Source organism: Lacinutrix sp. MEBiC02595 (genome assembly GCF_053601555.1).
This window is the reverse complement of record NZ_JBSHNU010000158.1, coordinates 57672-115342: the sequence shown is the minus strand read 5'-3', so window position 1 is coordinate 115342 and position 57671 is coordinate 57672. Positions and strand designations below refer to the sequence as shown.

Below are 57671 nucleotides of genomic sequence, written 5' to 3'. Positions count from 1 at the left end.
ACCGATAATTAGATGTTTAATAATATATGCAGGGAGAATTACTAGGTTGAAATAGTATTGGCATATTTCATAAAAAGAATACTATTTTTTTGTAAAGTGTTCTTTAATAGGAGCTTAATACTGTTTTTATACTCTCTAATACACTACTTTCTCCTCGGATAATTAAACAATAACGGCCGTTTTTCAATGCCGCTAAATAACTATTTATGTCTCCTGTCTTCATTCCCAATCCTCTAAAAATACCTAAAAGTCCTGCGGGTAATGAAGCGAGTTCTGTTTTATCTACTTTATTAAGAAATGTAGGTGTTAAATGACCTGCAATACATAACGAACCAATCTCTGGATTATGGAAATAACCAAATTGAAATGACGCACCAAATAGAACACGTAATTGCTGTTTTAAATGTTCTAAGATTTTTTTAAGTTCTTTTTTAGTACTTGTTTTATTTGTAGAAAGTGTAACTAAGAGGGATAACTGAAGCGATATATTCTTTTTTTGAGCAATAGTATTTAATACGGACTTTATTTGTAATAAACTCTGGAAGGTTTTTATAACAAATAGTTTATGTGTCGCTTTATGTTCTATGGAAGACATGCTACAAATATGAATTTAGATTCATCGTATTGCTAAATTAATGGTAACATTCCTTTTCTTCAATGACTAGGGTCAGTTCCTCAAGTTTTATCCAAAAAGAGCAATTTCCTCTAAGTTGGTTTTGTCTTCGATAATGATTTCTCTATGCGGACCTATAATTATTAATCGTTCCTCCTTAAAACCCGTTAGCATTCTAATAGTAGTTTCATTAGCGGTACCAATAAGACTAGCTAGATCTTCTCTTGAAATATGGATTCCTTTATTCTTAGAGGTACTAAGTATTTCTTTTTTAGATAAGTCTAAAAGTACTTTCGCTAATCTTTGTCTAACTGTCGAAAAAGCCATGTTCACCAGTTGTTCTTGAAGATCAATTAAATCGTTAGAAATCATGGTGATAAATTTATTAGAAATCAACTTGTCACCAAATAGCAACGTTTTAAAATCGGTTTTAGGGATTTCAAAAACTTCTGTTTGCTCTAAAACGGTTGCCGTATCTCTATAGGTACCTTTATTCGTTAGTAAAGATAATTGACCAACAAATTGTCCAGGTCCAAATAAACCGGTTACCAAAGATTTTCCAGACTCGGTAGTTTTATGTGTTTTTATAGCTCCTTTTTGGATGAAATAAAGTGTGTTTGCAGCATTTCCTTCCATGAAAAGAACCTCCTTTTTATTAAATTTTACCACATTTCGATCTGCGGAAAGACTTTCCATACCTTCATGTGTCGATATTTCATCAAAAAACTGATTAATACCTTTTATGTCTCTAGAAAATTCTTTTTTAAGAAAATTGTATTTTTTAAGTCTACAAGCAACAGCATCTAACAATTCGTTTTCTTCAAAAGGCTTAGTAAGATAATCGTCGGCTCCAAGGTTCATTCCTTTTCTAACATCTATTCTTTCCGTTTTTGCGGTTAGAAAAATAAAAGGAATGCTGGCTGTTGTTTTATCTTTATTTAGCTCCTCCAATACATCATACCCGTTAAGTTCTGGCATCATAATATCACAAATAATAATATCGGGTTTTGTAAGCTTCGCCATGGCAACTCCTTTTTTACCATTTTCTGCAGTACAAACGTCATAGTTTGCTAATTCTAAGATCTCTGCTGTATTCTCTCTCACATCTTGATTGTCTTCAATTAAAAGTATTTTTATCATGGTTTTAGAATTAAAGTGGGATGTTAGATTTTGGTAACTTCACTAAAAAAGTAGTACCTATATTTAAGGCACTCTTAAAGCTAATAGTGCCATTCATGAGTTCTACATATTGTTTTACAATATTAAGACCTAGACCGGTTCCTTCAATATTATGCGCGTTTTCTGCTCTAAAAAAACGCTCGAATAGTTTGTCTTGCTCTAGCTCTGGAATCCCAATACCTTGATCTTGAATTTCAAGATAGGCATATTGGTCGTCTTCATCAATTTTAATATGTATATCGGTGTTTTTTGGCGAATATTTAATCGCATTAGATAATAAATTCATGAAAATATGTCGCACTAGTTTTGGATCCAGATGTAGTGAAATAGGTTTTCCTGGAGATGAAAAAAGCATATTTTTACCTATACTTTTAGTCATAGACATTTCTTCAATAAGTGTTTTAGAAAAAGCAACAAAATCAAATAATTCCTTGTTTGCTGTAACCTTTCCTTCTTCTAACTTACTTAGTGATAAGAAATCATTCAAAATCACCACCAAGTGTTTTACATTGTTCTTAATTTGAGTTACATATCGCTCTCGTTTTTGTTCTTTACCAGTTCCATTTTGTTTACCAATTAAGATTGCAGAAGTCTGTATAGCACTTAAAGGTGTTCTAAACTCATGAGAAGCCATAGAGATAAAACGCGATTTTAATTCGTTCAATTCCTGCTCTTTTTTTAAAGCATTCTTTGCATCTCTTTCGATAGTTTTTTGTTCCGTAATATTACTATATACAAATAAGGCATTAGAAATAGTATTATTCTCATCCAGCAACGGAACGGTGTTTACCGAGAAGTATTTATTTCTATATGCGATTTCAAAACGAAGGTGCTCTCCAGAAATCGTTTTTAAAATATCCTGCTTTAGTTTGGTTTTTTGTTCTTCAGAAAAAATAGCGACGTTATCCACATTGGTGTGATTAAAAATCATTTTGTCTAAACCTAATTGCATAAACGCTTCTCCTTCTACAAGTAGCATTTCAAAATTCAGATTAAAAACAATAATAACTCCATTCGGAAAATTTTTAGCAATTGCCGAGGATAAATATTTACTGGCAGCGGCATTTTTTTCAGCGTCCTTAGTTTCCTGCATTTGATCTTCGAGACTTAAATTCGAGGCAACCAATTTTTGAACAGTAGAAGTTAATTCACTGGTTCGACTAACAACTTTTGCCTCTAACTCTTCCGAATAGTTTTTTAGTTGTTCTTGGTTAATTTGTAATATTTTTTCTGTTTTTTTCTGCTCGGTAATATCCATTACAAAAGCGATTACCACTTGTTTTCCTTTTATGGTCGTAGGGCTTAAACTTATTTCTAAAGGAAACTGCGAATCATCCTTTTTTAGTCCCCATAATTCTAAATCTAAACCCATGCGTCTTGCTTTGGGTTTTGCAATATATCCTTCTCTATGGCTTTGATGATTTTTTTTGAATTTCTTCGGAATAAGACTTTCTACTTTTTGATGAATGAGTTCTCCTTCATTATAACCAAATAGTTGTTCACTCGCTGGATTGGCTTTAATAATGAAGCCATCTGCATCTACTACCAAAATACCTTCCACAGAAGATTGAAAGATGCTTTTAAATAGGTCGGTATCTTGTAATTTTTTATTCAATAGTATTCCTGTTTAGCGCTACTAATTTACGTTATTTAAAAATGACATGCCAACCTTACGCTAATATGATTTTTAATTATTTATTTAAGCTGATCTATGTCATTTTAATTTAGGATTAAGGTCTGTAAATTTGGTCTTTATCCACAGGAGTTAAAACAATAGAAATGGAAACAATACAAGAAAAAGAACTGGTTACTTCAATGCCTAGAATAGGAGATGAGGCGCCTAAATTTAAGGCAGTTACAACGCAAGGAGATATTAATTTTCCAGAAGATTATGCAGGTAAATGGGTGATTTTATTTAGCCATCCAGCAGATTTTACGCCGGTTTGTACTTCTGAGTTTATAACGTTTGCACATTTAGAAAGTAAGTTTAATAAAGCCAATTGTGAATTAGTTGGTTTATCTATTGATGGATTATACAGCCATATCGCTTGGTTGCGAACCATTAAAGATAAAATTGAATTTAACGGAATGAAAAATGTAGAAGTCAAATTCCCGTTGATTGAAGATATTACCATGGAAGTAGCTAAAAAGTACGGAATGATTCAACCTGGTGAAAGTAAAACACAGGCAGTAAGAGCAGTATTCTTTATTGACCCTAAAGGAATAGTTAGAGCACTTATTTATTATCCGTTAAGCCTAGGAAGAAACTTTGATGAAATCTATAGAGCATTAATAGCAATGCAAACATCGGATGCATTTAACGTTGCGACTCCAGCAGATTGGAACCCTGGTGATGATGTTATTGTTTCGCCTGCAGGAACTTGTGGTGTTGCCGAAGAAAGAATGACTTCTACGGAAGAATTGGAATGTAAAGATTGGTTTTTCTGCACTAAAAAATTAGATAAAGAGGTAGTGCTAAAAGCTATTTTGAAAAAATAATGAAGACATTTCAAATGTTCCTTCACTTAAAATAATACAAATATTCACGGACAATTCATTTTAATATAAAGCATATGAAAAATACAAAAAACTTAGGCATTTGGATGGATCATTCCATTGCAAACTTGATTGATTTAAACTCCAAGAAACACTGTAATTCTATAGAGTCAGAATTTACTTTCGGCACCAAAGAAGAAGCATTAAATAAAAGCGAAAGTGGTATGCATAATAAAAAGCAGCAAATGCAGGAAGCCTACTATAAAGAAATTGGAGATGTTATTTTAAACTATACTAATGTACTTCTATTTGGACCCACAAATGCAAAAACAGAATTGCATAATTACCTCCATAAAGATTTGCATTTTAAGAATATAAAAATGGATGTGGAATCTGCAGATAAGATGACAGATAATCAACAACATGCTTTTGTTAAAAACCATTTTAAACAATAAAGCATCTTCCGTATTTACATCCTATTGGTGCTATACATGTATCCAACAGGATGTATACTGTTAACTTTTTTGCAATAAGCAAAGTTGTTTCTTTTTTAAGTTCTCTATTTTTATGAATTTCTACTAATCCTATTTTCTCTCTTTCCACATCTGCCTGCGCACTTATCGAAACGTATTCTTCTGCTGCCATAGATAAAACGCCAGCTACTAATCCTGCGCACTTACCAAAACAACAGCTGCTCTTAACCAATTACTTCGGTGTATGTAAAGGGTATCTAAATAGTACTCAAATATTCTAAATTGCGTTCATTGCATGTTGTAGATTTTATGAACACGAATATTTGATAGCACCTATCAAGATACAAATATTTGCTATTAAACTATTGGTATATAGCGTTTTAATCCTGTGGTTTTTTAAACTAAAAGGAACGTTTAGTGATAGTTTCAACAACTGATAAATATCATTTTTTGTGGATAAAAGTTATCCTATTTTTAACTTCAGATAATAAATATGTATTGAGCCAAACAAATTCTATAACAACAAGAACCAAACTCTTTTTAGATGAAGTGGGAGATATGACTTATTTCGCCATTCGTTTTTTTAGAGAAGTATTTACATCTCCATTTGAATGGAAAGAATTATTAAGGCAATGTTACCAAATGGGTAATCGCTCTTTTGTATTAGTTGGTGTTACTGGTTTTATTTTAGGATTGGTTTTTACACTACAATCCAGGCCTACACTTTCCGAGTTTGGAGCAGCTTCTTGGATGCCATCCATGGTAAGTCTGTCTGTAATAAGGGAGATCGGTCCAGTGATTTTCGCATTAATATGTGCAGGAAGAATTGGTTCTGGAATCGGTGCAGAACTTGGTTCTATGAAAGTGACAGAGCAAATAGATGCTATGGAAGTATCTGGAACCAATCCTTTTAAATATTTAGTAGTTACACGCATATTAGCGACTACATTAATGCTTCCGTTGCTAATTCTTATGGGAGATGCTATTGCTTTATTAGGGTCTGCACTCGTCGAGAATTTAAAAGGGGAAGTTTCCTATTTGTTATATTTTAACAAGGTATTTGATGCGTTGCAGTTTAGCGATGTACTTCCGGCTACTATAAAGTCTTTTTTCTTTGGTTTTGTTATTGGTTTGGTAGGTTGTTATAAAGGCTATAATTGCTCAAAAGGGACTGTAGGAGTTGGAAAAGCATCCAATGATGCGGTAGTATATACCTCTATGCTGCTATTTGTTATCGATTTTATAGCAGTATTTATTACCGATATTTTTTTTGAAATATGATAGAAATTAAAGAGAACATAAAACCTGTTTTAGAAATTAAAGACCTTCATAAAAGCTTTGGAGATAATCACGTACTTAATGGTTTTAACTTAAAATTATACAAAGGTGAAAATCTTGTAGTCATGGGCAAATCGGGATCTGGAAAATCGGTGATGATAAAATGCTTGGTTGGCTTATTAGAAGCAGATAGTGGTAGTATTACTATAAAAGATCTGGATATTCTAAAATTAGGACGAAAAGAATTAGATGTGCTTAGAACAGAAATCGGATTTTTATTTCAAGGAAGTGCATTATATGATTCTATGACTGTTCGAGAAAATTTAGAATTTCCTTTACGAAGAAATCGAGATAAAGTGGACGCTTCTAAAACTACGGAAGAATTAGTTGTAGAAGCATTAGAAAATGTAGGATTGGCTAAGGCTATAGATTTAATGCCAGCCGAACTTTCGGGAGGAATGCAACGACGTGTCGCTTTAGCGAGAGCTTTAATATTAAAACCAAAAATTATTTTATATGACGAGCCTACCACCGGGCTAGACCCAATTACAGCAAAAGAAATTATTCAATTAATGCGAACTATTCAAAAAACATATAAAACATCTTCTTTAATTATCACGCATGATGTGGATTGCGCACGCGTAATTAGCAACCGAATGATTTTACTGGTCGATGGCGTTAATTATGCAGAAGGGACTTTTGAAGAACTCTCCAATTCCAAAGATATAAAAGTTCAAGCCTTTTTTAAAAATTAGATATTATGCAAAAATCAATTTCCCATAAAACCCGACTAGGCTTCTTTGTAATTCTTGGTACAGGTATTCTATTAGCAGCACTTTATTTTATTGGTAATAGGCAGTACCTTTTTAGTAATAATATGCAACTATATGCCGTGTTTAAAAATGTAAACGGACTTCAATTAGGTAATAATGTTCGCTATTCTGGAATAAATGTAGGTACCGTTAGTGGTATTGAAATGATAAACAATAAAGAGATAATTGTAGAAATGATGGTGGATGATAAAACAGGAGTTTTCATCAAAAAAGATGCAATTGCAAGTATAGGATCCGATGGATTGGTAGGTAGCATGGTTGTCAATATTACTCCTGGTAAAGAGAATTTACAAACGGTTATTTCTACAGATACCATTACTTCGTCTAGCAATATTGGTACAGATGAAATGTTATCTACACTAAATGTTACCAATGAAAATGCAGCATTGCTAACTGCAGATTTATTAAAAATTACCAATAAGATCTTGAATGGAGAAGGTGCTTTAGGTGCTCTAATTTCCGATTCCCTGCTTACTCAAGATATTCGGACTGCATTAATCAATCTAAAACAAACGACCAACGGCGCCAATACACTGATAGGTTCTCTAAACAATAAAGTTTCAAAAATCGATATGGAAGAAAGTGCCGTTGGTGTTTTATTGACGGACACTATTGTTGGAAATCAAGCCAAGAATGTGTTTTTGCAATTGGAGAATTCAAGTATTAAAATTTCGGAAGCTACAAAAATGCTAACGGATATGATTTCTGAAATAAATACTACGGAAAGCACCTTCAATTATCTTACAAAAAATGAAGCTTTACCAAAAACGATAGATTCTACCATGTTGGAAATTAAAGAAGCTTCAGAAAAGTTAAATGAAAATATGGAAGCCCTGAAACATAATTTCTTCTTTAGAGGTTATTTCAGAAAACAAGAGAAGATCGAAAAAAGAAACAATAAAGTACAAGAAGGAAATTAAATATGTAGATCCGTATTTGAAAGTTTTTATATATTCTATAGAAAAAGCTAATCGATTCTTAAAAAGAGGTTGGTCATGTATGCATCTTAATTCTCTAGTACTTTTATACACTTATAGGAACAATACCCGCCGCACCGCCACCAGATAGCACTAATCTAATCTTGTATTTGTTTTTGTACTTATTGTTTTAATAAATTATAAATGCTGTACGTGTTGTCTTCCTCTTTTACAGCAATAAGATGATCGCCAATAAATTTAGAGGTTATAGTTGGTATGCTGTGTTGTGATTTTAATTTATCAAATAACAAATTATGCGGACCACTAATATGTAATACAAATTTATTTTGAGTGTCCATAATTAACTCATTATAACTATAGTTAACTATGTTTTTGCCCAAAGTGTTTTTGTCACCTGTATCTATTTTATAATATTTTATTGCTCTAGCGAAACCATTTTCAAAAGAGGTTGCCGCTATATATTCTGTAGGAATAACGGTTTCTCCTTTGGTGTTTATATAACCATAAAAGACAATATCTTCACGCTTTTCTTCAATAAGACATAATCCATTACTAAATATTGGAGGCGCTGTAGCGGTAGCAACAATATCTTTTCTATAGTCAATAACAAGGGTTCCGTTGGTATCTATAAATCCCCAAGAATTTCCATTGCTAATAGCCATCAAGCCTTCATTAAAGTGGCCTAATGCATCTATGTTTTTAAGGGATTGGGCATTTGCCGAATACGCTGTACTTAAAAGAAATAATACTACTAATTTTAAATGTTTCATCGTTTTATTTTTTGTTTCTATTTAGGTGAAGTTATGGCTCTGCTTTGTTTTTTCAAATGACGAATGTCAGTTGCATTAAATTTCCTATTTAAATATATTGTTGTTTTTAAATAGCACTTATAATTTAAAATGGACTGTTTATTTTTGTTATTTACGCTATCCTAAGTTTTAATAAATTAAAGGATTTGCATCGTATTTTCTTAATACAGAAAGCAATTGTTCTAAAGGGATTTGTATGGAGTAACTACCTGTATAAGAGGGACACATTACGCAATCATCAAAATAATATTCTACATAGGTTTCATTAACAACAAAGTTGTCTTTGTATTTAAAAAAATCATCATTAGATAATTCCCAGCAGTCGTAGTATGTTTCACCTAAGTTTATTTGTTTGGTGATTTCTTCGTTTAAAATAGTTGTAAACTCATCTTCAGAACCAACATTAAAGAAATCTTCATAATTCATAAATACACCTCTGGTTAAATCAAAGTTTATACAGTCAAAAGAATAGGTTGGGTGCAATGTGCCAGAATAAAAGTTCTCTTTATAAAATAAGATGCTTACCAACTCGTCATTTACATTGTAAATCTTGTAATCTATATAGCGTTTTTCTCTAAATTTTTTGGATTCTATAGAGTCACATAATGCTTTGTCTTTAAGAATCTCAGCTTCTGTGCCTACAATATCCACATAGTAATCGTTTATGTATTCATTAAAATTAATAGTAGTAGGATTAAAGTCTTCATTAAGTAAAGGATACGTGAAGTCTAAAGTGTAATTTTTTTCTTCTTTAAAATATTTTTTTTGAATAATGAGTTCCTGTAATTCGCTTCGTTCATCTTTTTTTTTGATTAGTGTTTTTTGCTTCAACTCGATAGATAGTGCTTTACTAATAGGAAGGTCTTTATCTAAAACAAGAATAGAATCGGTTAATTTTTCCGAAGGAATAATAACTTCTTCATCCATTATTGTTGGAGATTTTAACTTAGGGTCATTTTTACAAGAAATAATACTAAGTAATAATAGAATATAAAGATATTTCATAGTGTTTCGTTTATGGCAAAAGTAAAGCGCTTTGTTTATGGAAAGAATGACTTTTGTCATTTTATGTCTACTAATTTGGGATTAGCTTTGAAGTATATATTAAATAAATACGAGATGAAAAAAGTATTAATTCCTACAGATTTTTCGGAAACATCCATGAATGCTATTAAATATGCCATGCAATTATTAAAATATGATATTAGTGAATTTACAATAATGAATGCTTTTGCAGATGAGGTGTACAAGAATACAAATCAAATGTGTAGAGAAGATTTTGAGGAATTTAAAGATGCATTTCAGAAAAAAGTAGACCGCACATTACAGCAAGAAATTGCGGAGATGCTTGCTATTTCTCCAAATCCTAAACACACCTACACCTATATTTCTCGATTTGGAAGTTTGGTAGATGAGACCAATGAAATTGTAGAAAAAGAGAATATAGATATGGTTATAATGGGAACCAAAGGAAAAACAAATGACAGAAATATCACTTTTGGAAGCAACACGATACAAGTAATAAAATATGTAAGATGTCCTGTTTTGGTAGTGCCTGTAGGTTATCATGAATATGCTCCTAGTAATATATTATTCCCGACAGATTATATGCTTCCTTTTAAACGACGGGAACTTAAATTAGTAAGCACATTGGCAATGAGTTTTGCAGCCTCTATTCATTTCTTATATATATCCGATTTTAAAGAATCATCGCATAGACAAGTAGATAATAAATCATTTTTGGATTACTGTTTTATAGATAATCAGATCACTTTTGTGCAAACTCCTGGAAAGGATGTAACAGAACGTATTAATAAAACTATAGACGACCAAAAAATAGATATGCTTGTTATGGTAAATCAGCGCCATTCTTATTTAGAAAATATTTTTCACAACGCAACAATTGAGGAGATAGGCCTACAAATTAAAATACCATTTCTAGTGCTTCAAAATTTGAATCGCTAATACATAAACGTATTACCGTGTGTCTCCTGATAAATGTCATAGTTATTGGCAGTTTGTTGTAGTACTTTTATACTACAAATAAACTTGTCATGAAAAAAAAGATATTATTACCAACAGACTTTTCAGAAAACGCATTCAACGCTATAAATTATGCCATTGCACTCTATAAAAAGGAGCCTTGCGAATTCTATATTGTTCATTCCTATTACCTTTCAGGATATAATAAAAACAATCGCTTGAGTGCTGAACCTACAGACGAAAAATTAAAGGAGGTAAAAGAGAGAGCAGACAAAAATATGGAAGGGTTAAAGGTGCAAACCCGTTTTAATGATTTTAGTAATAACCATACGCTTCATTTTTTAAATGTATTTGGATCTTTTAATGATGTACTTAAAGATATTGTTGAAAAGGAAGATATTAAGTTAGTTATTATGGGAACGCATGGAGAAACAGATGATAGAAATGCTGTTCTTGGTAGCAACGCCGTAAATGCAATGGAGAAAATAAGAAATTGTCCAGTGCTTACTATTCCTGGAGATTTTATTTTTAAAGATCTAAATGAGATTGTGTTTCCTACCGGTTTTAAAATTCCTTACAAAGAAAATGAATTAGCAACTTTAATAGAAATCTCGAAATTAGCAGATGCACCAATCCGTGTTTTGCATATCCAAAAAAATAAAAAATGGACTAAGGAGCAAGTGGAAAATAAAGAGTTGCTCCACCAAATTTTAGATACCACCAGTTTTACACATCACGATCTCTTCCATTTAGATTTAAAAGAGGGCGTTCGCTGTTTTGCACAAAGTAGAGGAAGTGATATGATTGCTTTTATAAATAAGAAACATAGTTTTTTTGGTAGTATTTTTTCTAATCCAATGGTAAAAGACTTGGGCAATAATGCCAATGTTCCAATACTAGCTTTACACGATTTAAGAAACTAGAGGCTAAGCATCCATAAAAAGGAAGTATAAAAAGAAAATTAAAAACACTGTATTCATTCTAATTGGCACCTATGACTTATGTCCTTTCAAGCTTTATTCGTAGGTGTTAATTTTATTATAAATATTGAAATTATGAAAACAAGTGTTCGCTATTATCAAAACAAACAATAGTTTCGTTTATTCATAAAAAAAAGAGCTAATATTTAGCTCTTTTTTTTGTTATAGCTTTTTTTAAGCTCTTAAATCTAGTCGTTTTTTCCCTGTTATTTCTTCAATATTTATTAAGAAAACAGCAGGAATATCATCTTTATAAATTTTACTAGAAAAGTCGCTAATAAAATTTGCTTTACTTTGTTCTTTCTCTAAAAGGATATCTTTAATACCTAAGGAGAACTTGTGTAAATACGCTTTTGCATCACTACCAAAACGCTGTTCAAAAGTACCATGTACTAATACCGATCTCCAATCGGTTACATCTTTAATATCCGAAATAAGTAAAGATACTCTAGGGTTTTTGCGCATTGCATTCATTTTATGTCCATCTCCAGAATAGCATATTATAGCATTCGATTCTTTATCAAAAAAATAAGTGATTGGTACAACAAAAGGGCTGTTGTTAAATATATAACCTAACTGGCCGGTATAATTGTTTTCTAAAATATAATCCATTTCTTTTTCTTCTAAGTTTTTAAACATGGCTATTTTTATTTAATTAGTAGATGTGTTATTTTGAATGCTTTTATAGAAAATTACCTGCAGCATCTAGTTTTACTTTTATGCGTTTGTTTCCATTTGTTAATGTGATTTTATACTTTTTTTTGGCAATATCACCTTCATGATATTTTACTAAATATAAATCAGATGTAATATCCCATTTTGGAAATCTTTTTAAAACAGCTTTCACCACAGGTATTGGTAAATCGATATCCTTGAATTTTTCGGCAGTTCTTAAAATGTTGCCATCACTATCATAGGTTGCAAGAATTTTTCCTTCAGGTATTATAAAATACACCTCATAAAACTCATACTCATCCGCATAAACATCTAATGTTTTAATATCAAAATTTGCAGCTTTTAGTTCTAATTGTTCTACAGGAACAGCCAAATCTTCAGCATCTGTACCACTAATGTATTTGTAGTTTGTATTTACTAATACCACTTCATCCAATTCCGTAAGTGTAGGGTCTTGAGCATACAATGAAAAGGTTAGCCCGAAAACCAATACGCACATAATTATTTTTTTCATAATCATACAATTTAAAGTTTATATTATATGGTATTAAAAGTAGGTATACATTACAATGGGAACTATGATAAATGTCAGTTAATGAGTAGTTTCTGTTTTATGTTTCCTTGTTTTTAATACCAACTTGTATCTCTGGTATTTTTATTAGTTCTATAGTTGTAGATGCTAAAATAACTTTTCCATTTGTTGCTTCTATTTCTTTTCGAATCGCATCGTTTAATACATGTTTTGTGATTCGTCTTTTTTTATAATCGATAATATATCTTAAATTAAATTTCACCCAATTATCGGTTAATGTTATAGCTAATGTTGGGTCTACCATAGCATCTTCAATATAATATTTAGCTACAATTTCTGTCCATTGCTCTTTAGATGCTCGGGTATATTCTGAAAGTAAATCTGTAGCAACTTTAATAATGATAGTTTTTGCTAGTTCTATATCTGAGCCATATCGTATAGGTAAATTAAATTCATCCCAAATAAATGGGAAATCTTTAGAGTAGTTATGAACAGGTCCTTTAAATACAAATGCGTTGCTAAGCTTTACAATTCTACCGGTGTAATTATCACTCTCCACCCATTGTCCAATTTCCATCATTGTGGTATAAACGCTGTCGACATCCATAACGTCTCCTTTTATACCGTTAATTTCTATTCGATCTCCAGGCTCATACACTTTTACCAAAAATATATATAAGGAGCCAGCAATACTTAAAATTAACTCTTGTAAAGTGAAAGCTAGTCCAGCGGAAAGTAATCCTAACGTAACTGTAAAGTCTTTAATACTTCCGGTGAAATATAAAATAGTAATAAAAGCAAGTATAAAATAGCCTAGTAATTCTACACCTTTTTGCGACTTATATCGTACCGAAGCATTGTCTATATTTCGTTTTAAAAATTTTCTAATAAACCGAATGCATAACAATACAAATGCAACAATTACAACGTATTTAAGAATACTTTGTAGAAGCGGGTAGTCTTGAAGCCATTGTTGTATTGTGTCCATTTTCTTTCTCTAAATTATTTATATATCTTCATATAATCTTAATTTATTATGTAATGTTGTTATTTCATTTTGCAAGCCTTCTACGTGTTGTAATAAGTTATAAACGGCATCTAAACCTTCTAAATTTATGTTTAAGTCAAAATGTAAACGCATCATTTTTTCAACCTCAATAATTTGTGTTGTTTTTATATAATTTACATTATTGGAAACCACAATTTCAATCAATTCATAATCTTGTAACTCCTTTAGAAAAGTTGCAGGCACATTATAATGTGTACAAAAGGTGGTGATAGAAATTAAATCTGTTACTTCCATAATTATCTTAGTTTTTGAAGTTCTGTAAATAATTCTTTCTCTTTATCTGTAAGTTTTGTTGGCGTTTTTAGTTGATAGGTTATATATAAATCACCATGTCCTTCTTTTTTATACTTCGGAAATCCTTTTCCTTTCAATTTTACTTTCGTTCCATTTTGGGTTTCTGGTTTAATGGTAAGTTTTACTTTTCCGTTAAAAGTATCTACCATCAAATCACCTCCAAGCATTGCGGTATATAAATCTAAATCTACCGTTGCGTACAGGTTCTCTTTATCTCTTTTAAATTTAGAATGGTTTTGAATGGAAAATTGAATTAATAAATCGCCATTCGGCCCATTATTGACACCTTTTCCACCATGCCCTTTAATCTTAATCGTTTGTCCGTTTTCTACACCTGCAGGAATAGTAATTCGTATGTTTTTATTATTTACTGTAAGTGTGCGTTTATGGTCTTCGTAAACATCTTTAAGCTCTAACTGAAGCTCTGCGTTAAAATCTTGTCCTCTAAATCTGGAGTTTCTTTCGCCTCTGCCTGAAGATTGACCTCCAAACATGTTACCAAAAATATCTTCAAAATCTCTTTCGCTATAACCACCAGATGGACCAGATTGTCCTTGATACGCTCGTTGTTGTCTGCTTTGCTGCTGTTTTGCTTGTTCGTAAGCTTCCGAGTTTTGCCAATGCTCTCCATATTGATCGTACTTTTTACGATTTTCCGGATTACTCAATACTTCATTAGCTTCATTAATTTCTTTAAACTTTTTTTCCGCTTCTTTATCATTCGGGTTTAAATCTGGATGATGTTTACGCGCTAGTTTTCTGTAGGCTTTTTTTATGTCTTTTTCGGAAGCTGTTTTAGAAATCCCTAAAGCTTTATAATAATCTATAAATGCCATTTATTTCGATTTATGCGTTTCTATATGGTGTTTTAATTCTTGTTTTAAGGTTTCCAAATAATCTTGCAATTCTGCAACATCCACATGAGGATGTTCTTTGGAAGGAATTGTAACGGGTTCTTCTAATAAAAAGGTATACAATTCTGGGTAATTAGTTTCTATATTGGTAGTTATCTGGGTGATCTGCGTGAGCAACTCTTGTTTTGTTTTCATACCTAACTTTTATATTAACTATAAATTTACTGATAAAAATACTTCAATACTATGATTATAATCAGTTTTAATAAGTTAATTATTGACTAATTATTTTACCGTCTTCCATCGTGATAATTCGATCTGTTCGATTAGCGAATTCTTCGTCGTGCGTAACAATTAATAAAGATAGATTTTGATCTACACTTAGCTTTTTAAATATGTTAAAGACATTATCGGCATTATGACTATCTAGGTTTCCTGTTGGCTCATCTCCCATAATTATTAAAGGGTTATTTATAAGGGCTCTTGCTATTGCCACACGTTGCTTTTCTCCACCAGAAACTTGTGACGCGCGTTTATGTGCCAGATGTTCTATGTTTAATATTTTAAGCTTTTCATATGCATCTTTTTCAATTTCTTTTACACTTTTTTCACCTAATTTTTTAGCAGGAAGCATCACGTTTTCTAATACGGTAAATTCGGAAAGTAAATAATGAAACTGAAACACAAAGCCAATATGTTTATTTCTAATTACCGTCAATTTTTGTCTATTATCTCCTGTTATTAAATCGTTATTCAAATACAATTCGCCTTCATATTCTGTATCCATTGTAGATAAGATGTATAATAAGGTAGATTTTCCACAACCAGATTTTCCCATTATGGAAACGAACTCTCCTTTGTTAATCTTAAAATTAATATCCTTAAGCACATGAAAAAGCACAGGTTTTTTAAAGTATTTATTGATGTTTTTTGCTTCTAAAACGGTTTCCATTATTGTCCTCTTATTATTTTTACTGGATCTATTTTTTTAGCTTTCAGAGATGGCAAATAGCCAGCAAAAAAAGTCGATATGATTGCAAAAGCGAAACCTATTACATAATACCAAACATTAAAGTCAATAGGATAGGTATCTACTTTAGCTAATGCATCTGTTTTAAAAGGAATAGTGCTAATTATGTTAGTGAAAATTAACCCTATTAATAATCCTAAGGTTCCGCCAATTACACCAATTATCATGGCTTGACTCATAAAAATGTATTGTACATCTTTACCCGAAAAACCAATGGCTTTTAAAATGGCAATGTCATTCATTTTTTCATAAATAAGCATACTTAAAATATTATAAACACCAAAACCAGCAACTATTAATAAGGCTATAGAAACCGCGTAGGTAATAAGGTTTCTAACATCTGTACCTGTTTCAAATTGTGCATTTGCAGTTTTAATATCTATTGCTGTTACATTAAATTGTTGTTCTGTTTTTTTAGATAATGGTAATGCTTTTTCGATATCATAAAGCTTCACATTAATATCTGTGATATAATTTTCGGCTTCCCCTAAAATGCGTTGTACCGTTTTTAAGTTTACAAAACTTTGAATCGCATCAATATCGGAAACACCACTTTGATAAAGACCCACGATTTTTAAAGGGAATAGATCTCCTTTTATAGTACTTATTTGTACTCTGTCTCCAACAGATAAGGCCATTTTTTTTGCAACACCCGAACCTAATAAAATCCCGTTTTCTGTATTTTTAAGTTTCTCGGGGGAGCCCGCAATAATATAATCTCTAAAATTAAATAATCTAGCTTCTTCAATAGGTTGTACACCTGTTAAATTACCAGCGATTTCAATAGATCCTGCTATGTAAAATATTTGTGTTTTTATTTGTGGTATGGCGCCTTTCACATCTTTATTTTTCTTTAAAAAATCGATGATTGGTGAGGCGTTATGGATTTTTTTCTGACTTAATTTGGGTTTAATAGAATGTACAATGTTAAAACTATTTTTAAAAGGATCATAGATGTCAACTGGTTGTTTTTTTGAGGGTTCAATTTCGTTATAGATATGAATGTGAGGTGTTTGATTTAAAATTAAATCATCTAACATATTATTCAATCCTGTCATGAAACTGACCAAAGTAATGTAGGCGCCAATACCAAAAGTAACACCTAATGCGGCAATGGCAGTAGATTTAAACTTTGTTAGTAATTGCTTTTTTGCAATGTCTAGTATGACGGTCCAGTTTACCATTATTCAAGTTTATAAATATAGGTGTCTTTGGTAATTCCGCTTAGAACTTCAATAAATTCCATGTTTGCTAAACCTGTAGTAATAGATACTAAGCCATCGTCGGTATGCACTTGGTTGTTATCTGTGATGTAACTTTTTGGAATCGTTAAAACTTTTTCTTTTTTAGATATTACAATATTAGCTTCGCCTGAAAGTCCTGGGTATAATATTTCTGGAGGATTTATAAAAATAGCTTCTACTTTAAATGTTTGGTTCCGTTCATCTTTTTTAGGATATATCTTAGATACTTTTCCTTTTAACAGTTTACCACTATAAGCGTCCAATGTTATTAGAACCTCTTGGTTTTTTACAATTTTTACAATATCGACTTCATCTACCAACATTTCAATAATAAAAGTAGTTGCGCTACCAATAGAAGCTACTGGCTCCATGGTGTTTACTAATTCGCCAGATTCTTTATACAGCGCATATACCTTGCCATTTATAGCACTTTTTATAGTGAAATCTTTCGTGCTTATTATAGAGGTTTGATATGCATTATGTGCTTGTTGTACACTGGTGCTTAACTGGTTTTTAGTTTGATTGTATTTATTTTTAAGTACGGTTAGATTATTTTTAGACAATTGATAGTTTAGTTGTTTGGCATCAAACTCTGCTTTAGATCCTATACTTTGTTTCCAAAGGTTTTGTTGTCTGAAAAAATTAATAGAATCGTTTTTATATTTCAAATTTGCAGCTTCAATTTCATCTTTTATTCCAGATAAAATAGCAGCAGTTCCGTTGTAGTTTTCTTTTGCTAAATCTAAAGATAGTTTTGCATTTTGTGTATTTAAAATTGGAGTGTTATTTATTATTTGAGAAATAGTTTGATTTCTTTTAATCCAATCGCCTTCCTCTACGACGTTTTTATCTAAAATACCAGATACAATAGCATATGCTTGGTACATGCTATCTGGTTGAATAGTTACAGAAGAATATACCGATTCTGTTAAATCTTGCTCCGTAGGAAGGATTTTATCGGTTGATTTCTTGCAGGATATAACGATAGCGATAACTATAAATGCATAAAGTTTTTTCATTATTTTTTTAATTCCATTTCTAGTTTTGCAAGCATTATTAATTCTGATTTATTTCTGCCAGAAAAACTGCTAGCAATAGCGTTCGACGTTTGTAGTATTAAACTTTTAATCGAATTGGTAAATAAATGTGTTTCTTCCTTTTTATAGGTTACAAAATCTTGGTAGAGCGCTTCTGTATTTTGGTAATCTTCTTCCTGTAATGTGTTAAATGTACTTTCTATTTGTTGCACGGCAACTGGATCTAAAGAAGCCATAGGAAGCCATTGCGATTGTATGATTTCTTTAAGACTCTCGATTTCTAGGACTTCTACTTTTTTGTCTGAAGCAGCAATTGCATAAAATAATTTCCCTAAGTTTTTAAAAAAAGTAGGAGTGAAAATTTCATTCTTTTCCATAGTTATATACTAGATGATAGAGTAAAAATATAGGTAAGTGGATTAATAAACTATGATAAAAATCAGTTGTTATAATTTATTGTCGAAGGAGTCAAATGAATAGTGGTTTGGGATACACCGAAAGAGAAATATGATAAAAATCATATTCTGTTCGTTTTTAGTAAATTATATTTGTAATGTAGTTTTAGGGAATTACATGTTAATTAAATCGGAAGCGATTTATCCATAGAAAGCCAGATAAAAGTCTGGCTTTCTTGTGTATTATTAAATAAGAATATTTTTATTTACTGATATTTGTCATAGTTTTTTATCGTTGTCGGCGTTAATTTTAAGGTATTAATCTTAAATACTATAGCGATGATGAAAATACTGATTCCCACTGATTTTTCAGACAATGCCATGAATGCTATTAGGTATGCATTGGCATTTTTTAATTACCAAAAAGCTGAATTTTATTTTATGCATGCTTATGAAGCTGAGGTATATAATCATAAAGACTTATTAAGTAGAACAGATTTCAATACCATTGTAGAACGCGTTAAAAAGCAATCGGAGGTGAATTTAGCAAATTTGTTACATAAAGTTAAAGAGATTTCTCCGAATCCGAATTTCAAATATTTTACAAAATCCGCTTATAATTCTTTGCTAGACGAAGCAGATTTAATAGTAGAAAGTGAAAATATAGACCTTATTGTTATGGGAACAAAAGGAAAGTCTAATAATAGTGGTCTAACCTTTGGGAGCAATACATTACAGGTTTTAAAATATGTGCGATGTCCTATATTGGCTATTCCTCAAGGTTATGTATATGAGAAGCCCAAGCAAGCATTGTTCCCTACCAATTACTTGATTCCCTATAAAAGAAGAGAACTCAAGTTGCTGTGCGATTTACTTTCGCCTTACCGAACAAAAATAGATATGCTTTATGTTTCTAAAAGCAAAGCCTTATCCTTTAGACAAGAAGATAATAAAGCTTTTATTGAAGAAACGGTATGTAAAAACAAAATTAATTTTTATCAAACAGATAGTAAGAAAATCGATGCTGCCATCAATACGTATGTTATGAATAATAGTATAGATTTTTTAGTAATGGTGAATACGCAACATTCCTATTTAGAAAACATATTATTTCGGTCTACAATAGATAAAATTAGTTTAAAAATTGCTATTCCATTATTGGTTATGCAAAATTTAAGACGCGAATAAATTAAAAATAATATCATGAAAAAAATACTATTACCAACAGACTTTTCAGACAATTCTAAGAACGCTATAGTCTACGCCTTAAATCTATTTAAAGATGATGTATGTACTTTTTATGTTTTAAATACATACACGCCAATTGTATATCAAATGGAATATATGCAAACGAGTAGTGCACAATTTGAACTACTAGATATAGTAAAGAAAAGTTCCTTAAATGGTTTATCTGCTATAAAAGAGGAGATAGAGAAAACGTATTCTAACGCAAAACATACTGTCGAAACTATTTCTACATTTAATACTTTAATATCGGAAATAGAAGAACAGGTAAAACGTGAGAAAATCGACTTGGTGGTTATGGGAACACAAGGAGTTTCCAACGTACAAGGTGTTTTATTTGGATCTAATACAGTACATGTTTTTAAGAATATAAAATCACCAGTTTTAGCAATTCCTAGTGGTTTTGAATTTGAGTCCGTACTTGAAGTTTTGTTTCCAACAGATTACGGATTAGATTTTCAGGATAACCAACTAGAACCATTACTACATTTAGCATCTAGCAATCATTTTCGTGTAAATATTTTACATGTTAATTATGGGGAACCGCTTTCCGAAAAACAAAAACAAAATAAAGAAAATCTGAAAGTTTATTTTAAGCATGTTGCTCACATATTCCATGACGTTAAAAATAATAATGTGCAGGATGCGATAAACGAATTTCAACTAAAAACTAAAATTAATTTACTGGTTATGATTAATAATAAACATTCCTTTTTCGAGAATCTGTTTTTCAAGTCCACCATAAACCAAATCGGTTTTCATTTAAATATTCCATTTCTAGTAATTCCATCTAAATTATAAACATTAAAAAATGAAAATAAATATTTTACTACCTACAGATTTTTCAGATAACGCATGGAGCGCAATAGTATATGCCTTAAAGTTGTATGCAAACGAGTCTTGCGTCTTTTATTTTTTGCATACTATAAATGACGAAAATTTATATAAAAGAAGCCTAGTGACCGATTATTTTTTAGAAGCATTAGAAGAAGGAGCTACTAAAGATTTATCAGAATTAAAGGAACAATCTATAGCTTCTAATGCAAATGAAAAACATGAATTTGAAGTGGTTTTAAGTGCTGAAAAAATAGAGGTTGCTATTAAAAAGAGCATAGAAGAATATGCTATTGATATGGTCATTATGGGAACCAAAGGCGCATCTAAAAATGAAAATATATTTTTTGGTAGCAATACGGTTCGTGTTTTAAATAAAGTAAAAACCTGTCCGCTGTTGGTGGTTCCAAATGAATTTGATTTTGTAGAACCAACGCAAATTGCTTTTCCAACAGATTATAATCGTTTTTATAATGGGGAAGAAATTCAAGTATTACGAAACCTAACCGAATTGTATAATTCTAAAATTAGAATAGTTCATATTGAAGAAGAAAAGAAATTAAATGAAGTACAGCGATATAATATAAATGAATTAGACGAATACTTAAATCAAGTAGAACACAGTTTTCATTGGATGCCAAACTATGCTAAAAAAGCAAGTGTAATTAATGATTTTATCGAAGAATTAGATATCAATATACTTGCGATGGTAAATTATAAACACAGTTTTATTGAAAGTGTTATAAATGAGCCAGTTCTTAAAAAAATTAGTTTTCATCCTGTAATTCCTTTTTTAGTGATTCCAGAATAATTTAAAATTTTAAAACTATGGATGCTTTAGACATTAATATCATTAAATCTTCTGGGGAGAAGGTGAAGTTTTCTATAGATAAATTGCGTAATTCTTTACAGCGTAGCGGAGCAAATAAAGCTACGGTGAATCAGATTTTAGATATTGTTAGAGACGAATTATACCAAGGTATTTCAACTAAAGAAATTTATAATAGAGCTTTTGCATTACTAAAAAAAAAGCACAGGCATTTCGCTTCAAAATACAAGCTTAAAAAAGCCATTTATGAGCTTGGACCAACAGGTTTTCCTTTTGAAAATTTTATAAGTGCAATTTTAAAATATTCTGGTTATCAAACTTCGACCGGAGATATTCTTCAAGGCACTTGTGTAAAGCACGAAATAGATGTGCTAGCGCATAAAAAAGAGAATACCACGATGGTAGAATGTAAGTTTCATGGGGAGCAAGGTCTTAATTGTAATGTGAAAATTCCGTTATATATAAACTCTAGATATATAGATGTGAAAACCCATTGGAATGCAAATAATAATAACAGCACCAAACTCACTGCTGCTTGGGTAGTAACAAATACACGTTTTACAGAGGATGCCACACTATTTGGGAAATGTGCAGGACTGTATTTGTTAAGTTGGGATTACCCAAAAAAGGATGGGTTGAAAGATAGAATAGATAGATTAGGATTGTACCCAATAACCGTTTCCACCTTGTTAACCAATAGAGAGAAGCAATTTTTGCTAAGTAGAGATGTTGTTTTATGTAGAGATTTACTGGATGATGCTTTCTTTTTAGACCATTTAGGGGTTTCTGAAGTTAGAAAGGAAAAGATATTGGAAGAAATAAAAAGTTTGTGTACTAATTAAAATAAGAAATGATGTCAGATTATGCTAAAATAACATTCTTAGGTGCCGCAAAAACGGTTACAGGTTCTAAATATTTACTAGAGGCTTTTGGTAAAAAGATACTTGTAGATTGCGGTATGTTTCAAGGACTTAAAGAACTTAGAGAACGCAATTGGGAAGCGCTACCAATTAAGGTTGAAAATATAGATGTGGTTTTATTAACACATGGACATTTAGATCATGTTGGCTATCTACCACGATTATTAAAGCAAGGTTTTAAAGGGAAAATTATAGGCACAGCACCAACCTTGGCTATTGCAGAAATTATTTTAAAAGATAGTGGTAAAATTCATGAAGAAGAAGCTGAAAAGGCTAATAAAGAAAAGTTTACAAAACACCAGCCAGCTCTTCCTTTTTACACGATTAAAGATGCCGAAAGAACAATACAGCACTTTCAAGTAGAAGTAGCAGATAAATGGATTTCATTTACAGGTAAAATAGCGTATCGTTTTCAATATAATGGACATATAATTGGTGCAACTTTTATCGAGTTAGATGTTAACGGAAAACGATTCGTCTTTTCTGGAGATATTGGTAGAACAGATGTTTATTTGCTAAACGATCCTAAAAAACCAGAATGGGCAGATTTTCTCTTTATAGAAAGTACCTATGGAAATAAATTGCATCCAAAGGAAGATGTCGAGCATATTCTTTCCGATATTATAAAAGAAACCATACATAAAAAAGGCAATCTAATCATACCCAGTTTTGCAGTAGAGCGTCTGCAAACACTTATGTATATTCTTTGGAAACTATATAAAGAAAACAAGATTCCGAACATTCCCATTTTTGTCGATAGCCCAATGGGAAATAACGTTTTAGAAGTTTTTAATCGTTTTCCAAAATGGCATAAATTATCTCCAGAAAATTATAGAGCCATGTGTAATCATGTGAATATTATTCAATCGTACAAAGAAACCTGGGAAACCATCGATGATAAAAGATCCAAAATTATTATTGCCGGAAGTGGTATGGTAACTGGAGGTCGGGTTTTAACCTATTTGCAACAGCTCATTGATGAATCATCTACTACCGTGTTGCTCGTAGGTTATCAGGCCGAAGGAACTCGCGGAAGACAATTACTAGAAGGAGCACATGAAATTAAATTCTTCGGAAAATATTATCCTGTAAATGCCACTATTAAAAACATCGATAGCCTTTCTGCACATGCAGATCAAAACGGTTTAATAAACTGGATGCGTGCTATTAAAAATGTTCCAGAAAAAGTATATCTAGTGCATGGTGAACCAACAGCTTTAGATGCTTTTAGAGTAAAAATTAAAGACACATTTAACTGGAATGTAACTATTCCGAAGCTTTTGGATACCGAAAAAGTCCAGATTTAATCGTAGAAAAAATAACCTTTAAAATATATAATTATGATAACTACAAAAACACAAGCTAAATATTTAGAACTGATGAATGCAACAGAAATGCATGAAGCATCCAAGAAATGGTATTCCGAATTAAGCTTCATCAAAGACGAACAACTATTTTTTGATGACTTAGTAAAAACATATACCCTAGAATTAATAGATAAAAAGGAATTTGCAAATAGTAAAGAAATTGTAGATGTTTTAAATAGATCTCAAAAAAGAACCGATGAACTTTTAAATATTGTTAACACACATACCAATGATCTAGAGATTTTGGTAGACAATATAAAGCAACCCAAAGAAGAAATGAGCTATAAAAAAGAGCACAAAGAACTTCTTAACATCATCAGTGATTTTTTTATAGAATATAAAAATCTAAAAACACAACTATTTCAAATCTTTAAAGGAATTCTAAAAGATGAAAAACAAATCCGTTTAATGAATAGATAGTAAACACAAGAGTTTCCTTTTTATATTTAAAAGAATACAAGCAATAAGCCTTTGGTTTTTTATTATTTAAGAACGAATTACAGATGTTTATAAAATGGTAATAACCTTCATAATTTATACCAGTTTTACCAATTGGTTTTATAAAATAATCAGCATCTTTGCATCGTTAATTATAATAAGAATAAAATAAGTTTATTAAACGTATTAAAATATAAAAAATGAACAAGCAAATTGACCAACAAGCAGCAGATAACATAAGAGCCTTGGCAGTAGCCATGGTAGAAAAAGCCAACTCAGGACATCCAGGTGGACCAATGGGAGGAGCAGATTTTATGCATATTCTGTATTCTGAATTCTTTAATTTTGATCCGTCAGATATGACTTGGGCTTCTAGAGATCGCTTTTTTATGGATGCTGGTCATTTATCTACTTTAATGTATTCGCAATATTATCTTTTAGGAAATTACAAAAAAGACGATATAGCAAACTTTAGACAATGGGGATCTAATACTCCTGGTCATCCAGAAGTAGATGTTGCAAGAGGTGTTGAAAACACTTCTGGACCTTTAGGTCAAGGGCACACCATGGGAGTTGGAGCTGCAATTGCTACCAAGTTTTTACAAGCTCGTTTTGGAGATTGGATGAATCATAAAGTTTATGGTTTTATTTCAGATGGTGGAATTCAAGAAGAAATTTCGCAAGGAGCTGGTAGAATTGCTGGTCATTTAGGTTTGAATAACTTTATTATGTTTTTCGATTCTAATGATATTCAATTATCTACTTCTACAGACGAGGTAACTTCAGAAAATACTGCAATGAAGTATGAAGCTTGGGGTTGGAAAGTAGTAACTATTGATGGTCATAACCATGACGAAATTAGAAAAGCTTTAACAGACGCAAATAACGAAACGGAAAAACCGACGCTAATTATTGGTAAAACAATAATGGGTAAAGGTTGTGTTACTGCAGATGGAAGTAAGTTTGAAGGTCACTGTGAATCTCACGGACAACCAATTAGTAATACAGGAGCAGATTACGAAAAAACATTAGTAAACTTAGGGGCGAATCCTGAAAGTCCTTTTGATATTTATGAAGATGTGCAAGCATTTTATAAAAATATTATAGCGGAGAAAACGGCACAAGCAGCAGAAAAGAAAGCAGAAATTGCTACTTGGAGAAAAGCAAACGAAGCATTAGCCACTAAATTAGACTTCTTCTTATCTGGAGAGTTACCAGAATTAGATTTCGCAAGTATAGAACATAAAGCAGGATTGGCAACAAGAGCTGCATCTTCTGGAGTACTAGGATATTTGGCTGAGAATGTAGAAAACATGATTGTTTCTTCTGCAGATTTATCCAATTCGGATAAAACAGATGGTTTCTTAAAGAAAACACATGCCATACAAAAAGGAGACTTTTCAGGTTCTTTCTTACAGGCAGGTGTTGCCGAGTTAACCATGGCTTGTATTGCAAACGGATTAGCATTACACGGAGGAGTTATTCCTGTAGTAGCAACATTCTTTGTGTTCTCCGATTATATGAAACCTGCAATTCGTTTAAGCGCACTACAAGAATTAGGTGTGAAATTTGTTTGGACTCATGACGCATTTAGAGTTGGTGAAGATGGACCAACACACCAGCCAATTGAACAAGAAGCACAAATACGTTTATTAGAAAAATTAAAAAATCATAGTGGAGATCCTAGTTTCTTAGCATTACGTCCTGCAGATTCTGCAGAAACTAGCGTGGCTTGGAAAATGGCTTTAGAAAACAAAAGCAGACCAACTGGTTTAATTTTATCTAGACAAGGTATTAAAGATATCGAAGCGCAAGGAGATTCTAGATATAACGAAGCTTTAGCTGCCGAAAAAGGTGGTTACTTAGTAAAAGAAGTAGAAAATCCAGATGTTGTTTTAATCGCAAACGGATCGGAAGTTGCAACATTATTTGCTGCAGCAGAAATATTGGAGAAAGAGAATAATTTAAAAGTGAATATCGCTTCTGTAATTTCAGAAGGTGTTTTTAGATTACAATCTAAAGAATATCAAAATAGCGTGATTCCTAAAAATAAACCGTTATTTGGTTTAACAGCAGGTTTACCAGTAAACTTAGAAGGTTTAGTTGGGGATTCTGGTAAAGTTTTTGGTTTAGATCACTTTGGTTATTCTGCACCAGCAAAAGTATTAGACGAGAAATTCGGATTTACTGGCGAAAAAGTAAGCAAACAAGTATTAGAATATTTACAAACCGTATAACATAATAGATATGAAATTTTTTATTGACACAGCAAACCTAGACCAAATTAAAGAAGCACAAGATTTAGGTGTTTTAGATGGTGTAACAACCAATCCGTCTTTAATGGCTAAAGAAGGAATTACTGGAGCAGAAAATATTTTAAACCATTACAAAAAGATTTGTGAAGTAGTAGAAGGCGATGTTTCGGCTGAAGTTATTGCTACAGATTTTGATGGTATGGTAAAAGAAGGTGAGGCTTTAGCTGCACTGCATCCTCAGATTGTTGTAAAACTTCCTATGATTGCAGATGGTGTAAAAGCATGTAAGTATTTTTCTGATAAAGGAATTAAAACGAACGTAACTTTAGTTTTTTCAGCAGGACAAGCATTATTAGCTGCTAAAGCTGGAGCAACTTATGTTTCTCCTTTCTTAGGAAGACTAGACGATATCTCTACAGATGGTTTAAACCTTGTAGATGAAATTAGAATAATTTATGATAATTACGGATTTCAAACACAAATATTAGCAGCATCTATTCGTAACACCATGCACGTTATTAACTGCGCTAAAATCGGTGCAGATGTAATGACAGGACCTTTATCTTCTATTACAGGATTGTTAAAGCACCCATTAACAGATAGTGGATTAGCTAAATTTTTAGAAGATTATAATAAAGGAAATTAAAGCCTTTATTAGAACTATATTTGAACAGGCTATATTTTAAATATAGCCTGTTTTTTTATTTATAAAAACTCTTTTTTATCCTTTTCATATTAAGCAAGAGTTATTTTTTTCTAGTAGATTAAATGTGGTAATTTGTAGTCTAATATAAAACGTTATTTAAATGATTTGGTGCTTATTTCTATTCCATATGTTATCGTATCCAGATCAAGGTTGGCATACAAACGATACGCATTTAAAATTTGATATTGTTTTAAAAGACAAAGTAGTAGGACAGCTTCAGGCAACTAAAAGTTTTAAGGATGCAAAAGCGCATTATCAAAGTTCTACCAATATCACCACTAGATTTATAAAAGATATTACCGTAAATTATAAATATAATGTGATTTTTAATGCTAATAATTTAGAAAAAGCAGATGTGCATATTACCGTAAATAATAAACCACATGCAGAAACTAAAACACAGTGGTTAGACGATCATTATCTCATTCAGCAAAATGAAGACAAGACAATAGTTTTTAATAAAACCATTAAATACAGCACGATTTTAATGTACTTTGTAGAACCAGAAAATATTAGTTTTTGTTTTTCGGAAGAAGATGGAAGTATAAATACCATTATACCATTAGGGAATCATACTTACAAGAAAGTCAATGCTAAAGGAAAAGAAAATATCTATTACTATAAAAATGCAAAGCTTATGAAGGTAGAAGTGGATGGCGGATTAATTAGTTTTCAAATGATAGCGAAATAGAAGAAGTTATCTAGAAGGGAATAAAATTTCAGAGAAATAAATGAACATAGGATTAGTTTTATCCGGTGGCGGCGTTCGAGGAGTCGCTCATATTGGTGCTATCAAAGCATTAGAAGAAGCAGGAATATATCCTACCCATATTTCTGGAACAAGTGCAGGAGCAATTGTCGGTTCTTTATATGCTGCAGGTTTAGGTTGGGAAGAAATACTTCATTTTTTTAAAACGGTACCCATTTTTAAGACGAGTAAATTCACGTTTAAAAAACCAGGTTTTATAGATACCGAAAAGCTTGCCGATGAGTTTAAGAGCTTTTTTCCAATCGATGATTTTAATAGTTTGCAGAAAAGACTTTTTGTTACGGCTACCAATATAGAAACTGGTAAACTAGAGGTTTTTAGCGCTGGCGAATTAATAAAACCAATATTAGCATCTGCTTCTTTTCCTGGTGTTTTTACGCCTGTTAATATTGGGAAATTCCATTATATAGATGGTGGTGTACTCAATAACTTCCCTATAGAACCTTTAAAAGATATATGTTCATCTATTATTGGTGTGTATGTAAATCCTTTAAAACCAATTAAAGTAAAAAGCTTAAAACACTCTTATTCCGTATTGGAAAGAGCATATAAAATTATGGCAGAATCCCATTCTATATCGAAGTTTTCGGATTTTGATTTAGTGATTTCCCCAGAGGAACTTATAAATTTTGGTACGTTTAGTATGAAAAGTATGGATGCCATATTTGATCTAGGTTATAGCCATACGAAAGAAAAACTAGAGAGTAATGCATCTAAACTAGAAGGAATTATAGCGAATTTATAGATGTAATTTTCTAAAAAAGAAACGTATCTTTGCAGCAAAATGTAAAGAAATGCACAAAGCAGGTTTTGTAAATATTATTGGAAATCCAAACGTTGGTAAGTCTACACTAATGAATGCCTTTGTTGGCGAAAAACTATCTATTATCACATCTAAAGCGCAAACAACGCGTCATAGAATTTTAGGTATTGTTAATGGGGAAGATTTTCAAGTAGTGCTTTCTGATACGCCAGGAATTATAAAACCAGCTTACGAGTTGCAACAATCTATGATGGGGTTTGTGAAATCTGCCTTTGAAGATGCAGATGTGCTAATCTACATGGTAGAGATTGGTGAAAAAGAATTAAAAGATGAAGCGTTTTTTAATAAAATAACCAATTCCAAAATCCCTGTTTTATTATTGCTTAATAAGATTGATAAATCCGACCAAGCACAATTAGAAGAACAAGTACAAACTTGGCAAGAAAAAGTGCCAAATGGGGAGATTTTTCCTATTTCTGCTTTAGAAGGTTTTAATGTAAAAGAAGTCTTTGATAGAATTATTGAATTACTTCCAGAATCTCCTCCGTTTTATCCAAAAGACCAGCTTACCGATAAGCCAGAACGTTTTTTTATAAACGAAACCATTAGAGAGAAAATCCTAATGCATTATAAAAAGGAAATTCCGTATGCAGTAGAGGTAGATACCGAAGAGTTTTTTGAAGAAGAAAAAATCATTCGTATTCGTTCTGTAATTATGGTAGAACGGGAAACGCAAAAAGGAATTATTATAGGTCATAAAGGAGCTGCTTTAAAAAGAGTAGGAGTAGAAGCTAGAAAAGATTTAGAAAAATTCTTTGGTAAGCAAATCCATTTAGAGCTTTATGTAAAAGTGAATAAAAACTGGAGAAGTAACCAAAGACAGTTGAAACGTTTTGGTTACAATAACTAACCATTGCTAATAGTTTCTTTTTATTAAGCTAACCTTAACTTAAAGTGCAAGCATCATATTTGGAGGATAAATAAATCAACCAAATATGAAGAATGTAAACACCCTTTTATTAGTATTATGTGTCACAATATTTTTTAATTGTGATAGCGATGATAACAATTCGCAAAACACGCCAATAAATACAACAGTAAACTTTCAGTATAAATCTACTATTAATGTAGGTGGTGAAGGCGCTTCAGAAATCTCCGCTTTTGATGCATTAACAAACAAGTTATACATTGTAAATGTAGCATCTAATGAAATTTCTGTTTTTAATATTTCCAATATAAATGCTCCTTTGCAAGAAGCGTCTATAAGTTTAAGTGCTTATGGATCTCCTAATAGTGTTGCTGTAAAAGATGGAAAATTAGCCGTTGCAGTAGAAGCTTCCGTAAAACAAGACCCTGGAAAAATTTTAGTTTTTAATACAGAAGATGATTCGTTATTAAACCAATATAATGTTGGAGCATTACCAGATATGGTAACTTTTTCAAAAGACGGAAATTTAATTGTTTCGGCTAATGAAGGAGAGCCAAATGATGACTATACAGTAGATCCTATGGGAACTATTAGTATTATAGATTTAACAAATAATACAACTACTACCTTAGATTTTACCAGCTTTAATGCGCAACAAGCTACTTTAGAAGCACAAGGTTTTAGAGTTTTTGGTCCGGGAGCAACATTAGCACAAGATGTAGAACCAGAATATGTTGCTGTTTCTGAGGACTCCCAAACTGCTTGGGTATCCTTACAGGAAAACAACGGAATGGCTAAAGTGAATTTAGTTTCTAAAACTATTGAAGCTATTTATCCATTCGGATTTAAAGATTATAACGCCGCAGGAAATGCATTAGATGCAAGTGATAAAGATAATGTTTCCGAATTAAAAAATTGGCCAGTTTTTGGTATGTATCAACCAGATGCTATTGTAAATGTGAATATTAATGGTACAGATTATATCATTTCTGCTAATGAAGGCGATTCTAGAGATTATGATGGTTTTTCCGAAGAGGAAAGAGTAGACGATTTAACTTTAGACGAAACTGCTTTTCCGCTAATAGAAGACTATCAAAACGAAATAAACTTAGGTCGGCTAAAAACAACAAATACTTTGGGAGATACCGATAATGATGGTGATATGGATGTAATCTATTCGTATGGAGCACGATCTTTTAGTGTGTGGTCTGCAAACGGAAACCTAATGTATGATAGTGGAAATAGTATTGCTAGAGAAACATTGGCTTTGTCTCCTAATCAATTTAATGACGAAGATAAGCGAAGTGATGATAAAGGAGCAGAACCAGAATCTGTTGAAGTTTTAAATATTGGCAATCAGCGTTACATTCTTTTTGTTGGTTTAGAACGTACAGATCAAGTGATGGTGTATGATATTACAAATCCAACTTCGCCAGAATTTTTATCTATATTATCGCATTCTGGTGACGAAGCTCCAGAAGGAATTTTAGTTATTCCAGCAACAACTAGCCCTACAGGAAAAGATTTGTTGGTAGTTTCTAATGAAGATAGTGGTACCGTAAGTTTTTATGAAAACGAGTAATAAAAAGATATAGCACCTAAAAAAGCCTTAGTATGTACTAAGGCTTTTTTTTATATAATGTATTAATGTATTATGGTGTGTTTAGGTATGCATTGCATGAATACCTTTACTTCTTAAAGTGTCACGCATAAAATGGTGCAGCTCATACATTTGTGCTGTTCCCGTTTTTTTTCCAATGCTTCCACCAAAATAAAGCGCTATCCAAACCACAATCATAAATAGGGTTATTGCTAGTTGTATGGAATAATTAGTATTTAAAGACCAACTGGTATATGCCCAAACGCCAAAACCAAAAAACAGTCCTATAACTATAAAGTGGAAAAACATAAACATCGTCCAAACGGTTGGGTTCGGACCAAATAAACCATGAATAGTACTATTTGTGTTGGTTTCGTTTCTATTAATTTCTAAATGCAATTGTGGCGACCAAAAGTGTTGCTTTGCTTTAGGTATTTTAATAAAAACATGATCATCGATTCTTGAGACAATAAAATCGTTTTGTGTGTTTTTAGTTTCTTCAAATAGTTTTAAAAGCGTTTCATTATCTAGCTTTGCTTCAAATTTAAAACGTGGCCTTAATATTATTTCGTTGGTTAAAGACATTTTGCTTATTTTTAAAGTATCAATGTACCGTTTTTCTAGGAACTCATTTGTGTTTTTTATTTAGAAATGAAAATTAGCCTTTTGGAATATAGTTAAAATCCTGAGGTGTATAGTCTTATGAGGAGGTACCACGGAAAAATGAAAGTAATAAGACCGTATTGAAACGATTTTTGTGCTATTTGAAAAATAAATCAATCAAATCGATAACTAAACACTACCTTTGCAGCCGCTTACAGGATATGTAAGGCAGATTAAAACATGAAATTATGAGTAATATAGTAGCTATTGTAGGAAGACCAAATGTTGGAAAATCAACATTTTTTAACCGTTTAATTCAACGAAGAGAAGCCATTGTAGATGCAGTAAGTGGTGTAACTAGAGATAGACATTACGGTAAAAGTGACTGGAACGGAAAAGAATTTTCGTTAATCGATACTGGAGGATATGTCAAAGGAAGCGACGATGTTTTTGAAGCTGAGATTGACAAACAAGTAGAATTAGCTATCGATGAAGCAGATGCCATTATCTTTATGGTAGATGTAGAATCTGGTGTTACAGGAATGGACGAAGATGTGGCTAAATTACTTCGTAAAATTACAAAACCTGTTTTTTTAGTAGTTAATAAAGTAGATAATGGTAAACGTGCCGAAGATGCTGTAGAATTTTATTCTTTAGGTCTAGGTGAATATTATACCGTTGCAAGTATAAATGGAAGTGGTACAGGAGATTTATTAGATGATCTTGTAAAAGCTTTACCAGAAGTGGAAGAAGTAGAAGAAGAAGCGGAAGCACTTCCTCGTTTTGCAGTAGTTGGTCGTCCAAATGCAGGAAAATCTTCCTTTATAAATGCATTAATTGGAGAAGACAGATACATTGTTACAGATATTGCTGGAACAACTAGAGATTCTATCGATACCAAATACAATCGTTTTGGTTTTGAATTTAATCTTGTAGATACTGCAGGAATTAGAAAAAAATCGAAAGTAAAAGAAGATTTAGAATTTTATTCTGTAATGCGAAGCGTAAGAGCTATTGAGCATTGTGATGTTTGTCTTGTAGTTTTAGATGCTACTCGTGGTTTTGATGGGCAAGTACAAAATATCTTTTGGCTAGCACAACGTAACAGAAAAGGTATTGTCGTTCTAGTAAACAAATGGGATTTAGTTGAGGATAAGGACAACAGAACCATGAAAGAGTTTGAGCGAGCAATTAAACAACAAATGGAGCCTTTTACCGATGTGCCAGTTGTATTTATTTCTGTATTAAACAAACAACGTATTTATAAAGCTATTGAAACTGCGGTTGAGGTTTACAAGAATAGAAGCAAACGTATTAAAACAAGTGTGCTTAATGAGGTAATGTTACCAATAATAGAAAACCGTCCGCCACCAGCACTTAAAGCGAAATTTGTAAAAATTAAATATATCATGCAATTGCCTACACCGCAACCGCAATTTGCATTTTTCTGTAACTTACCACAATACGTAAAAGATCCTTACAAACGATTCTTGGAAAATAAATTACGTGAAAAATTCGATTTTCATGGTGTTCCAATAAGCGTGTATATGCGTAAGAAGTAATAAAGTTTAAATTAATATGTAGGCATAATATAAAACAGTAAATGTTTTATATTATGCTTTTTTTTTGCTTTTATATTAAGAGAAAATGCGAAAAAGATAGAGACTAAGATAATATAACGAAGGGTATTACGCTATTTAAATAAGCCGTAAAATAACGTGTGGAATAGTGTGTGCGTCTTCCGAAAAAAGAAGTGATTATATGTAGGATAAAAAATATGGAAAGTATTATTGGTGCGTTTTACCAAAGAAGTAATTTTTCTTACGGAACATGGAACATGGAACATGGAACATGGAACACGGAACACGGCTAACAAATAGATTACCAACCTCCAGAAGCTCCTCCACCTCCAAAGCCACCGCCACCGAAGCCGCCGCCAAAACCACCACCGCCAAATCCGCCGCCGGAGCTTCCACCAAAGCCACCACTTCCAAAACCACCACGACCAGCGTTGCTTAAAATGATTGCTTCTAGGATATTTCGAGTGGTATTTCTACCGCCACCAAAATTGTCTGTGCCATTTCCTCCACCACGTTTGTTTTTAGAAATAGAAATTAGGATGATGATAAAAATGATAAAAAGAAGAATTACAAAACCTACAGGGAACTCTCCTGAGTTAGATGCTTGACGCGATCCTTGGTATTCGCCAGTTAGTACTTCAAAAACAGCGTCAGAACCTCTATTTAAGCCTCCGTAATAATCGTTTTGTTTAAAGTATGGTATAATGTCACGCTCAATAATACGTCTAGACATTGCGTCTGTAAGTAAATGCTCCACACCATAACCTGTTGCAATAGCAATTTTTCTGTCGTCTCTAGCAAGCAAAATAAAAACGCCATTGTCTTTTTCTTTGCTACCACCAACGCCCCATTTATGCGCCCATTCTGTGGCTAAATACATTATGTTTTCTCCTTTTGTAGAAGCGATTATGGAAACCACAATTTGAGTAGATGTGGTATCCGAATATTTAATAAGTTTGTTTTCTAAAGAAGATTTTTCGCTAGAAGAAAGCATCCCAATATAGTCATAAACACTAGTTTGAAATGCTGGTGTTTCTGGAATATCAAATTGCGCAGAAACATTTCCGAAAGAAAGCAATGCGAAACAGGTGATTAAAAATAAGTATTTTAGCTTCTGCATTAACTTTTAGATATTTCGTTAGCAAGTTCGTTTTTATCAGAATCACTAATAGGAAAATGTTTTTTTAATTGTTCGCCAGCGTGTAAAATACCATCCACTAGACCTTGTTTAAAGCTTCCCGATTTAAATTGGTTTGCAATGGTTGTTTTGGTATCGTTCCAAAAGTTGGCCGCAACTACTTCATGAATCCCTTTGTCGCCATAAATAGCGAATGCTCTATCTTGAACAGCAACATAGATTAAAACGCCATTTTGTAATTTGGTATTATGCATTTTTAAAGTAGAAAACACTTCTAAAGCACGACTTTCTATGTCGCCTTTAAAAGTGTTTTCTATATGCACACGTATTTCTCCCGAAGTGTTTTTTTCGGCTAAACGAATAGCTTCCACAACTTCTTGTTCTTCTACAGTACTTAAAAATTCTTCAACGCTATCTGACATGATTTTTATTTAAAATCAAAATCTACATCAGGAGCGTTTTCACTTCCTGCATCTGCTTTATAATAATCCATTGGTGCAAAATTTAAAAAGCCTGCTAATAAACTATTTGGAAATGTTTTTATATGTTTATTATAAGGCTCTACAGACTCATTGAATCGATCTCTTGCAACATTGATTCTGTTTTCTGTACCTTCTAATTGACTTTGTAATTCTAAAAAGTTTTGGTTTGCTTTAAGTTCTGGGTAACGCTCTACAGAAACTAATAATTTAGATAATGCACCGCTTAAACCACTTTGCGCTTGTTGAAATTGTGCCATATTATCTGCGGTTAAATTGCTAGCATCAATAGTAGTTGAGGTCGCTTTTGCACGCGCTTCTATCACTTCTCTTAATGTTGTTCTTTCAAAATCTGCAGCACCTTGCACTGTTTTTATTAAATTACCAATAAGGTCATTTCTTCTTTGGTAAGAACTTTCCACATTTCCCCATGTTTTTGTTGCAGATTCTTTTAAGTTTACTGCGGTATTATTAAAATTCTTTCCCCAAGAAAATATTGCAAAAGCAATTAAGCCTAATACTATTAATGGAATAAGTGCCTTTTTCATAATTGTTAGTTTTAAAGTTGTTCTTTTATTTTAGTTAATTGATTTCTAATTCCTTCTAATTTACTAATTATATCGAAATTAGATAATGTTTTTTGTTTTTCTTCTTTTAAATGTGTTTTTGCTCCGTCTAGAGTGAAGCCTCTTTCTTTTACTAAATGATAAATAAGCTTGAGATTATTAATGTCTTCTGGAGTGAATTTCCGATTGCCTTTTGCATTCTTTTTAGGTTTTAAAGCATCAAATTCTTTTTCCCAAAAACGAATAAGAGAAGTGTTCACACCAAATGCTTTGGCTACTTCGCCAATAGCATAATATCGTTTTTCTGGTAAATCTATAAACATTTAATCTAGGGATTGATTTTCTAAGGAAGCATGTTTTAATAACTCATTAAACTCTTCAGCAGACAAACTACCATAGTAAAAGTTTATTGGGTTAATACGTTGTCCGTCTTTAAAAACTTCATAATGTACATGAGGAGCTTCACTTCTTCCAGTACTACCAACAAAACCAATTAAATCGCCACGATTTACCTTTTGATTTTTTCTTACATTATATTTGTACATGTGTGCGTACAATGAAACATAGCCGTAACCATGATTTATTCGTATATGATTTCCATAACCAGCAGCATTACTATCTGCTCGTTCTACAACACCATCTCCAGCGGCATAAATTGGTGTGCCTCGTGGGGCTGTAAAGTCCATTCCCCAGTGCATTTTTCTTGCTTTTGTAAAAGGATCTGTTCGCATACCATAACCAGAAGCCATTCGTGTTAAATCTTCATTTCTTACGGGTTGTATAGCAGGAATTGCTGCTAAAAGTTCTTCTTTTTCTGTAGCAAGAATAGCAATTTCGTCTAAAGATTTAGATTGCACAACAATTCGTTTTTGTAGTCTGTCAATACGTTTGTTACTTTCTATGATAAGTTTGGAATTGTCGTAACCTTCAAAACTTTTATATCTGTTAATTCCTCCAAAACCAGCTTTGCGTTGTTCGTCTGGTATTGGGTTTGCTTCAAAATAATGTCTGTAAATGTTATTGTCTCTATCCTCTACGTTGGCCAAAACAGCTTCCGCTTCATCAAACTTTTTGTTTAGTAAATCAAAGTTTAGCTTTAAATTTTGAAGTTCTCTGTTTAGGGCTTTTTCTTTGGGAGATTCAAAGTAATGCCCTGCAATAAAAAGGAAAAAGAAACCAAACAATGCCGCAGCACTTAAAAAACCAAGAATGTATTTAAAAGTCTTGCGTTTTTTACGCTCTATCTTTCTATAGGAAAGCGTTTCAGAATCATAATAATATTTTACCTTACTCATTATATAATTTATACTATTTTTGCATGAAATATAATGAGGATTTCTCTTTATATTGTATTAGCAAACGAACAAACCTACAAATTATTATTATAATAATATTAATGATTTTTCAATTGTAGGTCTAGGGTCTCCATAATTTTAAATATTTTTGGAGAGTAAATATAGAAATTGTTTCGCATTAAAAGCAATTTAACAGAAACAAGATATTAATAAAAGTACATGAAGTCTCAAGAAATTCGCTCAAAGTTTTTAAGTTTTTTTGAAGAAAAAAAGCATAGCATCGTGCAATCTGCACCAATCGTTTTAAAGGATGATCCAACATTAATGTTTGTCAATTCTGGAATGGCCCCTTTTAAAGAATACTTTTTAGGGAATGCAGAACCAAAAAATACTAGACTTACAGATAGTCAAAAATGTTTGCGTGTTTCTGGTAAACATAATGATTTAGAGGAGGTTGGTTATGATACCTATCATCACACACTTTTCGAAATGTTAGGGAATTGGTCTTTTGGGGATTACTTTAAAAAGGAAGCAATTGCTTGGGCTTGGGAGCTTTTAGTGGATGTTTACGGAATAGATAAAGATATTTTATACGTAACTGTTTTTGAAGGAACTGACGATGCAGATAACCTTCAAATGGATACGGAAGCTTATGATATTTGGAAACAATATATAGCGGAAGACCGTATTTTAAAAGGAAATAAAAAAGATAATTTCTGGGAAATGGGCGAACAAGGACCTTGCGGACCTTGTAGTGAAATTCATGTAGATATTCGTTCTGCAGAAGAAAAAGCAAAAGTAGACGGTAAGTCTTTAATAAATATGGACCATCCACAGGTAGTGGAAATATGGAATCTTGTATTTATGCAGTACAACCGAAAAGCAAACGGTTCGCTAGAGAATTTGCCAAACAAACATATTGATACAGGAATGGGGTTTGAGCGCCTTTGTATGGTGTTACAAAACGTGCAGTCTAATTATGATACCGATGTTTTTACACCAATAATTCGCGAAATAGAAACCATTACAGATAAAGATTATGGTAAAGACGAAAAAGTAGATGTTGCTATTCGTGTAATATCCGATCACGTTCGCGCAGTTGCATTTTCTATTGCAGACGGACAGCTACCAAGTAATACAGGTGCTGGTTATGTAATTCGTAGAATTTTACGTCGTGCTATTCGCTATGCCTTTACTTTTTTAGATAAAAAAGAACCGTTTATTTATAGATTGGTAGATGTTTTATCGAAAAAAATGGGAACTGCATTTCCGGAGTTAAAAGCGCAAAAACAACTTATTGAAAATGTAATTAAAGAGGAAGAAGCTTCGTTTTTAAGAACATTAGATCAAGGATTATTGTTGTTAGATAGAATTATTGAAACCACCAACGGAAAAGAAATTTTAGGAGCCAAAGTATTCGAATTAAAAGATACTTATGGTTTTCCTGAAGATTTAACCGATTTAATTTTACGCGAAAAAGGATATACCTATAATGTTTCCGAATTTAATGCGGAATTAAAAAAGCAAAAAGAAAGAGGTAGAGAATCTTCAGCATTAACCTCTGAAGATTGGACCGTTTTATTAGAAGATGCCGAACAAGAATTTGTTGGTTATGATACTTTAGAAACCAAAGTGAAAATTACACGATACAGAAAAGTTACTTCTAAAAAGGATGGCGAGATGTATCAATTAGTATTCAATTTAACACCATTCTATGCGGAAGGTGGTGGACAGGTAGGAGATAAAGGATATCTAGAAGATATAAATGGAGACGTGTCTTATATTGTTGATACCAAGAGAGAGAATAATGTAATCATTCATCTTACTAAAAACTTGCCAAAGCATTTAAAGGAGACTTTTAAGGCTGCTGTAGACGCAAAACAGCGTGGCAGAACAGAATGTAATCACACGGCAACACATTTATTGCACCAAGCTTTACGTGAGGTTTTAGGGGAGCATGTAGAACAAAAAGGTTCTGCGGTACACTCGAAGTATTTACGTTTCGATTTTTCCCATTTTTCTAAAGTTACAACAGAGGAGCTTCGGGATGTAGAAAATTTTGTCAATGCTAGAATTGATGGCAAATTGGCTTTGCAGGAAAATAGAAATGTGCCAATGGAAAAAGCGCTAGAAGAAGGAGCAATGGCTCTTTTTGGCGAAAAATACGGAGATACAGTGCGTACCATTCGTTTTGGACAATCTATGGAACTTTGTGGAGGAACGCACGTAAAGAATACCGCTGATATTTGGCATTTTAAAATAACTTCGGAAGGTGCAGTTGCATCTGGAATTCGTAGAATTGAAGCAATAACCAATGATGCGGTAAAAGATTTCTATTTTGAAAATAATAGATCTTATTTCGAAATGAAAGATTTATTGAATAATGCTAAAGAACCAGTAAAAGCATTACAGAATCTGCAAAGCGAGAATACCGATTTAAAAAAGCAAATCGAAAGCTTATTAAAAGATAAAGCTAAAAATATTATTGGCGATTTAAAAAACGAATTAACCGAAATAAACGGTATTCAGTTCTTGTCTAAAAAGTTAGATTTAGATGCAGGAGGAATTAAAGATGTTTGCTTTAAATTAGGAGAAAATCAGACTAATTTATTTTTATTATTCGCAACCGAACAAAACGGAAAGGCATTACTTTCGTGTTATATTTCTAAGGAACTAGTTGCAGAAAAAGGCTTGAATGCAGGAACGGTAGTTAGAGAACTTGGTAAACATATTCAAGGAGGTGGTGGCGGACAACCTTTCTTCGCAACCGCTGGAGGTAAAAATCCTGCAGGAATTGAAAAGGCGCTGAGTGAAGCAAAGAGTTATATGGAATAAAAGGTGCAGCACAAAAATTATTAGTGCTTCGGTATAGATTTCTCAAGAGATACTTACTGGTTTCAGGATGAGAGTTTTAATTTGAAGTTAAAGCCTCTCTGGGAATCTTTGTGGTCTCAGTGATTCTCTGTGAGCTAATTTTAAAAGAGTGTTTTTCCGAAAACCGGATAAATTTGTATCAAAATGAAACTACAAACACAAATACCACTAAAACAACAACAGCATAATCTTATCGATTATAACGCAAAACTCTTGTTGTTAGGTTCGTGTTTTTCAGAAAATATAGGTGATAAGGTTGGCTATTTTAAGTTTCGATCTAAAGTAAATCCTTTCGGAATTTTATTTCATCCAAAAGCGATTGAATACTTATTAGTAAATGCAAGTCAAGAAAAAGTGTATTCCGAAAAAGATATCTTTTTTCATAACGAACAATGGCATTGTTTTGACGCACATTCTAAATTAAGTAATGCGTCCAAAGAAAATTTACTAAGAGAATTAAATACTGCTATTGTATCCACAAACAAACAGATAGCCGAGGCTACACACGTTATAATTACATTAGGAACCGCTTGGGTATACAAACATGTGAAAACTAAAAGTATTGTCGCTAATTGCCATAAAGTACCTCAAAAAGAGTTTACAAAAGAATTATTGGCTGTTCCCGAAATCGTAGCGTCACTTGAAAAGATTGTTGCAACCATTCTGCAAGTAAATACTAATGCTTCCATAATTTTTACAGTTTCTCCTGTTAGACATATAAAAGATGGTTTTATAGAAAACACACAAAGCAAAGCACATTTAATTACAGCAATTCATCAAGTTCTAAATCAAAAATCATTAAGCAACAAGCAGCAATCTTTTTACTTTCCGTCTTTCGAAATTATGTTAGACGAACTTCGGGATTATCGTTTTTATAACGAAGATATGCTGCACCCAAATAAAACAGCGATACAATATATTTGGAATACGTTTCAGGAAGTCTGGATTTCTTCCGAAGCAAGTAAAACCATGCAAGAAATAGATAGCATCCAAAGAGGATTATTGCATAAGCCATTCCATCCAAAAGCAGAAGCACATCTTCAATTTATTGCAAAATTGGAAGAAAAAATTAGAAAGCTCCAAATGAAGTATGATTTTGTAAGTTTTTAATTACAAATAAGTTAACGGCTTACTTGTCGTCTTTTTAATCCTCGTTTAGTCGAAAAAGTAAGAGTAGATAGTTAATTAGTGTTATATTTATAATGCTATTAATCAATTATATACTAAACATCAACCATAAACTTATTCATTTAAGTATTTATAGTTGATGTTTTTTTTATGTGTATTTTTGATATATGCGAAAAATAATTCAAGGTGTAATTATAGCACTTGTAGTGCTGTTTACCTTCAAATACTGTGTCGATAAAAAAGAAGACAAAATAGTACTTCAAGAAAGCTCTATGCTTATTCAGGAGCAAATTAAAAACGTCGGAAAACTAATTGTTACCGAAGGTCATTTTAGCGAAGTTTTCAATTATAAAAACTCTAAAGAGATTTTCGGACAATACTTTACTTCCGATAAAAAAGCACTTGTAGTAGTTAATGCCGATGTAACTATTGCTTATGATTTAAGTAAAATAGAATTTAAAGTAAACGAAGCAACCAAAACATTAACCATTATAAGTATTCCAAAAGAAGAAATTAAAATCAGTCCAGATTTTGAATATTATGATGTGCAATCCGAATTTTTAAACCCTTTCGAAGCACAAGATTATAACGCTATTAAAGAAACCGTAAAACAATCTTTAATGAAAAAAGTAGAAGCATCCGATTTAAAAACGAATGCTAAAAACAGACTAATTAGCGAATTGTCTAAATTTTATATTCTAACCAATTCTTTAGGTTGGACCTTAAAATACAACGAAACTACAATCCTAAAAGCGGAAGAATTTAATACTATAAAACGCTAGCCGCAAACAAGAGTAAGCTATAATCGTTTCCTTTCCACAGGAAAGGATTAAGGATAGAAATTTATAACTTCTTACTCAAACTTAACCAGCCGCCACCATTAATAGCTTCAATACCTTGTGCTTTTAAAATACTTGCTGCACTACCAGAACGCATACCGCTTGCACAACAGGTGATTACTGGTTTGTTAAGCTTTTTTATCTCGCTTATTTTTCCGGTTATCACTTGCAGTGGAATATTTTTAGACCCAGGAATCGCACCTTGGCTATATTCTCCTTTCGATCTAACGTCGATAATTATTGCGCCTCTAGATTGCAATTCTTTAATTTTATCATTTTTATTTCCAAATAATGAATCTAATAATCCCATAACTTATTTTTTTACAAATTACAGGTATCTTTTTATAAAGATTTGTAACAATAGTTACAAGTTATTTTTTTTATCTTCCTCAACAATATGAAAACAGAAACTAGAAAAGACGAAATAATTAAAACAGCAGCTAAACTTTTTAAAGAAAAAGGATATAGTGCGGTTACCATGCGCGATTTAGCAACAGCGATAGGAATGAAAGCCGCCAGTTTATATAATCATATAAGCTCGAAGCAAGAGATTCTTAAGATTATTATCATTTCCATAGCCGAAGATTTTACACAAGGAATCGATGTTATTTATAATTCAGAAAGTAATAACTTAGGGAAACTAAGCCAAGTCATAGAACTTCACGTTAAAATAGCAACCAATAATACCTATGGAATGGCTTCCTTAAATAATGATTGGATGCATTTAGAAGGTCAACTCGATTATTATTTGTCCCTAAGAAATAAATATGAAGCTACTTTTTTAAAGATTATTAAAGAAGGTATTGCATCTTCAGAAATTAAAGCTGTCAATCCCGAAATTATAATGTTTACCATGCTTTCCACTTTGCGCTCCCTTTTTCTATGGATTCCTAAAAAGGAAGATCTTAACGCAAACGATTTAGCAAATAGCCTCAGTAGTATCCTAATTCAAGGAATTAACAAATAGTTATGAAATAATTTTGTAGATTTGTAGAGCAGACTAACAAGTGTTAGTTTTGAATAAGTAACAACTATGGGGCAATTTTATAAGCTTAAAATAAAGAATATATACAAAGAAACAGACGATTGTTCTGTTATCGATTTTCATGTTCCAGAGACACTTGAAAACGAATTCAAATTCCGTCAAGGGCAGCATTTAACACTAAAAGCAGATATTAATGGAGAAGATGTTCGTCGTTCGTATTCGCTATGTTCAGGTCCTTTAGATAAAGAATGGAAAGTCGCTGTAAAGGGAATTCCAGGAGGTAAATTTTCTACCTACGTTAATGCGGTTTTACAAACGGGTGACGAACTAGAAGTTATGTCGCCAAGCGGAAATTTTGGAGTTCCTGTAGAACCAGAAGCATCTAAAAATTATCTGTTTTTTGCAGCAGGAAGTGGTGTTACACCAGTTTTGTCTATGCTTAAAGCACATTTGTCTGCAGAACCAAATGCAACATGTAAACTGTTTTATGTAAATAAAACGGCAAAATCCATTATCTTTAAAGAAGAACTAGAGCAACTTCGAAATATGTATTTCGGAAGACTAGAAATCTATTACTTTTTAACCAAAGAACGTAGAGATATAGCGTTGTTTAATGGGCGATTCGACGATGATAAAATGAAAGTACTTACAAAGACTTTTATCGATGTTCCAGATACCAATGAAGTTTTCTTATGCGGACCAGAAAAAATGGTAAACTACGTAAGCGACTATCTAATAGAAGCTGGATTACCAAAAGAATTAGTGCATTTTGAGTTGTTTGTCACCGGACTTTCAGACGAAGATATTAAAAGAGCAGAACGTCTAGCAAAACAAAATGTAGAAGGTATTGAAGTAACGATTGTAGATGGCGGAAAAGAATTTTCTTTCACCATGACCAAAGATTACGATAACATTCTCGATGCAGCTTTAGGTGCAGGAGCAGATTTGCCATTTGCATGTAAAGGAGGCGTTTGTAGCACCTGCAAATGCGAAGTAAAAGAAGGCGCAGTCGAAATGAAAGTAAATTACGCATTAAGTGATAAAGAAGTAGCTCAAAATCTGGTGTTAAGCTGTCAAGCAGTACCAACAACAGATCGAGTAATAGTCGATTTTGATGTGTAATAAATTCCTGCAAGGTTTTAAAAACCTTGTAGGTATAAAAATATAAATTTTGGCGTTACACTACTTCGCAAAAGCTACGTAGTGTCAGGCTTTCGGCAGTCGCTCTTTTCAAGGAGCTCCAACAAAGCCTCAATCCTTAACGCGCCAACAGCTAAAGCCCAACAGCCAACAGCTAATAAAAATAAGTTTCACTAGCTAAAAGCCAAGAGCTAATAGCCAAAAGCTAAGAACTATGAGTGAAGAACAAATAAAAAACCTAGAAACGCAATTCGAAGCACGTATTGCAAGAGACGAGAAAATCGAACCAAAAGATTGGATGCCAGAAAAATATCGCAAAACGCATATTAGGCAAATGTCGCAACATGCACATTCCGAAATTGTAGGTATGCTTCCAGAAGGAAACTGGATTACAAGAGCACCTTCCTTACGTCGTAAAGTTGCCTTGTTGGCAAAAGTACAAGACGAAGCAGGACACGGTTTATATTTATATTCTGCTTGCGAAACCTTAGGTGTTTCTCGAGAAGAGTTATACGAGCAATTACACTCCGGGAAAGCAAAGTACTCCTCCATTTTTAACTACCCAACAGTAACTTGGGCAGATATGGGAGCTGTAGGTTGGTTAGTAGATGGTGCAGCAATTATAAATCAAGTGCCTTTATGTAATACTTCTTACGGACCATACGCAAGAGCAATGGTTCGCGTATGTAAAGAAGAAAGTTTTCACCAACGTCAAGGTTATGAAATCATGATAAAATTGGCTAACGGATCACCAGAACAAAAAGAATTAGCGCAAGACGCTTTAAATCGTTGGTGGTGGCCAAGTCTTATGATGTTAGGTCCTACAGATGCAGAATCTATCCACACCGAACAATCCATGAAATGGAAATTAAAACGTAAGTCTAATGATGATTTACGTCAGCAATTTATAGATCAAACCGTACCGCAAGCAGAATTAATCGGACTCACCATTCCAGATCCAGATTTAAAATGGAACGAAGAAAAAGGGAATTACGATTTCGGTGCAATTAATTGGGACGAGTTTTGGCAAGTTGTAAAAGGACATGGACCATGTAATAAAGAACGTATGAAAGCACGAGTTGGTGCTTGGGAAGAAGGAGAATGGGTTCGTGATGCAGCGATGGCTTATGCAGAAAAAAAACAAGAAAGAAAACAAAAACAAGCAGTTTAAATTTCATTGTCAGTTCGATGGAAATTGCATTTTAGCAATTTTGTATCGAGAACAAGATGAAAAATAATTATTTAAAATTCCTTCCCTTTTTTTAAGGGAAGGTGGATTTAATTCCAATAAAAGGAATTAAAGACGGAAGGGTATGTCTCCTTGAGGGGACTTTAGGGGTGTTAAAAAAGAATCCCTCTAAGCATTAAAATACGCTGGAAGACTTTCATTTTGGAAAGGCCCTTCAAACGAAGAAACAAGCAATTTAATTATCCTGCAAGGTTTTAAAAACCTAGTAGGTATTTATAAAAAAATATAAATTATGTCTGATAAAAAAAACTGGCCACTTTGGGAGGTCTTCGTAAGAAGTAAAAACGGATTAGAACATCGTCACTGTGGAAGTTTACACGCAGCAGATGAAGATATGGCTTTAGAAAATGCACGCGACGTGTACACAAGAAGAAGTGAAGGTGTGAGTATTTGGGTAGTAGAATCTAAAAATATTACAGCTTCTAATCCAGAGAATAATGGCGAAATGTTTGAGCCAGCTCACGATAAAGTGTATCGTCATCCAACATTTTATGTTTTACCAGACGAGGTGAAACACATGTAAAATTCCTGCGAAGGCAGGAATCTCATAAATTGAAACTAATTGTCACTTCGAGTGATTCCGATTTTTTATCGGAATTGTATCGAGAAGTAATTAAATAGATATCCACTTTCGTGGGCACTTAAAATGAAAAACGAAAACTTATACAAATACATTCTAGGTATAGCAGATAATTCTCTAATTCTCGGACAAAGATTAGGGGCATTAACAGGTCATGGACCAAGCCTAGAAACAGATATCGCTTGTACAAATATGTCTTTAGATTTATTCGGACAAGTAAGAAGCTATTACCAATATGCGGCAAAAATTGCAGGCGATAATAGAACCGAAGATGATATTGCAATGCTACGTAAAGAAAGAGAATATGTAAATGTATTGTTGGTAGAACAACCAAATACAGATTTTGCATATACTATGGCACGTCAGTTTTTATTCGATGTTTATCACTTATTGTTTTTAAAAGAATTAGAAAAAAGTAAGGATTTAACTTTGTCCGCAATCGCAACAAAATCGATTAAAGAAGTAAGTTATCATTTGCGTTTTTCTTCCGATTGGATAAAGCGTTTAGGAGATGGAACGGAAGTAAGTCATCAGAAAATGCAAGATGCTATGGATGATTTGTGGACCTATACAGACGAGTTATTTCATCAAACCGAAGCAGATAAAGCAATGGTTCAAGAAGGAATAGGTGTAGATGTTACTGCTTTAAAAGATGCGTATTATGAAAAAGTAAATGCCGTTTTAGAAGAAGCAACTTTGCAAACTCCAGAATCGAAATGGTTTCAAAAAGGAGGGAAAGAAGGAATTCATACAGAGCATTTAGGATATTTATTAGCAGAGCTTCAATACATGCAACGTACATTTCCAAATATGGAGTGGTAGTAAATGTTTGTGTAGGGAGCAATCTCATAAATTAAAACAAAATGTCACTTCGAGTGATTTGTGAAGCATGAACAAATTGTATCGAGAAGCAATAAAATAAAAGTCACCCCGAGCGCAGTCGAGAGGTCTCAAAAATTATGACAACAACAGAACAAATCATAGACGAAATTTTAATTCCAATTCTGGAACAAGTCTCCGATCCTGAAATTCCAGTATTGTCCATTATGGATATGGGTGTTGTTCGTACAGCGGTTATAGAAAACGATATGGTGAAAGTCCAAATAACACCAACCTATAGCGGTTGTCCAGCAATGGATGTTATTGGAGATGATATTAAAGCAGCGCTAAAAGCAGCAGGATACCATTCTGAAATAGAATTAATTCTTGCACCAGCTTGGACAACCGATTGGATTACACCAAGAGGTAGAAAAGCATTAGAAGATTATGGTATTGCAGCACCTTTAAACGCAGAAGCAGATAAAGATGTATTGCTAAATGGAAAACGATTAGTAAAGTGTACCAATTGTGGTTCCACAAATACAAGATTAGTAAGTCAGTTTGGTTCCACAGCATGCAAGGCGCAATTTCAGTGTGATGATTGCCAAGAACCATTTGATTACTTTAAATGTTTAAAATAGTAAAACAGACCTGTCAGGTTTTTAAAACCTGACAGGTCTAAAAGAATATAATATGAGCAAAAGCATACAACTCAAAATAGAAAATAAAGTAGCATACATAACGCTAAACAGACCAGAAGTCTTCAATAGTTTCAACCGTGAAATGGCATTTTTACTTCATGATACTTTAGATGCTTGTGAAGCAAACGAAGGTGTAAGAGCAATCGTTCTTACAGGAAACGGGAAAGCATTTTGTGCTGGTCAAGATTTAAAAGAAGTTACAGATCCAGATTTAAACCCAGGATTTAAAAAAATATTAGAAGAACATTACAATCCGATAATCACTAGAATAAGAAACATTAAAAAACCGGTAATCGCTGCGGTTAACGGAGTAGCAGCAGGAGCAGGAGCAAACATCGCTTTGGCTTGCGATATTGTTGTAGCACATGAAAAAGTAAGTTTTATTCAAGCTTTTAGCTTGATTGGCTTAGTTCCAGATAGTGCTGGGACATTCTTTTTACCAAGGCTAATCGGATTTCAAAAAGCATTAGCATTAGCCATGTTAGGTGATAAAATTTCCGCAGAAGAAGCAGAAAAAATGGGAATGATTTATAAAATGATTCCTTTAGAAAGTTTTGAAGAAGACGTAAATAAGCTGGCTTTAAAACTAGCAAACATGCCAACCAAAGCACTTGGTATGATTAAAGAACTATTCAATAAATCAATGACTAACGATTTAGAAGCGCAATTGGCTTTAGAATCTAAATTACAAATAGAAGCTGCACAAAGCAATGATTATGCGGAAGGCGTTGCTGCATTTATTGAAAAACGTAAACCAGAATTCAAAGGCAATTAAAAATTGGCTTTGTTCCGAACTAGTTTCGGGATCTCATCAAAATAAGTAATCAGTTTTGTCATTCCGCACTTGATGCGGAATCCATAATAAAAGAAGAATATGAACATAGGAATCATAGGAGGAGGAACCATGGGAAGTGGCATCGCGCAAGTGGCTGCAACTTCTGGTTGTACAGTAAAGTTATACGATACCAATCAAGCGGCTTTAGATAAAGCAAAAGCAAGTTTGGAGAAAATATTATTGCGTTTAATTGAAAAAGGAAGAATAGATACTTCCGAAAAAGAAAGAATTCAAGCAAACATCTCTTACGTAAGCAATCTAAAAGATTTAGCAGATTCTAATCTTACCATTGAAGCCATTATTGAAAACCTAGAGATCAAGAAAAAAGTATTTTCAGAATTGGAAAGCTATGTTGCTGACGATTGTATCATCGCATCCAATACTTCCAGCTTATCCATAGCATCCATAGCAGCTTCGCTTAAAAAACCGGAACGCTGCGTAGGAATTCACTTTTTCAATCCAGCGCCTTTAATGAAATTGGTGGAGGTAATTCCTGCCATTCAAACTTCAAAAGAAGTACTTGAAAAATCCATACAAACTATTTCCAACTGGAAAAAAGTAGTAGCCGTCGCTAAAGACACACCAGGTTTTATAGTAAATAGAGTCGCAAGACCTTTTTACGGAGAGGCTCTAAGAATATACGAAGAAGGATTGGCCGATTTTGCAACTATTGATAATAGTTTAAAATCTTTAGGTGGTTTCAGAATGGGGCCATTCGAATTGATGGATTTCATTGGTAATGATGTGAATTATACTGTTACTGAAACTGTTTTTACAGCCTTTTATTTCGATCCAAGGTACAAGCCTTCATTTACGCAAAAACGTTTTTCAGAAGCAGGTTATTTAGGTCGTAAATCAGGAAAAGGATATTACGATTATGCCGAAGGAGCTGTAAAACCAGATCCAACAGAAGATGTAACATTATCACAAACTATTTTCGATCGTGTTTTAGTTATGCTAATTAATGAAGCTGCAGACGCACTATTTTTAAGCATAGCATCCGCAGAAGATATCGATATCGCAATGACCAAAGGAGTTAACTACCCGAAAGGATTATTAGCTTGGGCAGACGAAAAAAGTATCCATTGGTGTGTGTCAAAATTAGACGAGTTATACAACGAATACCACGAAGATAGATACCGTTGTAGTCCGTTATTACGAAAAATGTACAGAGAAAATAAAACATTTTTCTAATTTTTTATTGTCCCCTGGAAGGGACTTTAGGGATGTACTAGAGAAATGAAAAATAATTAATAAGATTCCCGTTTTGATGGGTGATACATATGAAACCAGAACAAATTCCACATAAAATGCTATCCCAAGATGCCTATAGTCAATGGCTAGGAATAGAAATTCTAGAATGTGAAATCGGACGATGTAAAGTAGCGATGACCATTAGAAAAGAAATGCTAAACAGTATGAAAAAGGCACATGGCGGAATAAGCTATTCTTTAGCAGATACCGCTTTCGGATTTGCAGCAAATACCCACGGTAAATATGCGGTTTCCATAGAAACAAGTATTAACCATATTGAAGCATTAAATGAAGGAGATTATCTAACAGCAGAATCTGTAATAGAAACGGTAAAGAATAGATTAGGCTTTAATATTATAGAAGTGAAACGTGGAGACGAACTAGTAGCTCTTTTTAAAGGAGTGGTGTATAGAACACAAAAAGATTGGGAATAAAAACAAACAAAATATTAAATTGTTTAAAGTATGAAATGGCAAGGTAGAAGGCAAAGTGGAAATCTTGAAGACCAACGTGGTAAGAGTAATAAAGGTAAATTAGTAGCAGGTGGTGGAGTAATTGCTGTGGTGGTTATTCTTTTACAACTTTTTGGAGGAGAAACAGGACAGCAAATAGCACCATTAATAGAACAAGTAGCAAATAGCCAGACTACACAACAAGTAGAACAACGCGAATTAACCAATGAGGAAAAAGTCATGGGTGATTTTATGGGTACCGTTTTAGCAGATACCGAAGATGTTTGGAATGCTATTTTTAGAGAATATAATTTAGGGGATTATAAAGAACCAAAAATGGTATTGTTTACAAATGCGGTTTCTACAGCTTGTGGAAGCGCAACTTCTGCTTCCGGACCTTTTTATTGTCCTGGCGATCAAAAATTATATATGGATTTAGCTTTTTTCGATGAACTAAAAACGCGATTCGGAGCTAAAGGTGGTGATTTTGCTATCGCTTATGTGACAGCGCATGAAATTGGGCATCACATACAAACATTACTAGGTACATCATCAAAAGTAAGACAATTACAACAACAAGGTAGTCCAGTTCAAGCTAATAAATTATCGGTAGCGCAAGAATTACAGGCCGATTTTTATGCAGGAGTTTGGGCACATCATAATAAAAAATATTTACAGGCTGGAGATATTGAAGAAGCAATGAGTGCTGCCAATGCAGTTGGTGACGATGCAATTCAGAAAAGAACTAGAGGAAGTGTGAACTCCGATAGTTTTACACATGGTACATCCGAGCAACGTATGGAGTGGTTTATGAAAGGCTATAACACAGGAGATATTAGAAATGGAGATACCTTTTCTGCACTTATAAATTAAATTTCTGCGCAGGCAGGAATCTCTTAGTGTAAATAAAATAAACTTTGGCTAAGATAAAAAACATAACAAGTACCGGCGTTAGGGATTGAAACGATATCCTTTTTTATGTCAGTTCGAGTGCAATTGCTTTTTTGCAATTTAGTATCGAGAACAAGTAAAAAAGATATAGTGGATAGTGCGACCTTTAGATAACGCCAAAAAAGAATAAGAATAAAAAGTAAATAAAATATTAATTTGAAATAGAAGTTTCATTTTTCGACTTCCCTTTCAATTTCAATTTCATAAAATGGAAGCATATATAATAGACGGCATTAGAACACCAATAGGAAACTACAAAGGCACATTATCTGCTGTGAGAACAGACGATTTGGGTGCATTAGTGATTTCAGAAATCGTAAAACGTAATCCAAGTATTCCAAAAGAAGCATACGACGATGTCATTATGGGCTGCGCAAACCAAGCAGGAGAAGATAATCGTAATGTTGCGAGAATGTCTTCTCTTTTAGCAGGATTGCCATTTACCGTTCCTGGTGAAACCGTAAACCGATTATGCAGCTCTGGCTTATCGGCAATCATTCACGCAAATCGTGCAATAAAAGCAGGAGACGGAGATGTCTTTATTTCTGGTGGTGTAGAGAACATGACTCGCGGACCGTACGTAATGGCAAAACCATCAACCGCATTTGGAGGCGATTCTAAAATGTACGATTCTACTTTCGGATGGCGTTTTATCAACCCTAAAATGCAACAAATGTATGGTATAGATAGCATGGGAATGACGGCTGAAAATCTAGTAGAAAAATATAATATCTCTAGAGAAGACCAAGATAAGTTCGCACTTTGGAGTCAGCAAAAAGCAACCAAAGCACAAGAAAACGGTCGACTAGCAAAAGAAATAGTTACTGTCGAAATTCCGCAACGTAAAAAAGATCCCATACAATTTTCAAAAGATGAGTTTGTAAAACCAACATCTTCTTTAGAAATCTTAGGAAAACTAAGAGCCGCATTCAAAAAAGAAGGTGGAAGCGTGACTGCAGGGAATTCTTCAGGATTAAACGATGGAGCAGCAGCAACCATTATCGCTTCGGCAGATGCTGTAAAAAAATATAATTTAAAACCATTAGCAAGAATCGTGAGTTCTGCAGTGGTTGGTGTAGAACCAAGAATTATGGGAATTGGTCCTGTACAAGCTTCCAATAAAGCATTAGAAAAAGCAGGATTGACCATGGAAGATATGGATATTATCGAGCTTAACGAAGCCTTCGCTGCGCAAGCATTAGCGTGTATTCGCGCTTGGGGACTTGCCGATAACGACCCGAGAATAAATCCAAATGGAGGTGCAATTGCTATTGGTCATCCGCTTGGTGTTACAGGAGCAAGAGTTGCTTTTTCTGCAGCTTTAGAATTAAAACAACAGAACAAAAAATATGCGTTGATCACGATGTGTATTGGTGTCGGACAAGGATATGCAGCGATTATTGAAAATGTGAATTTGTAAAATAGTTTGGGCGTTACCACAAGGGTCGCGCTTTCACTACTCGCTCTTTTTGAGAAAATCAAAAAGGAGCTCAAACAAACCGTTCAATCGCTAACGCAAACCCACTCGAATGAAAATAACCACATAGGTTTTTTACACTTTTGAGGTTTAGAAAAAAGTTGTCCTGCGAGGTTTTAAAAACCTTGTAGGTATTTTAATAAAATTAGGAATATGAGTGTAAAAAGAACAGGTGTTATTTTATATGTTAAAGCGTATAAGGAATGTGTTCATTTTTATACCAAATTTTTAAACCTTTCGATATTATTTCAGAAGGAAGATTTAATTTGTTTTGATTTCTTCGGAACCTATTTAATGATTGAAAAAGAAGATAGATTAGATTATCTAGAAGACAATTCAGAAAAGAAAAATGATACTTGTCTACGGATAAATGTAGCAGATGTAACAGCGGTTTCCGATAGATTAAAAAAACAAAATATCGAAGTAGATTACCAAGAACATACTTGGGGAAAAGTAGCAAAATTTAAAGATCCAGATGGAAATTTAATTGCTTTTAAAGATGAGGATAGTTTTGCGAAACAAATAGAAGATTACAAATCTATCCAGGATTCAAAAACCTGGTAGGTAAAAAAATATAATTATAAAGTCACTTCGAATGATTCTGATTTTTTCTATCGGAATGGTATCGAGAAGACATAAAAATAGTTTCCCGTTTGGCGGGAATGATAAATACATTTATCAATGAAAAAGATAGAGCACTACGTTCAAGGACAATGGACAACAGGTAAAGAAGAAGGAATACCAATTCTAGATGCAGTAACAGGTGAAGCGTTCACTAGCATTGCTATTGAAGGATTAGATATTCCAGAAATTCTAAACTACGGAAGAACCAAAGGAGGAGAGAAACTTCGTAAAATGACTTTTCAAGAGCGAGGAAACATGCTTAAGAGTTTAGCCATGTATCTTACCAAAAGAAAAAATGCATTTTACGAATTAAGTTATAGAACTGGAGCGACCAAAGTAGATAGTTGGATAGATATCGAAGGTGGTTTCGGAAACTTATTTGCAAACGCTTCATTAAGAAAACTGTTTCCAAATCAGCCGTATCATGTAGAAGGTGATGCTATCGATTTATCGCGTGGCGGACGCTTTATGGCGCATCATATTATGGTGCCTAAAAAAGGAGTTGCTGTGCATATTAATGCATTCAATTTCCCGGTTTGGGGAATGTTAGAAAAGTGTGCAGTAAATTGGATGGCTGGCGTGCCTGCAGTAGTTTTACCAGCACCTTCCACATCTTATTTAGCAGAAGCAGTAGCAAAAGAAATTATAGCATCTGGTATTTTACCAGAAGGCGCATTACAAATCATAAACGGAACCGTAAAAACAATTCTAGATACTGTAGAATCTCAAGATGTTGTAACTTTTACAGGTTCTGCAAAAATAGGACGCTTATTAAAAGCGCATCCACAACTTATTAAAGAATCGGTGCCATTCACTATGGAAGCCGATTCTTTAAATGCATCTATCTTAGGAGAAGATGCAGTTCCGGGAACACCAGAATTCGACTTATTCATTAAAGAAGTAAGAAAAGAAATGACGGTAAAAGCAGGACAGAAATGTACTGCTATTAGAAGAATTATTGTGCCGCAAAATTTAGTAGAAGATGTGCAAAGTGCATTGTCTAAGCAATTAGATAAAGTAACTATTGGAGATCCTAGATTGAAAGAAGTTAGAATGGGATCTTTGGTAAGTCATCAACAAGTACAAGCCGTTAGAGATTCTGTCAATGATTTATCTAAAGAAGCACAAATCGTTTACGGAAGTTTAGATCATATAAACACGATTGGAGCAGATGCTAAAAAAGGTGCTTTTATTAGTCCGATTTTATTACGTTCCGATCATCCTTTTGAAAATACAATCATTCACGAACGTGAAGCTTTCGGACCAGTAAGTACTATAATGCCTTATAAAAACTTAGATGAAGCTATATTATTAGCGCAAATGGGTAAAGGTTCGTTGGTTTCTTCTATTGCCACAAATGATGATGAGATTGCTAAAGAGTATGTTATAAACGCAGCATCTCATCATGGTCGTATTATGGTTGTGAATCGGGATATGGCTAAAGAAAGTACAGGTCATGGTTCACCTTTACCTTACTTGGTACATGGAGGACCTGGTCGTGCTGGTGGTGGAGAAGAAATGGGTGGAATGCGTGGCATAAAACATTATTTGCAACGTACAGCTATTCAAGGTTCGCCAACTACAATTACAGAGATCACTGGTATTTACCAGCAAAATGCAAAATATAAGGAAGCACCACAGCATCCATTTAAATACCATTGGGAAGATATTCAACCAGGAATGTCGCTAAAAACGCATAAGCGTACCTTCACAGATACCGACATTATCAACTTTGCGAATCTTACTTGGGATCATTTTTACGCGCATACAGATATTACATCGTTAGAAGGTAGTATTTTTGCGAAGCGAACTGCGCATGGATATTTCATTATTTCTGCAGCGGCAGGATTATTTGTATATCCAAATAAAGGACCTGTAGCTGCGAATTACGGATTAGAAGACTGTAGATTCTTGCGTCCGTTATATCATAATGATACGGTCTATGTACGATTAACGTGTAAGCAAAAAGTAGATAGAGATGTCGCTTCGGCAGAACATCCTAGCGGCATCGTAAAATGGTATGTGGAGGTTTTTGATGCGGAAGATGAATTAGTTGCTATTGCTACTATTTTAACCATGGTGCAAAAGAAACAGGAAGCTTTCATTGAAATGACGGAAGATAAAATCACGGAATGTCTTTCCAAATTAAAAGAAGATGCAAAACCAAATTGGGGACTTTTAACGCCTCAGCATTTGATGGAGCATTTAGAACTTACGTATAGAATTTGTTCTGGAGAGATTCAGGATTTTGAAATAGCAACACCAGAAAAAATATTAGAAAAAGTGCATAACTCTTTATATAGTTATGATAAATTCCCAATGGGAACCGCTTTTCCAACATATAGAAAAAAGGAATTAGAAGATTTAGTACATGCTGATTTTGAAACAGCAAAAGCAAAGTTTGTAGAAGCTAGAGAAGCTTATAAAACATTTTTTAAAGAAAATCCAGAAGCTAAATTGAAGAATATGGTTTTTGGGGAGTTGAATAAATATGAATCGTATTTGTTAGAGAGAAAACACTTGAATCATCATTTCGAACAATTCAATTTACTCTAAATTTTAATTAAAAGTCACTGCGCACGTGTTGCGCAGTCGCTATAATGGAAATAAAATGTCTAAAAAGTATTACACGTACATCCTAACACATGAAAGAAATCATATCTTTTATGTAGGAGTAACAAATAATATTAAAAGACGAATGAGTGAACATAAAGCAGCAACTTTTGGGACGCATGTTGGACATTACAATATTAAAAAGTTGGTCTATTTTGAAGAACATACAGACATAAGAATCGCAATTCGTAGAGAAAAGACAATTAAGAAGTGGAAAAAAGAATGGAAGAAAAATCAAATAATCGAAATGAATCCAGATTGGATAGACTTGAGTTTAGATTGGGATCTTTCAAAGTATATTAAAAGTTAAAAATAATACGAATGCGCAACAAGTGCGCATTTACATACAAAGAATATGACTGAAGCATACGTTAAAATAAACATAGAAAACGAAGTAGGATATATCGAATTTTTCCATCCTGCACACAACTCTTTACCCGGAGATATATTAGCAAAACTAGCACAAACAATTACAGATGCTGGAACTAACGACGCTATTAAAGTTGTTGTTCTTAAAAGTGGAGGAGAAAGAACTTTTTGCGCAGGAGCAAGCTTCGAAGAATTAATAAACATCAACGATGCGGCAACAGGGAAAGTATTCTTTTCTGGATTCGCAAACGTAATTAACGCGATGCGTAAATGTCCGAAATTCATTATCGGTCGCATACAAGGAAAAACCGTTGGTGGTGGCGTTGGACTAGCAGCTGCAACCGATTATTGTATGGCTTCCAAATTTGCCGCTATTAAGTTATCTGAATTAAATATTGGTATTGGACCATTTGTGGTCGGACCAGCAATAGAACGTAAAATGGGATTAAGCGCGATGTCGCAAATCGCGATAGATGCAAATACATTTTACGCTCCAGAATTCGCAAAACAAAAAGGCTTATTCACGCAAGTGTATGAAAGTACAGAAGAACTAGATGAGGCTGTAAAAACAACAGCAGAGCATCTTTGTACATACAATACAGAAGCCATGCTAGAAATGAAAAAAGTATTCTGGCACGGAACTGACCATTGGGATGCACTATTAGCAGAACGAGCAGCAACTAGTGGTAAACTTGTGTTAAGCGATTTTACAAAAGAAAAATTAAAAGGATTTAAATAGAAAAGTCATTGCGAGGCCAAAGTACGAAGCAATCTCATGATAAGATTCTAATTTTCACTCCAAATGACAGTAATTAGTAAAGTATGATTTACAAATTCAAAGGCTACACACCAGTTGTACACGAATCTAGTTTCGTGCATCCATTAGCAGCAGTAACAGGAAATGTCATCATTGGTAAAAACTGTTACATTGGACCAGGTGCGGCTATTCGTGGGGATTGGGGTCAAATTATTTTAGAAGATGGTGTAAATGTGCAAGAGAATTGCACGGTTCACATGTTTCCTGGGAAATCTATTACACTTAAAGAAAGTGCACATGTTGGTCATGGAGCCATTATTCATGGTGCTAATTTGGGTAGAAATTGTCTTATTGGAATGAACACCGTAATCATGGATGATGCCGAAATTGGCGACGAATCCATAGTTGGTGCCATGGCATTTGTAAAAGCCGAAACTAAAATTCCTAAGCGAAGCTTAGTTGTCGGTAACCCAGCAAAAGTAATTAAGCAAGTGAGTGATGAAATGATCGCTTGGAAAACAAAGGGCACACAATTGTATCAGGAATTACCAGCCGATTGTCACGAGAGTTTGCGGGCTGTAGAACCATTAAGAGAGGTTCCAGAAAATATGAAAATACAGGAGGATGTTTATAAAACGTTACGAGAGTCTTTTAAAAAGTAATTTTAGATAACTACTCTCGTATTGGATATAATTTTCTTCTTATACGCCATAGGAGAGATTCCTTCTATTTTTTTAAACGATTTACAAAAATGCACATAGGTGTTAAAGCCACTTTGAAAGGCAACACTTTGAAGGTTGTCAATCCCTTCAATTATTTTAATAGAATACTTTATGCGTTCCTTCATTATATAATTAACAGGTGTAACGCCCAATGTATCTTTAAAACGATTAAAGAGTTTTGTTTTTCCAAACCCAGAAATACTAACAAGGTCATCGATGGTTATTTTATTCCTTAAATTAGTCATTATATAACTAATTGTCTTTTCTAAATTCTT

General features: G+C 33.1%; 62 protein-coding genes and 1 pseudogene (1 of these 63 only partly in view). 39 read left to right on the top strand and 24 right to left on the bottom strand.

The window, feature by feature from the left end:
• Positions 1-103 precede the first annotated feature (103 nt).
• The 3 genes from ACVCZW_RS03425 to ACVCZW_RS03415 form a co-directional block, all read right to left on the bottom strand.
• The gene (locus tag ACVCZW_RS03425) at positions 104-595 is read right to left on the bottom strand and encodes a hypothetical protein (RefSeq protein WP_452228083.1); all 492 of its coding nucleotides are present in this window, start codon (positions 593-595) and stop codon (positions 104-106) included.
• Positions 596-682: 87 nt separating this feature from the next.
• Positions 683-1753 carry a response regulator gene (locus ACVCZW_RS03420; RefSeq protein WP_452228082.1) on the bottom strand — a complete coding sequence of 357 codons (1071 nt, stop codon included), beginning with the start codon at positions 1751-1753 and terminating at the stop codon, positions 683-685.
• Between the two features lie 10 nt (positions 1754-1763).
• Positions 1764-3407: an ATP-binding protein gene (locus ACVCZW_RS03415; RefSeq protein ID WP_452231647.1), complete on the bottom strand. Its 1644-nt coding sequence runs from the start codon at positions 3405-3407 to the stop codon at positions 1764-1766.
• Positions 3408-3571: 164 nt separating this feature from the next.
• Here ACVCZW_RS03415 and ACVCZW_RS03410 point away from each other — a divergent pair, with 164 nt between their 5' ends.
• Both ACVCZW_RS03410 and ACVCZW_RS03405 read left to right on the top strand, forming a co-directional pair.
• Complete coding sequence (locus ACVCZW_RS03410; protein WP_452228080.1) at positions 3572-4291, top strand: peroxiredoxin; 720 nt, start codon at positions 3572-3574, stop codon at positions 4289-4291.
• Between the two features lie 74 nt (positions 4292-4365).
• The gene (locus tag ACVCZW_RS03405; protein WP_452231646.1) at positions 4366-4743 is read left to right on the top strand and encodes a hypothetical protein; all 378 of its coding nucleotides are present in this window, start codon (positions 4366-4368) and stop codon (positions 4741-4743) included.
• Positions 4744-4801: 58 nt separating this feature from the next.
• Here ACVCZW_RS03405 and ACVCZW_RS03400 read toward each other — a convergent pair.
• Positions 4802-5037 (bottom strand): annotated as a pseudogene (locus tag ACVCZW_RS03400) (VIT1/CCC1 transporter family protein); the annotation flags it as partial.
• Positions 5038-5259: 222 nt separating this feature from the next.
• On the opposite strand from ACVCZW_RS03400, the gene ACVCZW_RS03395 reads away from it, so the two are divergent.
• The 3 genes from ACVCZW_RS03395 to ACVCZW_RS03385 are packed head-to-tail and all read left to right on the top strand — an operon-like array spanning position 5260 to position 7792.
• On the top strand, positions 5260-6042 hold the full coding sequence (locus ACVCZW_RS03395; RefSeq protein ID WP_452228078.1) for an MlaE family ABC transporter permease: 783 nt from the start codon (positions 5260-5262) through the stop codon (positions 6040-6042).
• Positions 6039-6794 carry an ABC transporter ATP-binding protein gene (locus ACVCZW_RS03390; protein WP_452228077.1) on the top strand — a complete coding sequence of 252 codons (756 nt, stop codon included), beginning with the start codon at positions 6039-6041 and terminating at the stop codon, positions 6792-6794. Before ACVCZW_RS03395 ends, ACVCZW_RS03390 begins: the two co-directional genes overlap by 4 nt.
• Before the next feature lie 5 nt (positions 6795-6799).
• Complete coding sequence (locus ACVCZW_RS03385; protein ID WP_452228076.1) at positions 6800-7792, top strand: MlaD family protein; 993 nt, start codon at positions 6800-6802, stop codon at positions 7790-7792.
• 179 nt (positions 7793-7971) lie between these two features.
• Here the strand turns inward: ACVCZW_RS03385 and ACVCZW_RS03380 are convergent, their stop codons facing one another.
• Entirely contained in the window at positions 7972-8580 is a 609-nt protein-coding gene (locus tag ACVCZW_RS03380; RefSeq protein ID WP_452231645.1) for a WG repeat-containing protein, read from the bottom strand.
• Between the two features lie 168 nt (positions 8581-8748).
• Entirely contained in the window at positions 8749-9624 is an 876-nt protein-coding gene (locus ACVCZW_RS03375; protein ID WP_452228074.1) for a hypothetical protein, read from the bottom strand.
• A 114-nt stretch (positions 9625-9738) separates the two neighbouring features.
• On the opposite strand from ACVCZW_RS03375, the gene ACVCZW_RS03370 reads away from it, so the two are divergent.
• Entirely contained in the window at positions 9739-10584 is an 846-nt protein-coding gene (locus ACVCZW_RS03370; protein WP_452228073.1) for a universal stress protein, read from the top strand.
• Between the two features lie 89 nt (positions 10585-10673).
• A complete protein-coding gene (locus tag ACVCZW_RS03365) occupies positions 10674-11525 on the top strand; it encodes a universal stress protein (RefSeq protein WP_452231644.1) in 852 nt (283 codons plus the stop codon).
• Positions 11526-11756: 231 nt separating this feature from the next.
• On the opposite strand, the gene ACVCZW_RS03360 is transcribed toward ACVCZW_RS03365, so the two are convergent.
• The 10 genes from ACVCZW_RS03360 to ACVCZW_RS03315 all read right to left on the bottom strand — a co-directional run bounded on the left by ACVCZW_RS03360 (position 11757) and on the right by ACVCZW_RS03315 (position 18694).
• Positions 11757-12221 (bottom strand): pyridoxamine 5'-phosphate oxidase family protein, encoded by a 465-nt coding sequence (locus ACVCZW_RS03360; protein ID WP_452228071.1) that lies wholly within the window; start codon positions 12219-12221, stop codon positions 11757-11759.
• 43 nt (positions 12222-12264) lie between these two features.
• Positions 12265-12771, bottom strand: coding sequence for a nicotinate-nucleotide adenylyltransferase (locus ACVCZW_RS03355; RefSeq protein ID WP_452231643.1), 507 nt, complete (start codon positions 12769-12771; stop codon positions 12265-12267).
• 97 nt (positions 12772-12868) lie between these two features.
• Positions 12869-13777, bottom strand: a complete 909-nt coding sequence (locus tag ACVCZW_RS03350; protein WP_452228069.1) for a mechanosensitive ion channel family protein — start codon at positions 13775-13777, stop codon at positions 12869-12871.
• Between the two features lie 18 nt (positions 13778-13795).
• Positions 13796-14092, bottom strand: a complete 297-nt coding sequence (locus ACVCZW_RS03345; protein WP_452228068.1) for a chaperone modulator CbpM — start codon at positions 14090-14092, stop codon at positions 13796-13798.
• 2 nt (positions 14093-14094) lie between these two features.
• A complete protein-coding gene (locus ACVCZW_RS03340) occupies positions 14095-14988 on the bottom strand; it encodes a DnaJ C-terminal domain-containing protein (protein ID WP_452228067.1) in 894 nt (297 codons plus the stop codon).
• Positions 14989-15201: a hypothetical protein gene (locus ACVCZW_RS03335; protein ID WP_452231642.1), complete on the bottom strand. Its 213-nt coding sequence runs from the start codon at positions 15199-15201 to the stop codon at positions 14989-14991.
• 79 nt (positions 15202-15280) lie between these two features.
• On the bottom strand, positions 15281-15958 hold the full coding sequence (locus ACVCZW_RS03330; protein WP_452228065.1) for an ABC transporter ATP-binding protein: 678 nt from the start codon (positions 15956-15958) through the stop codon (positions 15281-15283).
• The gene (locus tag ACVCZW_RS03325) at positions 15958-17220 is read right to left on the bottom strand and encodes an ABC transporter permease (protein WP_452228064.1); all 1263 of its coding nucleotides are present in this window, start codon (positions 17218-17220) and stop codon (positions 15958-15960) included. The genes ACVCZW_RS03330 and ACVCZW_RS03325 overlap by 1 nt, the downstream gene beginning before the upstream one ends.
• Positions 17220-18299, bottom strand: a complete 1080-nt coding sequence (locus ACVCZW_RS03320; RefSeq protein WP_452228063.1) for an efflux RND transporter periplasmic adaptor subunit — start codon at positions 18297-18299, stop codon at positions 17220-17222. The genes ACVCZW_RS03325 and ACVCZW_RS03320 overlap by 1 nt, the downstream gene beginning before the upstream one ends.
• On the bottom strand, positions 18299-18694 hold the full coding sequence (locus tag ACVCZW_RS03315) for a hypothetical protein (protein ID WP_452228062.1): 396 nt from the start codon (positions 18692-18694) through the stop codon (positions 18299-18301). Before ACVCZW_RS03315 ends, ACVCZW_RS03320 begins: the two co-directional genes overlap by 1 nt.
• Positions 18695-19051: 357 nt before the next feature.
• Between ACVCZW_RS03315 and ACVCZW_RS03310 the strand changes: the two genes are divergently transcribed.
• The 12 genes from ACVCZW_RS03310 (at position 19052) to ACVCZW_RS03255 (ending at position 31348) form a co-directional block, all read left to right on the top strand.
• The gene (locus ACVCZW_RS03310) at positions 19052-19900 is read left to right on the top strand and encodes a universal stress protein (protein ID WP_452231641.1); all 849 of its coding nucleotides are present in this window, start codon (positions 19052-19054) and stop codon (positions 19898-19900) included.
• Between the two features lie 15 nt (positions 19901-19915).
• A complete protein-coding gene (locus ACVCZW_RS03305; RefSeq protein ID WP_452231640.1) occupies positions 19916-20758 on the top strand; it encodes a universal stress protein in 843 nt (280 codons plus the stop codon).
• Between the two features lie 10 nt (positions 20759-20768).
• Complete coding sequence (locus tag ACVCZW_RS03300) at positions 20769-21602, top strand: universal stress protein (protein ID WP_452228059.1); 834 nt, start codon at positions 20769-20771, stop codon at positions 21600-21602.
• A 17-nt stretch (positions 21603-21619) separates the two neighbouring features.
• The gene (locus tag ACVCZW_RS03295) at positions 21620-22462 is read left to right on the top strand and encodes an ATP cone domain-containing protein (RefSeq protein WP_452228058.1); all 843 of its coding nucleotides are present in this window, start codon (positions 21620-21622) and stop codon (positions 22460-22462) included.
• Between the two features lie 11 nt (positions 22463-22473).
• Entirely contained in the window at positions 22474-23847 is a 1374-nt protein-coding gene (locus ACVCZW_RS03290) for an MBL fold metallo-hydrolase RNA specificity domain-containing protein (RefSeq protein WP_452231660.1), read from the top strand.
• Between the two features lie 33 nt (positions 23848-23880).
• Positions 23881-24327: a hypothetical protein gene (locus ACVCZW_RS03285; protein ID WP_452228057.1), complete on the top strand. Its 447-nt coding sequence runs from the start codon at positions 23881-23883 to the stop codon at positions 24325-24327.
• A 218-nt stretch (positions 24328-24545) separates the two neighbouring features.
• Positions 24546-26582: a transketolase family protein gene (locus ACVCZW_RS03280; RefSeq protein WP_452231639.1), complete on the top strand. Its 2037-nt coding sequence runs from the start codon at positions 24546-24548 to the stop codon at positions 26580-26582.
• 10 nt (positions 26583-26592) lie between these two features.
• A complete protein-coding gene (gene fsa, locus ACVCZW_RS03275; protein WP_055444517.1) occupies positions 26593-27246 on the top strand; it encodes a fructose-6-phosphate aldolase in 654 nt (217 codons plus the stop codon).
• A 160-nt stretch (positions 27247-27406) separates the two neighbouring features.
• On the top strand, positions 27407-27997 hold the full coding sequence (locus ACVCZW_RS03270) for a DUF6134 family protein (protein WP_452231638.1): 591 nt from the start codon (positions 27407-27409) through the stop codon (positions 27995-27997).
• A 40-nt stretch (positions 27998-28037) separates the two neighbouring features.
• A complete protein-coding gene (locus ACVCZW_RS03265; protein ID WP_452231637.1) occupies positions 28038-28820 on the top strand; it encodes a patatin-like phospholipase family protein in 783 nt (260 codons plus the stop codon).
• A gap of 49 nt (positions 28821-28869) precedes the next feature.
• Positions 28870-29748, top strand: coding sequence for a GTPase Era (gene era, locus ACVCZW_RS03260; protein ID WP_452228053.1), 879 nt, complete (start codon positions 28870-28872; stop codon positions 29746-29748).
• Positions 29749-29833: 85 nt separating this feature from the next.
• The gene (locus ACVCZW_RS03255; RefSeq protein ID WP_452231636.1) at positions 29834-31348 is read left to right on the top strand and encodes a choice-of-anchor I family protein; all 1515 of its coding nucleotides are present in this window, start codon (positions 29834-29836) and stop codon (positions 31346-31348) included.
• Positions 31349-31429: 81 nt separating this feature from the next.
• Here the strand turns inward: ACVCZW_RS03255 and ACVCZW_RS03250 are convergent, their stop codons facing one another.
• Positions 31430-31951, bottom strand: coding sequence for a GTP-binding protein (locus ACVCZW_RS03250; protein WP_452231635.1), 522 nt, complete (start codon positions 31949-31951; stop codon positions 31430-31432).
• Between the two features lie 266 nt (positions 31952-32217).
• On the opposite strand from ACVCZW_RS03250, the gene der reads away from it, so the two are divergent.
• A complete protein-coding gene (gene der / locus ACVCZW_RS03245) occupies positions 32218-33531 on the top strand; it encodes a ribosome biogenesis GTPase Der (protein ID WP_452228050.1) in 1314 nt (437 codons plus the stop codon).
• Between the two features lie 319 nt (positions 33532-33850).
• Here the strand turns inward: der and ACVCZW_RS03240 are convergent, their stop codons facing one another.
• Genes ACVCZW_RS03240 through ACVCZW_RS03220 form a run of 5 tightly spaced genes read right to left on the bottom strand, consistent with a single transcriptional unit; the run spans position 33851 to position 37027 of the window.
• On the bottom strand, positions 33851-34669 hold the full coding sequence (locus ACVCZW_RS03240; RefSeq protein WP_452228049.1) for a TPM domain-containing protein: 819 nt from the start codon (positions 34667-34669) through the stop codon (positions 33851-33853).
• A complete protein-coding gene (locus ACVCZW_RS03235) occupies positions 34669-35109 on the bottom strand; it encodes a TPM domain-containing protein (RefSeq protein WP_452228048.1) in 441 nt (146 codons plus the stop codon). The genes ACVCZW_RS03240 and ACVCZW_RS03235 overlap by 1 nt, the downstream gene beginning before the upstream one ends.
• A gap of 5 nt (positions 35110-35114) precedes the next feature.
• Positions 35115-35714 (bottom strand): LemA family protein, encoded by a 600-nt coding sequence (locus tag ACVCZW_RS03230; protein WP_452228047.1) that lies wholly within the window; start codon positions 35712-35714, stop codon positions 35115-35117.
• 11 nt (positions 35715-35725) lie between these two features.
• A complete protein-coding gene (locus ACVCZW_RS03225) occupies positions 35726-36055 on the bottom strand; it encodes a MerR family transcriptional regulator (RefSeq protein ID WP_452228046.1) in 330 nt (109 codons plus the stop codon).
• A complete protein-coding gene (locus ACVCZW_RS03220; RefSeq protein ID WP_452228045.1) occupies positions 36056-37027 on the bottom strand; it encodes a M23 family metallopeptidase in 972 nt (323 codons plus the stop codon).
• A gap of 219 nt (positions 37028-37246) precedes the next feature.
• Between ACVCZW_RS03220 and alaS the strand changes: the two genes are divergently transcribed.
• The 3 genes from alaS (at position 37247) to ACVCZW_RS03205 (ending at position 41811) form a co-directional block, all read left to right on the top strand.
• Positions 37247-39862, top strand: coding sequence for an alanine--tRNA ligase (gene alaS, locus ACVCZW_RS03215; RefSeq protein ID WP_452228044.1), 2616 nt, complete (start codon positions 37247-37249; stop codon positions 39860-39862).
• Positions 39863-40045: 183 nt separating this feature from the next.
• Positions 40046-41011, top strand: coding sequence for a GSCFA domain-containing protein (locus ACVCZW_RS03210; protein WP_452231634.1), 966 nt, complete (start codon positions 40046-40048; stop codon positions 41009-41011).
• A gap of 185 nt (positions 41012-41196) precedes the next feature.
• Positions 41197-41811, top strand: coding sequence for a DUF4230 domain-containing protein (locus tag ACVCZW_RS03205; protein WP_452228042.1), 615 nt, complete (start codon positions 41197-41199; stop codon positions 41809-41811).
• Between the two features lie 61 nt (positions 41812-41872).
• Here the strand turns inward: ACVCZW_RS03205 and ACVCZW_RS03200 are convergent, their stop codons facing one another.
• Entirely contained in the window at positions 41873-42178 is a 306-nt protein-coding gene (locus tag ACVCZW_RS03200) for a rhodanese-like domain-containing protein (RefSeq protein WP_452228041.1), read from the bottom strand.
• Between the two features lie 87 nt (positions 42179-42265).
• Here ACVCZW_RS03200 and ACVCZW_RS03195 point away from each other — a divergent pair, with 87 nt between their 5' ends.
• From ACVCZW_RS03195 to ACVCZW_RS03120, 16 genes are all read left to right on the top strand, one after another.
• Positions 42266-42835: a TetR/AcrR family transcriptional regulator gene (locus ACVCZW_RS03195; RefSeq protein ID WP_452231633.1), complete on the top strand. Its 570-nt coding sequence runs from the start codon at positions 42266-42268 to the stop codon at positions 42833-42835.
• A gap of 66 nt (positions 42836-42901) precedes the next feature.
• Positions 42902-43975, top strand: coding sequence for a 2Fe-2S iron-sulfur cluster-binding protein (locus ACVCZW_RS03190; protein ID WP_452231632.1), 1074 nt, complete (start codon positions 42902-42904; stop codon positions 43973-43975).
• A 232-nt stretch (positions 43976-44207) separates the two neighbouring features.
• Positions 44208-45164: a 1,2-phenylacetyl-CoA epoxidase subunit PaaA gene (paaA, locus tag ACVCZW_RS03185; protein WP_452228038.1), complete on the top strand. Its 957-nt coding sequence runs from the start codon at positions 44208-44210 to the stop codon at positions 45162-45164.
• A 310-nt stretch (positions 45165-45474) separates the two neighbouring features.
• On the top strand, positions 45475-45765 hold the full coding sequence (gene paaB / locus ACVCZW_RS03180) for a 1,2-phenylacetyl-CoA epoxidase subunit PaaB (protein ID WP_452228037.1): 291 nt from the start codon (positions 45475-45477) through the stop codon (positions 45763-45765).
• Between the two features lie 123 nt (positions 45766-45888).
• The gene (gene paaC, locus ACVCZW_RS03175; RefSeq protein WP_452228036.1) at positions 45889-46644 is read left to right on the top strand and encodes a 1,2-phenylacetyl-CoA epoxidase subunit PaaC; all 756 of its coding nucleotides are present in this window, start codon (positions 45889-45891) and stop codon (positions 46642-46644) included.
• 137 nt (positions 46645-46781) lie between these two features.
• The gene (paaD, locus tag ACVCZW_RS03170) at positions 46782-47282 is read left to right on the top strand and encodes a 1,2-phenylacetyl-CoA epoxidase subunit PaaD (protein WP_452228035.1); all 501 of its coding nucleotides are present in this window, start codon (positions 46782-46784) and stop codon (positions 47280-47282) included.
• Between the two features lie 52 nt (positions 47283-47334).
• Entirely contained in the window at positions 47335-48117 is a 783-nt protein-coding gene (locus tag ACVCZW_RS03165; protein ID WP_452231631.1) for an enoyl-CoA hydratase-related protein, read from the top strand.
• Positions 48118-48216: 99 nt separating this feature from the next.
• Entirely contained in the window at positions 48217-49371 is a 1155-nt protein-coding gene (locus ACVCZW_RS03160) for a 3-hydroxyacyl-CoA dehydrogenase NAD-binding domain-containing protein (protein ID WP_452228033.1), read from the top strand.
• A gap of 89 nt (positions 49372-49460) precedes the next feature.
• A complete protein-coding gene (locus ACVCZW_RS03155; protein WP_452228032.1) occupies positions 49461-49865 on the top strand; it encodes a hotdog fold thioesterase in 405 nt (134 codons plus the stop codon).
• A 30-nt stretch (positions 49866-49895) separates the two neighbouring features.
• Positions 49896-50756 (top strand): KPN_02809 family neutral zinc metallopeptidase, encoded by an 861-nt coding sequence (gene ypfJ, locus ACVCZW_RS03150; protein ID WP_452231630.1) that lies wholly within the window; start codon positions 49896-49898, stop codon positions 50754-50756.
• A 286-nt stretch (positions 50757-51042) separates the two neighbouring features.
• Positions 51043-52254: a 3-oxoadipyl-CoA thiolase gene (gene pcaF, locus ACVCZW_RS03145; RefSeq protein WP_452228030.1), complete on the top strand. Its 1212-nt coding sequence runs from the start codon at positions 51043-51045 to the stop codon at positions 52252-52254.
• Between the two features lie 210 nt (positions 52255-52464).
• Positions 52465-52875 carry a VOC family protein gene (locus ACVCZW_RS03140; protein WP_452228029.1) on the top strand — a complete coding sequence of 137 codons (411 nt, stop codon included), beginning with the start codon at positions 52465-52467 and terminating at the stop codon, positions 52873-52875.
• A 117-nt stretch (positions 52876-52992) separates the two neighbouring features.
• The gene (gene paaZ, locus ACVCZW_RS03135) at positions 52993-55491 is read left to right on the top strand and encodes a phenylacetic acid degradation bifunctional protein PaaZ (RefSeq protein ID WP_452231629.1); all 2499 of its coding nucleotides are present in this window, start codon (positions 52993-52995) and stop codon (positions 55489-55491) included.
• 55 nt (positions 55492-55546) lie between these two features.
• Positions 55547-55858 (top strand): GIY-YIG nuclease family protein, encoded by a 312-nt coding sequence (locus tag ACVCZW_RS03130; protein WP_452231628.1) that lies wholly within the window; start codon positions 55547-55549, stop codon positions 55856-55858.
• A 45-nt stretch (positions 55859-55903) separates the two neighbouring features.
• The gene (locus ACVCZW_RS03125) at positions 55904-56656 is read left to right on the top strand and encodes an enoyl-CoA hydratase/isomerase family protein (RefSeq protein WP_452228026.1); all 753 of its coding nucleotides are present in this window, start codon (positions 55904-55906) and stop codon (positions 56654-56656) included.
• An 83-nt stretch (positions 56657-56739) separates the two neighbouring features.
• Entirely contained in the window at positions 56740-57336 is a 597-nt protein-coding gene (locus ACVCZW_RS03120) for an acyltransferase (RefSeq protein ID WP_452228025.1), read from the top strand.
• Positions 57337-57338: 2 nt separating this feature from the next.
• On the opposite strand, the gene ACVCZW_RS03115 is transcribed toward ACVCZW_RS03120, so the two are convergent.
• Positions 57339-57671, bottom strand: the end of a protein-coding gene (locus ACVCZW_RS03115) for an AraC family transcriptional regulator (protein ID WP_452228024.1). 567 nt of this gene lie beyond the right edge of the window; 333 of the gene's 900 nt are visible here — the last part of the coding sequence; its start codon lies beyond the right edge, outside the window — the gene reads right to left on this strand; it ends in the stop codon at positions 57339-57341.

Bases quoted from the DNA above. Each gene is read 5' to 3' on its own strand.
- ACVCZW_RS03290 (WP_452231660.1), top strand. From the start codon at position 22,474: ATGTCAGATTATGCTAAAATAACATTCTTAGGTGCCGCAAAAACGGTT.
- ACVCZW_RS03255 (WP_452231636.1), top strand. From the start codon at position 29,834: ATGAAGAATGTAAACACCCTTTTATTAGTATTATGTGTCACAATATTT.
- ACVCZW_RS03165 (WP_452231631.1), top strand. From the start codon at position 47,335: ATGAGCAAAAGCATACAACTCAAAATAGAAAATAAAGTAGCATACATA.
- pcaF (WP_452228030.1), top strand. From the start codon at position 51,043: ATGGAAGCATATATAATAGACGGCATTAGAACACCAATAGGAAACTAC.
- alaS (WP_452228044.1), top strand. From the start codon at position 37,247: ATGAAGTCTCAAGAAATTCGCTCAAAGTTTTTAAGTTTTTTTGAAGAA.
- fsa (WP_055444517.1), top strand. From the start codon at position 26,593: ATGAAATTTTTTATTGACACAGCAAACCTAGACCAAATTAAAGAAGCA.
- ACVCZW_RS03390 (WP_452228077.1), top strand. From the start codon at position 6,039: ATGATAGAAATTAAAGAGAACATAAAACCTGTTTTAGAAATTAAAGAC.
- ACVCZW_RS03385 (WP_452228076.1), top strand. From the start codon at position 6,800: ATGCAAAAATCAATTTCCCATAAAACCCGACTAGGCTTCTTTGTAATT.
- ACVCZW_RS03190 (WP_452231632.1), top strand. From the start codon at position 42,902: ATGGGGCAATTTTATAAGCTTAAAATAAAGAATATATACAAAGAAACA.
- ACVCZW_RS03160 (WP_452228033.1), top strand. From the start codon at position 48,217: ATGAACATAGGAATCATAGGAGGAGGAACCATGGGAAGTGGCATCGCG.
- ACVCZW_RS03420 (WP_452228082.1), bottom strand. From the start codon at position 1,753: ATGATAAAAATACTTTTAATTGAAGACAATCAAGATGTGAGAGAGAAT.
- era (WP_452228053.1), top strand. From the start codon at position 28,870: ATGCACAAAGCAGGTTTTGTAAATATTATTGGAAATCCAAACGTTGGT.
- paaD (WP_452228035.1), top strand. From the start codon at position 46,782: ATGACAACAACAGAACAAATCATAGACGAAATTTTAATTCCAATTCTG.
- ACVCZW_RS03370 (WP_452228073.1), top strand. From the start codon at position 9,739: ATGAAAAAAGTATTAATTCCTACAGATTTTTCGGAAACATCCATGAAT.
- ACVCZW_RS03380 (WP_452231645.1), bottom strand. From the start codon at position 8,580: ATGAAACATTTAAAATTAGTAGTATTATTTCTTTTAAGTACAGCGTAT.
- ACVCZW_RS03120 (WP_452228025.1), top strand. From the start codon at position 56,740: ATGATTTACAAATTCAAAGGCTACACACCAGTTGTACACGAATCTAGT.
- ACVCZW_RS03330 (WP_452228065.1), bottom strand. From the start codon at position 15,958: ATGGAAACCGTTTTAGAAGCAAAAAACATCAATAAATACTTTAAAAAA.
- ypfJ (WP_452231630.1), top strand. From the start codon at position 49,896: ATGAAATGGCAAGGTAGAAGGCAAAGTGGAAATCTTGAAGACCAACGT.
- ACVCZW_RS03340 (WP_452228067.1), bottom strand. From the start codon at position 14,988: ATGGCATTTATAGATTATTATAAAGCTTTAGGGATTTCTAAAACAGCT.
- ACVCZW_RS03405 (WP_452231646.1), top strand. From the start codon at position 4,366: ATGAAAAATACAAAAAACTTAGGCATTTGGATGGATCATTCCATTGCA.
- ACVCZW_RS03240 (WP_452228049.1), bottom strand. From the start codon at position 34,669: ATGCAGAAGCTAAAATACTTATTTTTAATCACCTGTTTCGCATTGCTT.
- ACVCZW_RS03230 (WP_452228047.1), bottom strand. From the start codon at position 35,714: ATGAAAAAGGCACTTATTCCATTAATAGTATTAGGCTTAATTGCTTTT.
- ACVCZW_RS03335 (WP_452231642.1), bottom strand. From the start codon at position 15,201: ATGAAAACAAAACAAGAGTTGCTCACGCAGATCACCCAGATAACTACC.
- ACVCZW_RS03365 (WP_452231644.1), top strand. From the start codon at position 10,674: ATGAAAAAAAAGATATTATTACCAACAGACTTTTCAGAAAACGCATTC.
- ACVCZW_RS03140 (WP_452228029.1), top strand. From the start codon at position 52,465: ATGAGTGTAAAAAGAACAGGTGTTATTTTATATGTTAAAGCGTATAAG.
- ACVCZW_RS03280 (WP_452231639.1), top strand. From the start codon at position 24,546: ATGAACAAGCAAATTGACCAACAAGCAGCAGATAACATAAGAGCCTTG.
- ACVCZW_RS03345 (WP_452228068.1), bottom strand. From the start codon at position 14,092: ATGGAAGTAACAGATTTAATTTCTATCACCACCTTTTGTACACATTAT.
- ACVCZW_RS03410 (WP_452228080.1), top strand. From the start codon at position 3,572: ATGGAAACAATACAAGAAAAAGAACTGGTTACTTCAATGCCTAGAATA.
- ACVCZW_RS03200 (WP_452228041.1), bottom strand. From the start codon at position 42,178: ATGGGATTATTAGATTCATTATTTGGAAATAAAAATGATAAAATTAAA.
- ACVCZW_RS03295 (WP_452228058.1), top strand. From the start codon at position 21,620: ATGGATGCTTTAGACATTAATATCATTAAATCTTCTGGGGAGAAGGTG.
- ACVCZW_RS03320 (WP_452228063.1), bottom strand. From the start codon at position 18,299: ATGAAAAAACTTTATGCATTTATAGTTATCGCTATCGTTATATCCTGC.
- ACVCZW_RS03195 (WP_452231633.1), top strand. From the start codon at position 42,266: ATGAAAACAGAAACTAGAAAAGACGAAATAATTAAAACAGCAGCTAAA.
- ACVCZW_RS03265 (WP_452231637.1), top strand. From the start codon at position 28,038: ATGAACATAGGATTAGTTTTATCCGGTGGCGGCGTTCGAGGAGTCGCT.
- ACVCZW_RS03425 (WP_452228083.1), bottom strand. From the start codon at position 595: ATGTCTTCCATAGAACATAAAGCGACACATAAACTATTTGTTATAAAA.
- ACVCZW_RS03210 (WP_452231634.1), top strand. From the start codon at position 40,046: ATGAAACTACAAACACAAATACCACTAAAACAACAACAGCATAATCTT.
- ACVCZW_RS03305 (WP_452231640.1), top strand. From the start codon at position 19,916: ATGAAAAAAATACTATTACCAACAGACTTTTCAGACAATTCTAAGAAC.
- ACVCZW_RS03270 (WP_452231638.1), top strand. From the start codon at position 27,407: ATGATTTGGTGCTTATTTCTATTCCATATGTTATCGTATCCAGATCAA.
- ACVCZW_RS03360 (WP_452228071.1), bottom strand. From the start codon at position 12,221: ATGTTTAAAAACTTAGAAGAAAAAGAAATGGATTATATTTTAGAAAAC.
- ACVCZW_RS03235 (WP_452228048.1), bottom strand. From the start codon at position 35,109: ATGTCAGATAGCGTTGAAGAATTTTTAAGTACTGTAGAAGAACAAGAA.
- ACVCZW_RS03155 (WP_452228032.1), top strand. From the start codon at position 49,461: ATGAAACCAGAACAAATTCCACATAAAATGCTATCCCAAGATGCCTAT.
- paaA (WP_452228038.1), top strand. From the start codon at position 44,208: ATGAGTGAAGAACAAATAAAAAACCTAGAAACGCAATTCGAAGCACGT.
- paaZ (WP_452231629.1), top strand. From the start codon at position 52,993: ATGAAAAAGATAGAGCACTACGTTCAAGGACAATGGACAACAGGTAAA.
- ACVCZW_RS03350 (WP_452228069.1), bottom strand. From the start codon at position 13,777: ATGGACACAATACAACAATGGCTTCAAGACTACCCGCTTCTACAAAGT.
- ACVCZW_RS03250 (WP_452231635.1), bottom strand. From the start codon at position 31,951: ATGTCTTTAACCAACGAAATAATATTAAGGCCACGTTTTAAATTTGAA.
- ACVCZW_RS03375 (WP_452228074.1), bottom strand. From the start codon at position 9,624: ATGAAATATCTTTATATTCTATTATTACTTAGTATTATTTCTTGTAAA.
- ACVCZW_RS03310 (WP_452231641.1), top strand. From the start codon at position 19,052: ATGATGAAAATACTGATTCCCACTGATTTTTCAGACAATGCCATGAAT.
- ACVCZW_RS03225 (WP_452228046.1), bottom strand. From the start codon at position 36,055: ATGTTTATAGATTTACCAGAAAAACGATATTATGCTATTGGCGAAGTA.
- ACVCZW_RS03220 (WP_452228045.1), bottom strand. From the start codon at position 37,027: ATGAGTAAGGTAAAATATTATTATGATTCTGAAACGCTTTCCTATAGA.
- der (WP_452228050.1), top strand. From the start codon at position 32,218: ATGAGTAATATAGTAGCTATTGTAGGAAGACCAAATGTTGGAAAATCA.
- ACVCZW_RS03205 (WP_452228042.1), top strand. From the start codon at position 41,197: ATGCGAAAAATAATTCAAGGTGTAATTATAGCACTTGTAGTGCTGTTT.
- ACVCZW_RS03355 (WP_452231643.1), bottom strand. From the start codon at position 12,771: ATGAAAAAAATAATTATGTGCGTATTGGTTTTCGGGCTAACCTTTTCA.
- paaC (WP_452228036.1), top strand. From the start codon at position 45,889: ATGAAAAACGAAAACTTATACAAATACATTCTAGGTATAGCAGATAAT.
- ACVCZW_RS03125 (WP_452228026.1), top strand. From the start codon at position 55,904: ATGACTGAAGCATACGTTAAAATAAACATAGAAAACGAAGTAGGATAT.
- paaB (WP_452228037.1), top strand. From the start codon at position 45,475: ATGTCTGATAAAAAAAACTGGCCACTTTGGGAGGTCTTCGTAAGAAGT.
- ACVCZW_RS03130 (WP_452231628.1), top strand. From the start codon at position 55,547: ATGTCTAAAAAGTATTACACGTACATCCTAACACATGAAAGAAATCAT.
- ACVCZW_RS03285 (WP_452228057.1), top strand. From the start codon at position 23,881: ATGATAACTACAAAAACACAAGCTAAATATTTAGAACTGATGAATGCA.
- ACVCZW_RS03300 (WP_452228059.1), top strand. From the start codon at position 20,769: ATGAAAATAAATATTTTACTACCTACAGATTTTTCAGATAACGCATGG.
- ACVCZW_RS03325 (WP_452228064.1), bottom strand. From the start codon at position 17,220: ATGGTAAACTGGACCGTCATACTAGACATTGCAAAAAAGCAATTACTA.
- ACVCZW_RS03315 (WP_452228062.1), bottom strand. From the start codon at position 18,694: ATGGAAAAGAATGAAATTTTCACTCCTACTTTTTTTAAAAACTTAGGG.